Here is a 47,700-nt window from a genome sequence, read left to right as displayed (position 1 = left end):
TTGGCGAAATACAGCGAGAAGGCGGCGTAGACGTACCAGTCGTACCATTCGACCAGGTTGCCGACGGAACCGCTGAAGATGGACTTGATGCGCTGCGAGGTGGTCTTGGGCGCGGTCTGGCCGGCCGCGAGGGTAGCGGTGCTATCCACAGGGTGTTCCTCTTGTCGTTGTTATTAGGGCGCTCGGGGCGTCGACAAGGGCTATAGCAGGGCGCGTGCCAGGTCGCGAAGCCGCGTCCTGACTGGGTTTTGCCGGGGCGGATCGGCGAAAGATCGCCGAAAGCCGGTGGGCAATGAGCGGATTTCCGCCGATGGCGCCTCAATCCTCGTCGCGGAAGTCGGCGCGCACCAGGCCATGGCGTTGCATCTTCTCGTTGAGGGTGCGCCGTGGCAGCTGCAACTCGTCCATCACCGCCTTGATTTCGCCGCCGTGGCGGGCCAGGGCGGCGCGCAGGCACTGGGCCTCGAAGGCTTCCAGCTGATCGGCCAGGGAGTGGCCCTGGGCCGCGGCTGGCGCGCCCAGGCCGAGCACCTCCCGTTCGGCGGCGTTGGCCAGTTCCCGGACGTTGCCCGGCCAGCCGTGACCCAGCAGCTGGGCCAGTCGCGCCGCGCCGGGCGGGGTGACCGGGCGACCCAGGCGGGCACCGGCCTCGGCGAGAAAGTGATCGAACAGCAGCGGGATGTCCTCGCGCCGTGCCCGCAACGGCGGCAGGTGCAGTTCGGCGACATTGAGGCGGTATGCCAGATCTTCGCGAAAGCGTCCGGCGCGCGCCTCTTCCAGCAGATCCGGCTTGGTGGCGGCGACGATGCGCAGGTCCAGGACGATGCTCTGGTTGGAGCCGAGGCGCTCCAGGCGCTGCTCCTGCAACACCCGCAAGAGCTTGACCTGCTGCGCCAGGGGCATGCTCTCGATCTCGTCGAGAAACAGGGTGCCGCCGTTGGCGTATTCCAGCTTGCCGATGCGCTTGCCCTGGGCACCGGTGAAGGCGCCGCTCTCGTGGCCGAACAACTCGCTCTCGAACAGTTGCTCGGGGATGGCCGCGCAATTGAGCGCGACGAAGGCCTTGCCGGCCCGGGGCCCGAAGTCGTGCAGGCAACGGGCGACCAGTTCCTTGCCGCTGCCGGTCTCGCCGCGCAAGAGCACGTTGACCGGGGTCGGTGCCAGGTCGAGGATCTGCTGGCGCAGGCGGACGATGCCGGGCGAGACGCCGAGCAGCCGACGGGCGAGGGCGCTCTGGTCGTCGACCCGGCGGTGCAACTGGCGGTTCTCCAGCACCAGCCGGCGCTTTTCCAGGGCACGGCCGAGATCGCCGAGCAGCGCCTCGGGGCTGAAGGGCTTTTCCAGGAAATCGTAGGCGCCCTGACGCATGGCGCTGACCGCCAGGGCGACGTCGCCGTGGGCGGTGAGCAGGATCACCGGCAGGTCGGGATCCAGCGCCTGCAGCCGGTCCAGCAGGGCCAGGCCGTCCATGCCGGGCATGCGCACGTCGCTGACCACCACGCCGGCGAAATCCGGCGTCACGGCCGCCAGGCAGTCTTCGGCGCGGGCGAACAGCCGCACCTGATGCCCCGACAGCTCCAGCCACTGGCGCACCGCTTCGCGGATGCTGGCTTCGTCGTCGACCAGATAGACCTGGGCTTGCATGGGGGCGTCCTCTCGCGGCCGGTGCGCCGCTACCTTGCCCTAAGGCTGGCGAGTGGTCGAGTCCCTAGCCGGGGCCCGGCAGCACCGGCAGCCCCAGACGGGCGCTGGCCCCGCCTTCGGGACGATTGCCCAGTTCGATGCGTCCGCCCAGGTGCTGGGCGACGGTCTGGACGATGGACAGCCCCAGGCCGGCGCCGTTGGCCGCGCCGCTGCTGTAGAAGCGTTCGAACAGCCGCGGCAGGATCTCCACTGGAATGCCGGGGCCCCGGTCGAGGATCTGGATCTCGGCCCAGCCGGCGCTGATCTCCAGCCGCACGCGGATCTCGCCGTCGGGGGGCGAGACATTGACCGCGTTGGTCAGCAGATTCTGCAGGGCGATGCCCAGCATGGCGCTGTCGCCGTGGACCTGCACGTGGGTGGCTTCGGCGTCGAGGCTGAGGTCCAGGCCCTTGTCGAGAATCCAGGGGCCCAGCTCCTCCAGGGTGGCGCTGAGGGCGGTGCGCAGGTCGAAGCGCTGCTCGGCGCTCCAGCTCGGCCGGGGCTCCAGCCGGGCCAGGATCAGCAGCTGATTGACCACCCGGGTCAGCCGATCGGTGCCGCTGACGACGAATTTCAGCGCCTCGTCGCGGGCCGCCGCGGTCTGCGCGGACAGGGCGTTCTGCGCATGCAGGCGCAGCACCGCCAGGGGCGTGCGCAATTCGTGGGCGGCGTCGGCGATGAAGCGGCGTTCGCGCTGCAGCAGTTGTTCGATCTGCAGCAGCAGGCGATTGAGCGCCGCCTGCATGGGTTCCAGTTCGCGCGGCAGCGGATCGAGCTGCAGCGGTTGCAGGGATTCCGGATCGCGGTGGCGGATCAGCCCGGCCATGCGCCGCAGCGGTTGCAGGCCCCAGCCGATGGCCAGCCAGGCCAGCAGCGACAGCAGCACCAGGCCGATCAGGTGCGGGGTGAGGGTATGGCGCAGGATGCGGCGGACCAGATCGGCGCGGACTTCCTCGCGCTCGCCGACCCAGAGCATCAGGTCGTGCTCGGGGTCGGGCAGCAGAAAGCCATACCAGGCCTCGCCCTCCAGGGTCTGTTCGGTGAAACCCGGGGTCGTCGGCATGCTGAAGAGGGGTGCGCTGGGCGAGCGCATCAGCGGGGCGCCGTGCGCGTTCCAGGCCTGGAAGGCCATCTTGGCCTCGTATCTGTGGCCATAGGGACTCTCCGTGGCTTCGGCCAGGGCCTGGGTGACACTGGCGTGCAGCGCCAGACGGCCTTCGCCGCGCGGGGCGGCGCGCAGCATGCCCTGCAGGATGCGCGCGCTCTGGGCCAGCTGGGCATCGTAGATCTCGCCGATCTCGCGCTGGCTGTCGTGGACGTTGGTCAGGGCGATCAGCAGGGTGCCGATCAGCAGCAGCGAGAGCACCAGGCCGACGGTGCGGCGGCGGATGGAGGTCATGGGCACTCGAGGCGGTAACCGATGCCCCTGACCGTGCGGATCAGGTCGGCGCGCAGCTTCTTGCGCAGGTTGTAGATGTGGACTTCCAGGGTGTTGCTTTCCACCCCCTCGTCCCAGCCGTAGAGCAGCCCCATGAGGCGATCACGACTGAAGATCTTGCCCGGATTGGCCAGCAGTTCGTGCAGCAGCTGGTATTCGCGCGGAGTGAGATTGACCGGCTGGGCGTCGAAGGTGACCCGGCGGGTGGCCGGGTCGAGGGCGATGCCGCCACCTTCGAGCTGGATCTGCGAGGGGCCGTTGCGGCGTCGCAGGAGGGCGCGCAGGCGGGCCTTGAGTTCCTTGATGTCGAAGGGCTTGACCAGGTAGTCGTCGGCGCCGGCGTCGAGGCCGGCGACCCGGTCCTCGGTGTCGTCGCGGGCGGTAAGGATCAGCACCGGGGTGGTCAGGCCGTTGGCGCGGCTCTGGCGCAGCACCTGGATACCGTCCAGGCGCGGCAGGCCGAGATCCAGCACCACCAGATCGAAGCCCTCTTCGCGCAGGGCATGGACGGCGCTTTCGCCGTCCTTGAGCCAGTCCAGGGTATAGCCCTCTTCCCGCAGACTGGTGCGGATGCCCTCGCCGAGGTCGGGATCGTCTTCGATCAGCAGCACGCGCATGGGGGCCTCGTCACTTCAGCTTCTGGTCGACGTCCTTGAGCAGCGCGGCGATTTCGCCCCGCCGTCCCTGGTCGGCCAGTTCGCGTCCGGGCCGGGGTGCGGCCTGCTGCGCCTTGAGCAGGGCGGCGCGGGCTTCGGCATAACGCTTCTGGCGATACAGGTGGTCGCCCCAGAAGTATAGGGTATCGATACCGTTGGGGTTGAGGGCGAGGGCCTGCTGCAGCAGACGATCGGCTTCGCTGGCGTCACCGAAGGCGATCGGCCAGCCGGGGACCCGGTCGTAGAGGGCGGCGAGACTGGTGTAGGCGGACCCCTGCAGCGCCTTGGGATCGAGCTTGAGCGCCTGCTCCAGGTCGGTGCGGGCTTCCTTGACCTTGCTCAGTGCACCCAGCCCGCCCTGGGCGCCGGCCCAGCTGCTGAGCACGATGCCCTGCCAGATCAGCGCCGGGGCCGACTGGGGGGCGGCCTGGGTGAAGGCGCGCGCCTCGCCGGCCAGCTGTTCGAAGGCGGCGGGCTTTTCGGTGCTGGGCAGGCGGTACTGGATCTCGGCCCAGCGCTGCTGGATCTGCGCCAGGCGCTGACCATCATCGGCCAGGGCGAAGGGGCTGGCGAGCAGCGCGGCGAGCAGCAGGCCGAGGGCCTTGCACGGGGACGTCATGGGTGTTTCTCCGGAGCGAGGGCGGGATCGATGAAGCGGCGGATCACCGGCAACTGGCGGCGCAGGGCGCGATCCACCAGGCCGGGCAGCAGGCCGTTGAGACGGACGAAGAGCTTTTCCGGCCAGCCGAGATAGAGCTCCTGGCGATCCTCGACCAGCGCGCGGATCACCGCGCCGGCGACCATGGCGGGTTCGTCCACCTGGCTCTTGAGCGCCTGGTTCACGGCCATGGCCGCCGGACTGTTCATCGCCGTGCGGGTGGCGCGGGGCGCCACGTAGAGCACCCGGATGCGGGTATCGGCCAGCTCCCGGCGCAGGGCCTGGGTGAAGCCGCGCAGGGCGAACTTGCTGGCGCAATAGGGCGCATAGCCGGGATAGCCGATGGAACCCAGGGTGGAGCCGACATGGGCGATCACCGCTCGTGGCTGGCGGCGCAGCAGCGGCAGCAGCAGACGGGTCAGCTGGATGGCAGCGCCGATGTTGATCGCCAGCAGGTTGTCGATGGCGTCTTCGTCGAGGGCTTCGAGCAAGGCGAAGCTGTTGCTGCCGGCGGCGTTGAGCAGCACGTTGACGTCCTGGCCGCGACTGGCCTCGGCCAGCACCGCCTGGCGATCGGCCCGGCGGGTGAGGTCGGCGTCGAGCAGGCGCAGCCGGCCGCCCAGGCGCTCGGCCAGGGGTTGCAGGGCACGGGTGTCACGGGCCACCGCCAGCACCTGGGCGCCGCCGGCGCAGAGCTGTTCCACCAGCGGCAGGCCGATGCCGCCGCTGGCCCCGGTCAGCAGGATGCGGCACTCAGGCAGCTGCATGGCGCTGCTCCGGTTGCTGGCCGGCGCCGGGCAGGGCGCGGAACATGTCGGCATAGAGGCGATAGACCACCTTGGACACGCGGATCACCGCGGCCTGGTCGGCCGGATCGTCCAGGCGATCCATCAGCTGGCGATAGGTCGCCATGTGCTCCTGGTCGAGGCTGCCGTGGGAATCCAGATAGCTGAAGGCGGTAGCCGGCAGGCCCAGCTGGCCGCGGATGGCGCCGGCCGCCTGGGTGGCCAGGGCGATGCTGGTGCCTTCGAGCACATTGACCATGCCGAACAGGCCGACCGGGTTGTCGCGGGCGATGAAGTCGTAGAGATAGGCCACCATCAGCTCGATGGACAACTCGGGGCGGCTGGCGCGCACGGCCTCGGCGTCGCCTCCGCAGGCGGCGATGTCATTGAGGATCCACTGGTCGTGGCCGTATTCCTCCTCGATGTATTCGCAGACCGCGCCGCGCAGCCATTCCAGCCGCGCCGGCAGGCGGGCGCCGCAGGCCATCATCAGCGGCGCGGTGTGGCGGACGTGGTGATAGGCCTGGCCGAGAAAGGCGATATAGCTCTCCAGGGCGACGTCACCGCTCAGGGCGGCACGGATGATGGGCACCTCGAACAGCGCCTGGCGTTCCGCGGCGGTTTCGGCTTGCAGGGTGGCGAAGAAACTCATGGGTGTATCTCCAGAAGGTCCGAGAGCAGGGCCGCGTGGTGCGCCTGGATGGCGTCGCGGCGAAGGCGTCCGGTCGCGGTGAGCAGGCCGTTGGCGGGGGTGAAGGGTTCGGCGAGGCGGCGCCAGGCACCGATGCGGGCGTAGTCGGGCAGGCGCTGGTTGAGGCAGGCGACCTGATCGGCGAGAAAACTGTCGGGCAGGTCCGGCTGGCGCGGCCAGAGCAACGCCACCAGGTGCCGGGCGCCTTCGCCCTGGACATAGGCCTGGGCGATGGGGCCGCCCTGGGTGAGTTCGGCCTCGATCCAGCCCGGGTCGACGTTGCGTCCCGAGGCCAGGCTGAACTGGTGTTTCTTGCGCCCGCGCAAATAGAGGTAGCCGTCGGCGTCGAATTCGCCGAGATCGCCGGTGGCCACCTCGTCGGTGGCGCTGCCGGGCTCGCCCAGGTAGCCGGCGAAATCGACGCCGCCGACCAGCACCTCGCCGTCGGCGGCCAGGCGCAGGCGGACGTGGGGCAGGGGCTGGCCGACGCTGCCCGGGCGGTTGGCGTCAGGGCGATTGAGGGCCACCACCGAGGCGCATTCCGACAGGCCATAGCCCTGGAACACCGGCAGGCCCAGGGCGCTGGCGCGGGTCAGCAGGGCCGCGCTCAGCGGTGCCCCACCCACGGCGGCGAAGCGCAGCGGGTCCAGGCGCAGCAGGCCACGCTCGCCCAGTTCCACGAGTCCCTGCAACAGCTGCGGCATGAGGATCAGACTGTGCGGCTGGCGCTGCTGCAGGCAGGCGGCCAACTGTGCCCAGTCGATTCCGGCGGAACCGCTGACGCCCTGGTCGGTGCCCTTGAGCACCACCACCTCGGCACCGGCCAGCAGCGCGGCATAGACCCCGAGATTTTCCAGCAGGATGCCCAGCGACAGGAGCACCTGATGGCGCTCGGGCGCCAGCGGTCGGCTAACGGCTTCCAGGCTGGCGGCCACCCGCAGCAGTTGCCCAGCCTTCAGGCAGACGCCCTTGGGCGTGCCGGTGGTGCCGGAGGTATAGGTGAGCTTGGCGGTGTCCGCCGGCAGCGGGGCGCGGGCCGAGGCCGGCCGCTGCCAGCCGCCGGCGCCCGCGGTGAAGCCTGCCGCGGCCCATTCCGCGGTGCGCTCGGGGCGTCCCAGTAGGAGATCGGCGCCGCAGTCGCGCAGGACGTGAGCACGCTGCGCGGGACTGAAGAAGTCCGGCAGGGTCACGCAGGGCAGCCCGGCGCGCAGGGCGGCCAGGTCCCAGGCCAGCAATTCGGGGCCGTTGGGCAGGTCCAGCGCCAGCCGCTGGATCTCGTGCTCGCGCAGCCAGGCGGCGCGGGCGGTGACCTCCTGCAGCAACCGGGCATAGCTCCAGGTCTCGTGACTGCCGATCAGCGCCGGCCGGTCGCCGTGCCAAACGTGGCGCTCCAGGGTGGTGAAGAAATCTACGACGGAGCGGGCTTCAGGCGACATGGCAGTCTTCCTCGCCAAGGGTGGGAAGGCCCAGGCGGGCGAAGATGCCGGCCTGCAGCAGCTGGTGATAGCCCTGGTGGATGTCGCCGGCGCAGACCTGGGGATCGTTGGCGTAGTAGGAGCCCCAGCTCTCGCGTTCGGCGCCCAGGCAGGCCGGATCGGCCGCGCCCAGTACCTGGGGCGCCAGACCGAGGCGATGAAAGCTGTTGATCAGGCGGGTGGGGCCGGTGAAGGTGACCCAGCGCCGGCCGCTGCGGGCCAGCAGCCAGGTGGTGACGACGATCAGCAGGCGCGCCTGGCCAGGGCCCAGCGCCGCCAGATTGCCGACCTCCACCACCTCCGCGCGATCGATCGGCCGGCCGAGCGCCGCCGCCACGTGGGTCTCCACCGGCTGCGGCAGATAGCGTTCGAGAAACAGCGGCTGGTCGAGGGCGGGGCGGATGCCCACCGCCGCCTGCAGCTCGCCTTCGGCATCGCGCAGGGCGAGCAGCAGCGGCAGGAAGTGGCTGATGCGGGCGCCATGCTCCAGGGCGAAACGGGCGCCGATGAAGGCCTCGGTCGTCTGGCGACCGGGCGCCTCGAGCGGCTCCAGGCGGGCCAGCAGCGAACCGCTGCGATCGGCCAGGGTAAAACCTTGCGGGGACTGCCAAGTCACGTCGAGCATCGCGACCTCTCCAGGGGAATGCGAGATGCAGTCTTGGCGGTCAAGCTGAAGGCAATCTGAAGCGCCGCTTCATCGCAGCTTCAGGTTGCCCGGCTAGGGTCGCGCTCTGTATTCCCTGGCGGAGCCCTGCCATGTCCGAAGAAGAGACCCTTGCTGCCGCTCCCGAGGAGTCGGCCGACAGCCACTGGCCACTGGTCCGGATCCTCGCCGGCGTCCTTGCCAGCGCCCTGCTCGGTGGCGTCGGCCTGCCGCTTCTGGATGCCACCCGCGGTCCCTGGGATGCGGCGACCCTGTTGGTGACCGGGCTGCTCGGCTGGGGCTTCGCCCTGCTGGTGACGCTTTGCGTGCGCTAGGCCGCTGACGCCGGCGCGGCCGGCAGCCGCAAGGCGAAGACCGCGCCCTCCACAGCGTTGCTGGCCGTCAGGCTGCCGCCCTGGGCCTGGACGATGGCCGAGGACACCGCCAGGCCCAGCCCGAGGCCTTCGCCGACCGGCTTGGTGGTGAAGAAGGGATCGAACACCTGGTCGAGGTGCTCGGCGGCGATACCGCCGCCGTTGTCGGCCACCTCCAGCAACCAGTGTTCGCCTTCCTGCGCGAGGCTGACCCGGACCTGCGGTCGGGGTCGCTCCGCCACGGCGTCCAGGGCGTTGCGCAGCAGGTTGACCAGCACCTGCTCCAGGCGGATGGGATCGCCCAGCAGCCAGGCCGGACGCGGCAGCTCCAGGATCAGCTCCACGGCCAGCTCGGCGCGGCGCGCCTCCAGCAATTCCAGCGCCTGGTCCACCACCCGGGCCAGATCGACCCGTTCACGCAGGCCGGCGGGGGTCTTGCGCGCATAGGTCTTGAGGTGGGCGGTGAGGCCGCTCATGCGGGTCAGCAGGCCATCGAGGCGCTCCAGGGCGGCGCGGGCTTCGTCCAGCCGAGCGTGATCCAGCAGCAGGCGCAGACTCGCCAAGTGCATGCGCTGGGCGGTGAGCGGCTGGTTGAGTTCGTGCACCAAGGCCGCCGACATCTGCCCCAGGGCGGCCAGCTTGGCGGCCTGCACCAGGCCGTCCTGGGCGGTGCGGAGTTCCGCGGTGCGGGCCTCCACCAGTTGCTCCAGCTCCAGGCGACTGCGCTGGCGCAGGCGCTGCAGGCGGCGCCGTTGCGCCCACAGGAGACCGGCGCAGACCAGCAGCAGCCAGGCGCAGGCGGCGGCCAGCGCCGCGCCCGGGCCGCCACCCTGCAGGTCGCGGGTGGGCCGCAGCAGGTGCAGGGTCCAGCCTTCGCTGGGCAGCGGCAGGCTGTCCCAGAGGTAGTCGGCGCTGCCTTCGGGCGCCTCGATGTGGGCCACCTGGCGCTGCTCGCCGAGCACCCGCTGCTGGCGATAGGGCAGGAGTTGCAGGGTGCGCCTGTCGTACTGGCGGGTGGTGGCCAGTTCGGCGCGCTCGGCCGGGGTCAGCTCGCGCAGCAGGCGATAGCGCCAGGCCGGGCGATTGGCGGCAAAGACCACGCCGCGCGCATCGCTCACCAGCAGGACCTCGGGATGCTCGCCCCAGCGGGCCTCGATGGCGGGGAATTCCAGCTTGACCACCACCGCGCCGAGAAAGCGCCCCTGGGCGTCCAGCACCGCATGGGAGAGGAAATAACCGGGAATGCCGGTGGTGACCCCCACGGCATAGAAGCGGCCGCTGCCGCCGGCGAGGGTCTCGCGAAAATAGGGCCGGAAACCGTAGTTGTGGCCGACATAGCTGGTGGGCAGCCGCCAGTTGCTGGCGCCGATGGCCAGGCCGCTGCGATCCAGCAGCTCCAGGGTCGAGGACTGGGCGGCGGTATTGAGTCTTTCCAGCTTGAGATTGAGGCGCTCGGTGGCGGCGGCATCGGGCGGGGTGGTGAGCGCGGCGATCAGCTCCGGATCCTGGGCCAGCACCGTCGGCAGGGCGCGAAAGCGGTCGATCAGGGTCTGCAGGCCGCTGGCATGCAGGCGCAGCTGCTCCTGGCCAAGCAGACTGGCCTCGGCCAGGCTCGCCTGTTCGGCGCGGTGCCAGGCCTGGCTGCCCAGCAGCAGGCAGCCGAGCAGGGCGAGCAGCAGGACCGGCAGCAGGCGCAGGGCTGGAGGCATGACAGGGGACCGTGACCGGGATGGCCGGACGATAGCACGGCGGGGAGGGGACGGCTCAGGCCGAGGCGGCGGTGCGCTGGGCGATCTGTTCGGGCTGGAAATCGCAGGTGAAGCAGCTGCCCTCGCCGGGCACGCTGTGGATGTCCAGGCCGCCGCGATGGCGGATCAGCACGTGCTTGACGATGGCCAGGCCCAGGCCCGTCCCGCCGGTGCTGGAGGCGCGGCTGGCGTCGAGGCGATAGAAGCGCTCGGTCAGGCGCGGCAGGTGGCGGGCGTCGATGCCGGGCCCGTTGTCCTGCACCGCGACGTGGGCACCCTCGGCGTCCTGCCAGGCGCGCACCCGCACCTCGCCGCCTTCGGGGCTGTACTTGACGGCATTGAACACCAGGTTGGAAAAGCAGCTGCGCAATTCGGTCTCGCTGCCCAGCAGCGCCAGGCCCGGTTCGCACTCCAGGCTCAGGCGGTGGCCCACGGCGCCGGACAGGGCACGGCCATCCTGCAGGATGGAGGCGAGCAGCGGCTCCAGGCCCACCGGGCGGTTGTCGGCGGGATAATCGGTGGCTTCCAGGCGTGCCAGCAGCAGCAGGTCGTCGATGGTGTGCTGCATGCGTCCGGCCTGCTGCTGCATCTGCCCCAGCGCCCGCCGCCAGCGCGGAGTGGCGTGGTCGGCATTGTCCAGCAGGGTCTCCAGGTAGCCGGTGATGACCGTCAGCGGGGTGCGCAATTCATGGGAGACGTTGGCGACGAAATCCTTGCGCATCTGTTCCAGCTGGTGGAGGCGGGTCACGTCGCGCACCAGCAACAGCCGATCGCCTTCGCCGAAGCGGGTGACCAGGATGTGCAGGTATTCATCGTCGTTGAGCGGCGAGGCCAGTTCCAGCGGCTCGCCGTAGTCGCCGCCGAGAAAGTAGTCGGAAAAGCGCGGATGGCGCACCAGGTTGGTGATGGGCTGGCCGAGGTCCTGAGGCTGGCGCAGGCCGAGCAGGGTTTCCGCGGCGCGATTCCACCACTCCAGGTTGCCGTGGCGATCCACCAGGATGATGGCGTCGCGCAGGGCCTCGGTGGAGGCCTGGGCGCGGCCGATGACGGCGAGCAATTCCTCGCGCTGACGCTTTTCGTGGCGCTGGCGGCGATAGAGCCGGTCGAGCACCTCGCCCCATAGCCCCTCGGCTTCCGGCGGCGCGCCCGGGGCTTCGCTCAGCAGCCAGGCGTGCAGGCGCAGCAGGTGCCTGAGGGTGACCGCCAGATAGACCGCCAGTCCCAGGGCCACCGCCAGGCCGACATGGCCGAAGGGCCAGCCGGCCAGGGCGCAGCCGGCGACCACGGTCGCCAGCTGGGTGGCCAGACGGGAGCGCCAGTTGATGTTCACGGCGGCGGTGATCCCGCGTCAGAGTTTGGTGGAAAAGCGATACCCGGTGCCACGCACCGTCTGTACCAGGTTCTCGTAGGTCTCACCGAGCGCCTTGCGCAGGCGGCGGATGTGCACGTCCACGGTGCGCTCCTCGACATAGACGTTGCCGCCCCAGACCTGATCGAGCAGTTGGCCACGGGTGTAGGCGCGTTCCTGGTGGGTCATGAAGAACTGCAGCAGCCGGTATTCGGTGGGGCCCATCTCGGCGGGGGCGCCGTCGATGGTCACCCGGTGACTGATCGGATCGAGGATCAGGCCGTTGACCTCCAGCGGACCGTCGCTCTCCATGTGGCCGGTGCGGCGCAGCACGGCTTTCAGGCGCGCCACCAGCTCGCGGGGCGAGAAGGGCTTGGTGATGTAGTCGTCGGCGCCGGTTTCCAGTCCCTGGACCTTGTTGTCCTCGTCGCCCTTGGCCGTGAGCATGATGATGGGGATGGCGTCGGTCAGCTCGTCGCGCTTGAGGCGGCGGGCCAGTTCCAGGCCGGAGGTGCCGGGCAGCATCCAGTCGAGCAGGATGAGATCGGGCTTGCGATCGACGATCAGGGCGTGGGCGTCCTTGCTGTTGTCCGCCTCCAGGCATTCATAGCCCGCCATTTCCAGGGCCACGGCGATCATCTCGCGAATGGGCGCCTCATCGTCGACGATCAGGATGGATTTACCCGTCATGGAGCGCTCTGCCTCTCGAGTCCTTGCAATGTGCCGTGCATTAGATAGCGCCAATATTGCAGCTATGTGACAAGGCTGTCATATCTAACTTTTATCCCACAATATGGGATGACGTATCACATGTTGAGATTTGCCCGCGAGGCTTCTAGAGTGAAGGCCATGAACGACAACAATTCCAACAAGGGCGAAGCGCCCAGCGGGGCCCAGGCACTGTTTCGCGGCCTGGCCGTGCTCGAAGCCGTGGCCGCCGGGGCCGACAGCCTGGCCCAGGTCGGCGCCGCCATCGGCTGCACCCGCAGCACCACCCATCGGCTGGTCGCCGCCTTGACCCAGGCCGGCTATCTGCGCCATGACGGCGGGCGGCTGATCCTGGGCAGCCATCTCATCGCCCTCGGCTACCAGGCCCGTGAGCAACTGCCGCTGACCGGTGTGGCCCGGCCCCATCTGCAGCGCCTGGCCCAGCACTGTGGCGACACCGTGCACCTCGGCGTGCGCGAGGGTGGCGACGTGCTCTATCTCGACAAGCTGCCGGGCAGCCGGGGGCTGGAGATGAGATCCCGGGTCGGCCTGCGCATGCCGCTGGCGCTGACCGGGGTCGGCAAGGCGCTGATGCTCGATCTCGCCGAAAACGAGTGGGAAGCCCTCTACGGCGAAGGCGTGGCCCGGCGGACCGGCCAGCCCGGCCTGCGCGAGGACTTCCTGCCCTGGGCGGACTATTGCGCGCGGCTGCGGCGCCACGCCGCCGAGGGCTATGCCCTGGATCTGGAAGAGAACGAACTGGGCATCCGCTGCGTGGCCGCACCCATCCGCGGCGCCGACGGCGTCATCGTCGCGGCCCTGAGCGTGGCCAGTGCCATCCCCTACATGCCCGAGGCGCGGCTGCATGAACTGCAGCCCGAGGTCACTGCCTGCGCCCGGGCCATTTCCCGCGAACTCGGCTGGAGTCCCGCATGACCGCCACCCCGCACCTCATCGGCCTCGACTGGGGCACCTCGTCCCTGCGGGCCCAGCTGTTCGACGCCCAGGGCGCCGTGCTGGAAACCCGCAGCCGCCCCTGGGGCATCATGCATGTGCCGGATGGCGACTTCGCCGCGGCCTATCGCACCCTGGTGGGCGACTGGCGCGAGGCCCGGCCAAACCTGCCCGCCATCGCCTGCGGCATGGTCGGCAGCCGCGGTGGCTGGCGCGAGGTGCCCTATGCCGACTGCCCGGCCGACGTCCACAGCCTGGCCGCCGGCCTGCTGCGCCTGGACACCGGTTGCGGCGAGCTTCATCTGGTCCCCGGGGTGATGCAGCGCGGCGCCTTGCCCAACGTCCTGCGCGGCGAGGAAACCCAGGTGTTCGGCGCCCTCGAACTGGAGCCGGACCTGGCCGCCGAAGCCCTGCTGGTATTGCCCGGCACCCACAGCAAGTGGGTGCGGGTGCGTGACGGTCGCCTGACCGACTTCGCCACCTACATGACCGGCGAGCTGTTCGCCGTCCTGCGCGAGCATTCCATCCTCGGGCGTCCGGCTGCCGAAGCCGGTCCCGAGGCCAGCGCCGAAGCCTTCCGCCTGGGCCTGGTCACCGCCCGTGATGCCGGCGCCGAGGGCCTATTCGGCCGGCTCTTCACCGCTCGCAGCCGGGTGCTGGCCGGCGAACTGGGCGCGGCGCACAGCCTCGACTACCTGTCCGGCCTGCTGATCGGCGAAGAGCTGCGCAGCCAGGTCGCCGCCCTTGCCGGCGCCCCCTGCCCACCCCTGGTGCTGATCGGCGACGCGACGCTCTGCCAGCGCTATCGCGACGCCCTGGCGCTGTTCGATATCCACCAGGTCCGCCTGCTGGAGCAGGCCACCCGTGCCGGGCTCTGGCGCCTGGCCCAGGCCGCCGGCCTGCTCCCCACCTCTGGAGGCTCCCATGCTTGAACCCTATCTCAAGGACCTGCCGCTGATCGCCATCCTGCGCGGCGTCACCCCGGACGAAATCGTCGCGGTCGGCCGTGCCCTGTACGACGCCGGCTTTCGCGTCATCGAGATCCCGCTCAACTCGCCGCAGCCCTACGAGAGCATCCGCCGACTGACCGCCGAGCTGGGCGAAAGCTGCCTGATCGGCGCCGGCACCGTGCTCACCGAGGCCCAGGTGGCCGAGGTGGCCGCCGCCGGTGGTCGGCTGATCGTCTCGCCCAACGCCAACCTGGCGGTGATCCGTGCCAGCAAGGCTGCCGGCCTGGTCAGTGCCCCCGGCGTGGCCACCCCCTCGGAAGGCTTCGCCGCCCTCGACGCCGGTGCCGACAGCCTCAAGCTGTTTCCCGCCGAGCAACTCGGCCCGGCGGTGGTCAAGGCCTGGCGCGCGGTGTTTCCCAAGGCGCTGGCGCTCTTGCCGGTGGGCGGCATCACCCCGGACAACATGGGCCCCTACGTGGCCGCCGGCGCCAACGGCTTCGGCCTCGGCTCGGCGCTGTACAAGCCGGGCCTGAGCGCCGCCCAGGTCAGCGCCAATGCCCAGGCCTTCGCGGCGGGATGGCGGGCGGTAAAGAACGCTTAAAGCTCGCGGTCCATGACCGCGAGCTGCCCAATCCCTCGATTCCAATAATTACTGTCGAGATTCCCACACCATGAAGATCACCAAACTCACCACCTATGTCGTCCCGCCGCGCTGGTGCTTTCTCAAGATCGAGACCGACGAGGGCATCCACGGCTGGGGCGAACCCGTGCTGGAAGGCCGCGCCCACAGCGTGGCGGCGGCGGTCGAGGAACTGGCCGACTACCTGATCGGCAAGGACCCGCGCAACATCGAAGACCACTGGACGGTGCTCTATCGCGGCGGCTTCTATCGCGGTGGTGGCATCCACATGAGCGCCCTGGCTGGCATCGACCAGGCGCTGTGGGACATCAAGGGCAAGGCCCTGGGCGTCCCGGTGCACGAATTGCTCGGTGGCCAGGTGCGCGACAGCATCCGCGTCTATTCCTGGATCGGCGGCGACCGCCCGGCGGAGACCGCGGCCCAGGCCCTGGAGCGCCAGGCCAAGGGGTTCACCGCCATCAAGATGAACGCCAGCGAAGAGATGCAGTTCGTCGACACCTACGACAAGGTCGACCAGGTGATCGCCAACGTCGCCGCCATCCGCGACGCCTGCGGTCCGCACTTCGGCATCGGCGTGGATTTCCATGGCCGGGTGCACAAGCCCATGGCCAAGGTGCTGGTGAAGGAGCTGGAGCAGTTCCGCCTGATGTTCATCGAGGAACCGGTGCTCAGCGAGCACCACGAGGCGCTCAAGGAGATCGCCCTGATGAGCAACACGCCCATCGCCCTGGGCGAGCGGCTGTACTCGCGCTGGGACTTCAAGCGCATCCTCCAGGAAGGCTACGTCGACATCCTGCAGCCCGATCCGTCCCATGCCGGCGGCATCACCGAGACACGCAAGATCGCCAACATGGCCGAGGCCTATGACGTGGCCATCGCCCTGCATTGCCCCCTTGGCCCCATCGCCCTGGCGGTCAACCTGCAGCTGGACGCCAACTGCTACAACGCCTTCATCCAGGAGCAGAGCCTGGGCATCCACTACAACCAGGGCAACGACCTGCTGGACTACATCAAGAATCCCGAGGTCTTCGACTACGCCGATGGCCACGTGAAGATCCCCCAGGGACCGGGGCTGGGCGTCGAGGTCAACGAGGAGTTCGTCAAGGAACAGGCCGCCATCGGCCATCGCTGGCGCAATCCGATCTGGCGTCACAAGGATGGCAGTTTCGCCGAGTGGTAAATCTTCGATTCAACGCTGCTGCGCTTGCCGGAGCGGCGTTGAAAGCCGGTTCGAAATGCTCATGCACTCGATGTGCACTCCGCTTTCTCACCGGTTTTCGCCTTGCTCCGCCTGCCCTCGCGACGCGTTGCTTTCGAAGATTGGCGCCGCTGCTCCCTCACCCCAACCCTCTCCCCAAGGGAGAGGAGGCAAGAGCAGGAGCGCGGGACTCGATCTCCGCACCGACCATTCCCTCTCCCCTTGGGAGAGGGCCAGGGTGAGGGCCGCTGCGGCGCCCTGAACCCCAGACCGCAACAACGCTCGCCACAACGTCAATTACAGGACCCGAGCCATGCCAACCCCTACCCAGGCCTCCCCGGCGGCCGCCGCGGCCGCGCCGACCCTGGCCAAGCCCAGCCGGGCGCGCTTCTTCATCATGACGCTGCTGTTCGTCACCGTGGTGATCAACTACCTCGACCGCAGCAACCTCTCCATCGCCGCCCCGCACCTGGCCCAGGACCTGGGCATCGAGCCGGTGCACATGGGGCTGATCCTCTCGGCCTTCGGCTGGACCTACGCCGCCATGCAGATCCCCGGCGGCTGGCTGGTGGACAAGGTCGCCCCGCGCATCCTCTATCCGGTGGCCATCGCGCTCTGGTCGCTGGCCACCATCGGCCTGGGTTTCGTCGGCAGCTTCATCGGCGTGATCATCCTGCGGCTCGCCGTGGGCGCCCTGGAGGCACCGGCCTATCCGATCAACAACCGGGTGGTCACCACCTGGTTTCCCGAGCGCGAGCGGGCCACCGCCATCGGCTTCTACACCTCCGGCCAGTTCGTCGGCCTGGCCTTCCTCACCCCGGTGCTGATCTACCTGCAGCAGACCTTTGGCTGGCACATGGTCTTTGTCGTCACCGGCGGCGTCGGCCTCCTCTGGGCGGTCATCTGGTACGGGATCTATCGCGAACCCAAGGATTTCCGCGGCGCCAACGCCGCCGAGGTCACGCTGATCCAGGAAGGTGGCGGTCTGGTCGATCTGGAGCAGAAGAATCGCAGCCGCGCCGCCTTCCAATGGCGTGACCTCTGGAGCGTGCTCAACAAGCGCAAGCTCTGGGGCATCTACATCGGCCAGTTCTGCCTCAACTCCACCCTCTGGTTCTTCCTCACCTGGTTCCCTACCTACCTGGTGAAATACCGCGGCATGGACTTCATCAAGGCCGGCTTTCTCGCCTCGCTGCCGTTCCTGGCCGCCTTCCTCGGCGTGATCTGCTCGGGCCTGCTGTCGGACTGGCTGGTCCGCCGCGGCGCCTCCGTGGGCCTGGCGCGCAAACTGCCGATCATTGGCGGCCTGCTGATCTCCACCAGCATCGTCGGCGCCAACTTCGTCGACTCGCCCGCCTTGATCATCGCCTGCCTGGCGCTGGCCTTCTTCGGCAACGGCCTGGCCTCCATCACCTGGTCGATGGTCTCGGCCATGGCGCCGGAGCGACTGATCGGCCTCACCGGCGGGATGTTCAACTTCATCGGCAACCTCTCGGCCATCTGCGTGCCCATCGTCATCGGCTTCCTGGTCAAGGACGGCAGCTTCGCCCCGGCCATCGCCTTCATCGGCGTGACCGCGCTGATCGGCGCCCTCTGCTACGGTCTGGTGGTGGGCAAGGTGGAACGTCTGCCCGAATAAGGGCGACTAAAGAAGCGCTCGCAGGAGGCGCCTCCCGTCCTGGATGCGGAGGCGCTCTGCCACCGGCCTTGCCGGACCCATAACGACAACAAAGGAGTCTCCTCATGCCTCTCGCCCGCCGCACCTTTCTTGGCGTGTCCCTGGCCGCCTCGGCCGGTCTGGTCGCCAGTCGCGCCCTGGCCGACGACAAATTCGGTCTCACCCGCAACTGGGAAGGCAAGCCGCCCATTGTCATGCCCGATCCCGCCTGGGAGATCCACGACCAGGCCTTCAAGGGCCGCCTGGGCAATGCCTTCGTCGAGCGGCTGTGGTCCGGCGGTCTCTGGACCGAAGGGCCGGTATGGATGGCCGACTGGCGCTGCCTGCTGTTCAGCGACATCCCCAATGCCCGGGTGATGCGCTGGAGCGCCGACGACGGCCATGTGAGCGTCTATGACGACCAGTCCCACAACGCCAATGGCCATACCCGTGATCGCGAGGGCCGGTTGATCAGCTGCGAGCACGACAGCCGCCGCGTCACTCGCCGCGAGTTGAACGGCAGCGTCACGGTGCTGCTCGACCGCTTCGACGGCAAGCCGCTGAACGCCCCAAACGACGTGGTGGTCGGCGCCGATGGCGCCATCTGGTTCACCGATCCGGGCTACGGCATCCTCGGCGCCTACGAGGGCCACAAGGCCGAATTCGAGCTGCCCACCAACGTCTATCGCATCGACCCCCAGGGCAAGGCCACGGTGGCGGCGGGGGATTTCGGCCGCCCCAATGGCCTGGCCTTCGCCCCCGACGGCAAGCGGCTCTACATCAGCGACACCGCTGGCGGCGGCAATCCCGGCAAGCCCAACCACCTGCGTGCCTTCACGCTGAAGGATGACGGCACCCTGAGCGGCGGCGAGGTGCTGATCGATGCCAAGGAGCAGGGCGTGATCGACGGTTTCCGCGTCGACAGCGACGGCAATCTCTGGTGCAGCTGGGCCGGCTCGGCCGAGCAGAACAGCGTGCGGGTCTTCAATCCGAGCGGTCAGCCGCTGGCCACCCTGCACCTGCCGGAAACCGTCTCCAACGTCGAATTCGGCGGCCTCAAGGGCAATCGCCTGTTCATCACCGGCGGCGGTTCGCTCTATGCCACCTATGTGAACGCCCAGCCCGCGCGGCTCTGGTAAGGGCCTCTCACCGGCCGAACCAAGGGTCGTTGGACAGGTCTGTAACAAGCGGATACGGAACGACCCGCGACAACAAGATCGCCCACAAGGCGAGCGAGGAGCCTCAGTCATGAGCAACACCACTACCAATGCCGACGGTCACGTCACCGAAAAGGCCCAGCCCAAGGCGATCTTCGCCTGCTTGATGGCCGCCCTGGCCGGTCTGATGTTCGGCCTCGACATCGGCGTCATTTCCGGCGCCACCAAATTCATCCAGCAGGAATTCCAGATCTCCGATCAGGTGATCGAATGGATCGTCTCCAGCATGATGGCCGGTGCCGCCCTGGGCGCCCTCGGCGCCGGCTCGCTGTCGGCCAAGCTGGGTCGCAAGAAGTCGCTGATGCTGGGCGCCGTGCTGTTCGTGATCGGCTCGATCCTCTGTGGTCTGGCCACCTCGCCGACCATGCTGATCTTCGCCCGCTTCCTGCTCGGCCTGGCCATCGGCATCGCCTCCTTCACCGCGCCGCTGTACCTGGCCGAGGTGGCTCCGGAAAACATCCGCGGCTCGATGATCTCGCTGTACCAGCTGATGATCACCGCCGGCATCCTGCTCGCCTTCCTCTCCAACACCGCCTTCAGCTACTACGAAGCCTGGCGCTGGATGCTCGGCATCATCGCCATCCCCGGGGTGCTGTTCCTGATCGGCGTCTTCGCCCTGCCCGACAGCCCGCGCTGGCTGATCATGGCGGGTCGCCGCGAGGAAGCGATCAAGGTCCTGCACCGGCTGCGCGGTGACGAAAAGGTCATCCAGCAGGAGGTTGCCGAGATCGAAGAGCAGCTCAAGGTCCCGCAAAAGGGCTGGTCGCTGTTCAAGGAGAATCCCAACTTCCGCCGCTCGGTAGGCCTGGGCGTACTCCTGCAGGTGGTGCAGCAGTTCACCGGCATGAACGTGGTGATGTACTACGCGCCGCGCATCTTCGAAGGCATGGGCTACGACACCGCCGCCCAGATGTGGTTTACCGCCGCGGTCGGTCTGACCAACGTGCTGGCCACCTTCATCGCCATCTTCCTGGTCGACAAGTGGGGCCGCAAACCCATCCTCTATACCGGTTTCGTGGTCATGGCCGTGGGCCTGGGCGTGGTCGGCACCATGCTCGGCATGGGCAACCTGAGCCATGGTCAGCAGACCTTCACCGTGGTCATGCTGCTGATCTTCATCGTCGGCTTCGCCATGTCGGCCGGTCCGCTGATCTGGACCCTGTGCTCGGAAGTCCAGCCGCTCAAGGGGCGCGACTTCGGCATCGGCTGCTCCACCTTCACCAACTGGATCGCCAACATGATCGTCGGCGCCACCTTCCTGACCATGCTGGGCACCCTGGGGCAGGGCACCACTTTCTGGATCTATGCCGGACTGAACGTGGTGTTCATCTTCCTGGTGTTCCTGCTGGTACCGGAAACCAAGGGTGTCACCCTGGAACGCATCGAACGCAATCTGATGCAGGGCAAGCGCCTGCGCGATCTCGGTCAGTAGCTTCGCGCGCAACAAAAAAACGCCCGGCAATGCCGGGCGTTTCTATTAGCGATCCCAGTGCTTGTGTCTGTGCTTGGCGTGCTTCCAGCCCTTGCCGGGATGGTCGCGATAGCGGCGATCGTCGCGGCCGCTGTCGCCCAGGTTGTTGCCCAGGGCACTGCCGGCACCGCCACCCAGGGCCGCGCCGACCAGGCCACCGGTGCTGCCACCGACTCTATTGCCGATCACGTTGCCGCCCGCCGCGCCCAGACCGCCGCCGATGGCGGCCTCGGTCCGATTGCGCCGGTCAGCGCCCAGTACACCACCTGCTGCACCGCCCACGCCGGCACCGATGGCCGCACCGGTACTGCCGCCGACCTGCTGGCCGACCAGAGTACCGAGCACACCACCCACGGCGCCGCCGAGTCCGGCTTCGGTATTGCCCGCATAAGCCGGGGCAACGCCCGCCAGGGCAAGCAACAAGAACAGGGCTGAAGGTTTCATGGAGTCCACTCCGTGGTAGAGACGAGCCGATCCTCGGCAAAAATCGCTGCCCTGGCAAGTACCGAACGGTCGTTTGAATGGTAAAGGTTGTCTTTACCCAATCCTTTGATTTCCCTGAACAAACCTATACGCGAAGAGCGGGTCTCGCACCTTTGATGGCGTCTGGAACAGGGTCTGCAGCCTGGCGCGAGCTGGTCTAGACTCAAGACGATCGCGCTGCCAGGGGGGACTCCATGATCCGCGCTCGTCTGTTGTCTGGCTGTCTCCTATTTCTTGCCAGTGCCAGCGTCTCGGCCTGGGAATACACCCTCATCGCCCCCGACAAGCCGGTGCAGAACTGGAGCATCAGCAGCGATCGCCTGGGTCTGCGCGATGGCCTGGTCTTTACCGTCGGCATGCACCGCCTGAGTGGCGGGCGCCAGGAGGGCTCGGTGCTGATCGAGATCGATACCGGCGCTATGCAACTCACCGTGGTGGCGACCCGCGGCATGAACGTCTTGCGCGCCCAGGCCGGCACCCTGCGACTGGGCTGGGATTCCCCGGTACGCGAGGTGGTCAATCCGGCCTTCGTCAATCTGGAAAGCCGCAATGGCCTGGGCTGGCTGGAAGGCTTCAACGAACTGGTGGCGCGTGCCGGTTTCGAGTGGGTCGGCCATCCGGGCCTGGACCGGGGGCAACTGCTGACCCTGCATGGTCGGGCCAGCTACCTGCCGGCCAGCCAGGTGGTGCTGACCATCGACGAACAGCCGCCGCACCGCATCAGCCTCAGGGGCGTGCTGCACGAAGAGGCCTTCAAGCAGGCCAACTTCCGCATCGACACCGAACTGGTTACCCACGCGGGGGCCACCGGTTTCACCCTGCACGACCGCCTGACCAACCAGGGGGCGCATACCGCCGAGTACCAGGTGCTCTATCACAGCAACTTCGGTCCGCCGCTGCTCGGCGAGGGCTCCCGGTTCGCCGCTCCGGTGCGGGAGGTGTCACCCTTCGATGCGCGGGCACGCCAGGAGCTGGGGGAATGGCAGGCCTATCGCGCGCCCACGCCGGGCTATGGCGAGACGGTCTACAACCTCTATCCCTGGGGCGACGATCAGGGGCGCAGCCTGGCGGTGCTGCACGATCGCAGTGCCCACCAAGGCGTGGCGCTGGCCTTCAATGTGCGGGAGCTGCCGGTCTTCACCCTGTGGAAGAACACCGATGCCACGGCCCAGGGCTATGTCACCGGCTTGGAACCGGGCACCAGCTTTTCCTACAACCGCGGCCAGCAGCGGGCGCTGGGGCTGGTGCCGCGGATCGAAGCCGGCGGCACGCGCGACTTCACCCTCGATTATCGGTTGCTGGCCACCGCCGCCGAGGTCCGGCAGGCGTTGGCGCAGGTCGAAGGCATTCGCCACGGACGGCCGACCAGGGTGCGGGAGGCGCCGCTGGCCCAGGAGCCCTAGCGGTAGGGCTAGCGCCGCGCGGGCAACGGCCGGGTGCGACCGCTGCCATCGATGGCGACAAAGACGAACACCGCCTCGGTCACCTTGCTCCATTCGCTGGACAGCGGATCGTCGCTCCAGACCTCGATGAGGATCTGGATGGAGCTGCGGCCCACCTCCAGGGTGTTGGTATAGAAGGAGAGCTGTGCGCCCACGGGCACCGGCGTCATGAAGGCCATGCGGTCGATGGCCACCGTGGCCACGCGGCCAGCCGCCAGGCGACTGGCCATGGCGCTGCCGGCCAGGTCCATCTGGGCCACCAGCCAGCCGCCGTAGATGTCGCCGAAGCCGTTGGTCTCGCGGGGCAGAGCGGTGATCTGCATGGCCAGGTCGCCCTGGGGGATGGGATCTTCTTGTTCGAGCTCTTCGATCATGACAGGGCCCTCGGGAGCCCGGATAGGTAGGTAACGTTCAGCATCTGCACGCAAGAATGCTGCCAATCTCTCTGGGGAGATCGTTAGGGGGCTACAGTATAACGCCTGGGGCAGGGCGGCTCGACCGCTTTTGCACCAGCATGGAACAGTCATAGCTCGGCAGATGAGCCCTGAATGGGCACTGAATGAATAGCGGAAATTCCTTGCAGATTTGTTATCGTGGAGACCGTGCACGGCCAGGCAATCCAGAGGGTCGTGCACGTCCGATGATCAGGTAATGATCGGTAGACCTGCTGCTGCCGTGCTCCACAAGAGCGCAGGCGGCGCGGTGCAGGTCCGGCGCCCATCCGGCGACCCGCCCGATCCCTGCCAGCCGCCCCAGGCGGACGGTCACTCGGGGCCGCGTCTTGTCCGCTACACCCGGAGGGATGCCAGAGGCCGAATTTCCTTTGCGCTCCTCTCTTGTCCGGGATCCTCGATGAAACTGCAATCCGCCTCCGCGCCGCTCACGTCGCGCCCTCTGGGCCGCAACGACTACAAGACCCTCTCGCTGTCCGCCCTGGGCGGTGCGCTGGAGTTCTACGACTTCGTCATCTTCGTCTTCTTCGCCGCCGTGGTGGGGAAGCTGTTCTTTCCCGCCGACATGCCCGACTGGCTGCGGCAGATGCAGACCTTCGGCATCTTCGCCGCGGGTTACCTGGCACGCCCGCTGGGCGGCATCATCATGGCCCACTTCGGTGACCTGCTCGGGCGCAAGAAGATGTTTACCCTGAGCATCTTCATGATGGCGCTGCCGACCCTGGGCATGGGCCTGATGCCCACCTACGCCCAGATCGGCGTGGCCGCGCCGATCCTGCTGCTGGTGCTGCGCATCATCCAGGGCGCGGCCATCGGCGGCGAGGTGCCCGGTGCCTGGGTGTTCGTCTCGGAACACGTCCCCGGCAAGCACGTCGGCTATGCCTGCGGCACCCTGACCGCCGGCCTCACCTTCGGCATTCTGCTCGGCTCGCTGATGGCGACCCTGATCAATACCGTCTTCACTCCGCTGGAGGTGGCCGACTACGCCTGGCGCTTCCCCTTCATCATCGGCGGTGTCTTCGGCCTGTTCTCGGTCTACCTGCGCCGCTGGCTGCACGAGACGCCGGTGTTCGCCGAATTGGCGATCCACAAGTCGCTGGCCGAGGAAGTGCCGCTCAAGGCGGTGCTGCGCGACCATCGCAGCAGCGTGATCCTGTCCATGCTGCTGACCTGGATGCTCACCGCCGGCATCGTGGTGGTCATCCTCATGACCCCGACCCTGCTGCAGACCCAGTACGGCTTCTCCGCCGCCATGGCGCTCAAGGCCAACAGTCTGGCCATCGTTTTCCTGACCCTGGGCTGCATCGTTTCCGGCGCCCTGTCCGATCGCTTCGGCAGCGGTCCGGTGTTCATCGTCGGCGGCCTGATCCTGGCGCTGGCCAGCTGGTCGCTCTATGCCGGTCTGAAGGTCCATCCGGAATGGCTGTTCCCGCTCTATGCCTTTGCCGGTGCGGCGGTCGGCGTCATCGGCGGCGTGCCGCGGGTGATGGTGCTGGCCTTTCCGCCCAAGGTGCGCTTCTCGGGGCTGTCGTTCTCCTACAACGTTGCCTACGCCATCTTCGGCGGCCTGACGCCCATGGTCGTCACCCTGATGCTCAAGGAGCATCCGCTGGGCCCGGCCTGGTACGTCATGGGGCTGGCCCTGCTGGGCGTGGGTATCGGCTGCTACCTGCTCAGCCGCGAGCGCCGCGCCGCCGCCCTGGCGCCCGCCTGACCCCGACCGCTCACGCCGCCCGCACCGGCGGCGTGAACGGGTTCGCCAGGCCGACCCGCCAGGGCGACCTCGGCATGGCCAAAAACGCCATCCCCACAGACGCCGTGCTTCGCGAGGACTAGGCTCGAACCGCTAGAGCCAGTCCAACAACAACAGCGAGGTGCAACATGTCCGGTAATCGTGGCGTCGTCTATCTGGGCGCGGGCAAGGTCGAGGTGCAGACCATCCCCTACCCGAAGATGGAAACCCCGCAGGGCAAGCGTATCGACCACGGCGTCATCCTGCGCGTGGTCTCCACCAATATCTGTGGTTCCGACCAGCACATGGTGCGTGGCCGGACCACCGCGCCCGAAGGCCTGGTGCTCGGCCACGAGATCACCGGTGAGGTCATCGAAGCGGGCCGTGACGTCGAGACCCTCAAGGTCGGCGATCTGGTTTCGGTACCCTTCAACGTCGCCTGCGGTCGCTGCCGTACCTGCAAGGAGCAGGACACCGGCGTCTGCCTGACCGTCAATCCCTCGCGCGCCGGCGGTGCCTATGGCTACGTCGACATGGGCGGCTGGGTCGGCGGCCAGGCCGAATACGTGCTGGTCCCCTATGCCGACTTCAACCTGCTCAAGCTGCCGAATCGCGATGCGGCCATGGAAAAGATCCGTGACCTGACCTGCCTGTCCGACATCCTGCCCACCGGCTACCACGGCGCCGTCACCGCCGGCGTCGGCCCGGGCACCAGCGTCTATGTGGCCGGTGCCGGCCCCGTGGGCCTGGCCGCTGCCGCCTCGGCCCGCCTGCTGGGCGCCGCCGTGGTCATCGTCGGCGACGTCAATCCGGTGCGCCTGGCTCACGCCAAGGCCCAGGGCTTCGAGATCGCCGACCTGTCCCTGGATACTCCGCTGCACGAGCAGATCGCCGCGCTGCTGGGCACGCCGGAAGTGGATTGCGCCGTCGACGCCGTCGGCTTCGAAGCCCGCGGCCATGGTCACGAAGGCGCCAAGAGCGAGGCCCCGGCCACGGTGCTGAACTCGCTGATGGGCGTTGTGCGGGTAGCCGGCAAGATCGGCATCCCTGGTCTGTACGTCACCGACGATCCGGGTGCGGTCGATGCCGCGGCCAAGCAGGGTGCCCTGAGCATCCGCTTCGGGCTGGGCTGGGCCAAGTCCCACAGCTTCCACACCGGCCAGACCCCGGTGATGAAGTACAACCGCCAGCTGATGCAGGCGATCATGTGGGATCGCATCAAGATCGCCGATATCGTCGGCGTGCAGGTCATCACCCTGGACGAAGCCCCGCGCGGCTACAGCGAATTCGATGCGGGCGTACCGAAGAAATTCGTCATCGACCCGCACAAGCTGTTCAGCGCGGCCTAGCTATTGCACTAAGGATTTTGCCCGAGACTGCTGGCCATTTGGCATTTCTCGGGCAAGCCGTGCAGTCGTTTGTCGTACCCAAGGGTCTACCCCCGCAGCGTCCGTCCCGGGCGCTGTTTTTTTTGGTGCCACAGACGAGGCCAGTATGACCCCGAATGTCCTTTCGACCCTTCGCCGTATCCTTCCCTCACTGCTGATGGCGGCCCTGTTGCTGCTGGGTAGCAACCCGGCCCGCGCCGAAGGCGGGGTGTCCTTTCGCTTCGCCGAAGAAGGGCAGGGCTGGATGCTGCGTGGCCCGGTCGATGTGCTCAAGTGGCCCTTCGTCTACGACCGCAGCCGCGAGCGCGCGCGCAATACCCTGGTGCGACTGGACGGCGATACCCAGGTGCGGGTGATCGAGACCCGCTCCTTCCAGCGCTGGAAGCGCATCGAGCTGCAGCAGGACGGCCGTACCCTGCTGGGCTGGGTGGAAAGCTACAGCGTGCCCGAAGCCATGCGCCTCGATTGATCGGGAGCAAAAGGCCACCGCCGCCAGTCACACCTCTGGTATCCCACGCATTTCAGAGGAGCGACGCATGTCCGCGATCACCCGTCTTCAGCTCAACGACGGTCACCACATTCCGCAATTCGGTCTGGGAGTCTGGCAGACCCCGGCCGAAGAGACCGCCCAGGTGGTCAAGACCGCGCTGGACCTCGGCTACAGACACATCGACACCGCCGCCATCTACGGCAACGAAGAGGGCGTCGGCAAGGCCATCGCCCAGGCCGGTCTGCCGCGTGACGAGCTGTTCGTCACCACCAAGCTGTGGAATGCCGACCAGGGCTACGACAGCGCCCTGCGCGCCTTCGACACCAGCCTGGCCAAGCTGGGCCTGGAGCATGTCGACCTCTACCTGATCCACTGGCCGCTGCCGGAAAAGGGCCTGTTCCTCGACAGCTGGAAGGCGCTGATCGAATTGCGCAACCAGGGTCGGGTGAAGTCCATCGGCGTATCCAACTTCCGCCAGGCCGATATCGAGACCCTGCTGACCGAGACCGGCGTGGTGCCGGTGGTCAACCAGATCGAGTGCCATCCGCTGCTGCAGCAGCAGGAGTTGCGCGACTTCAACACCTACAAGGGCATCGCCACCGAGGCCTGGAGTCCGCTGGCCCAGGGTGGCGAGCTGCTCGGCAGCCCGGTGCTGCAGCAACTGGCCGCCAAGCACGGCAAGACGCCGGCCCAGGTGGTGCTGCGCTGGCATATCCAGCTCGGCAACATCATCTTCCCCAAATCCAAGACGCCCAAGCGCATCGAAGAGAACATGCAGATCTTCGACTTCGCCCTGGACGACGAGGACCTGCGGCAGATCGCCGGGCTGAACCAGGACAAGCGCCTCGGTCCCGATCCCGCCACCTTCAACGGCTGACGTACCTGGGGCGCCGCGATGAGCGGCGCCTCTGTATGCCTGGCGTGCAAGGCGCCAGTGCCTGTATGCTGCGCGGCCCTTTCGGGACCCCTCATGCCGGATCGGCATAGGGCAGGCGACAGCGGCATTAGACATACCCCGTTACCCTCTGGCAAAAGTGTGACGCCTTGGTGCTCCTCGTCCTTTTCGAGCACCGTTTCCGCAGCCTGAACGCACCCTCCACGTTGGCGTTGCATGCGCTTTGCGCATCACGATCCGGCACGGTGACGTTCGTCCCGAACTCCATCCAAATAGAACAAAGGTGTCGGTACATGACCAAGCCCAAGCTCAGCCTCGCGTGGCAGATCCTTATCGGCCTCGTGCTGGGGATCGCCGTCGGCGCACTGCTCAATCACTTCAGCGCCGAGAAGGCCTGGTGGATCTCGAACGTCCTCAAGCCGGCCGGCGACATCTTCATCCGGCTGATCAAGATGATCGTGGTGCCCATCGTCATCGCCACCCTGGTGGTCGGCATCGCCGGCGTCGGCGACTCCAAGAAGCTCGGTCGCATCGGCCTCAAGACCATCCTCTACTTCGAGATCGTCACCACCCTGGCCATCGTCGTCGGCCTGTTCTTCGCCGACAGCGTGCAACCCGGTGCCGGCATCGACATGAGCACCCTGGGCACCACCGACATCTCCCAGTACCAGAAGACCACCGCGGAAGTGCAGCATGACCACGCCTTCATCGCGACCATCCTCAACCTGATCCCGTCCAACGTCTTCGCCGCCGTCGCCCGTGGCGAGATGCTGCCGATCATCTTCTTCGCGGTGATGTTCGGCCTGGGCCTGGGCGCCCTGCCGGAAGCCACCCGCGAGCCGGTGGTGCGTGTCTTCCAGGGCATTTCCGAGGCCATGTTCAAGGTCACCCACATGATCATGAACTACGCCCCCATCGGCGTCTTCGCGCTGATCGCGGTGACCGTGGCCAACTTTGGCTTCGCCTCCCTGCTGCCGCTGGCCAAGCTGGTGGTGCTGGTCTACGTCGCCATCGGCTTCTTCGCCCTCGGCGTGCTGGGTCTGGTGGCCAAGCTGTTCGGCTTCTCGATCTTCCGCATCATCCGCATCCTCAAGGACGAGCTGATCCTGGCCTATTCCACCGCCAGTTCGGAAACCGTGCTGCCGCGCATCATCGAGAAGATGGAGGCCTATGGCGCGCCCAAGGCCATCACCAGCTTCGTGGTGCCCACCGGCTACTCCTTCAACCTCGACGGCTCCACCCTCTACCAGAGCATCGCGGCGCTGTTCATCGCCCAGCTTTATGGCATCGACCTGTCGCTGAGTCAGCAACTGCTGCTGGTGCTGACCCTGATGGTCACCTCCAAGGGCATCGCCGGCGTACCGGGCGTCTCCTTCGTGGTGCTCCTGGCCACCCTGGGCAGCGTTGGCATTCCGCTGGAAGGCCTGGCCTTCATCGCCGGGGTGGATCGCATCATGGACATGGCGCGCACCGCCCTGAACGTGATCGGCAACGCCCTGGCCGCCCTGGTCATCGCCAAGTGGGAAGGCCTCTACGACGCCGAGAAGGGCGCCGCCTACTGGGCGGCCCTGCCGCACCTGAAGAGCACCGCCAAGGTCGAGGAACGTCCTCAGGCCACCCGCGGTGAAGCCCTGCGCGACTGAGGGCATCGCCGGGCTCTGTCGTTTCAGCGGTCGAGAATGGCCGCGTAGCCTTCGCGATAGCTGGGGTAGCGGGGCGTCCAGCCCAGCGCCCGGGCGCGGGCGTTGCTGCACCTCTTGCTGCCGGCGCGGCGCAGCTGGGCTTCGTCGGACCAGAAGGTGATGCCCAGGCGCGCCCGCAGCCAGTCCACCACCTCGTCCAGCGGCGCCGGATCGTCGTCCACACCCAGATAGAGCGCGTCCAGGGCGACGCCTTCGCGATCCCGCTGCAGCAGCAGCGCCAGCAGGCCGGCGGCGTCCTCGACGTGGATGCGATTGCCATACAGCGGCGGCTCGCGGGTCACCCGGGAGCCCTCGCGCACCTGGCGCAGCAGCGCCTCGCGGCCCGGGCCGTAGATACCGGTCAGGCGGACCACGCTGGCGGGCAGGCCGCTGCCGAGCGCCAAATCCTCCGCCTCGCGCAGGATGCGCCCGGAAAAGCGCTCGGGTTCGGCGGGGGCGGTCTCGTCGACCCAGGCGCCATCGCCCTGGGCATAGACGCCGCTGCTGGAGACGAACAGCAGGCGTTGCGGATGCTGGTCGCAGGCGGCCAGCCAACCCAGCAGGTGGCGCAGGCCATCGACATAGGCGGCGCGATAGCCGGCTTCGTCATGGTGGGTCGCGGCGGTGGCATAGACCACCTGGTCGAGGGGCTCCCGCGGCCAGGCGTCCGGTGACGTGGGGGAGGCCAGATCGCCCGCGACCGGCAGCAACTCGGCGGGGAGGGCGGCAACGTTGCGTCTGAGGCCGAAGACGCGATGGCCCTGGGCGACCAGTTGCAGACCGAGACGGCTGCCGACATCGCCGCAACCGGCGATCAGGATGGTGCTCATCAATGTTTCCTTCTGCAAAGCCCTGGACAGACGGCCAGGGTAGCCTGCACCTGGTCGTGGTCCAACCCGGGACAACAGGCAGCTGCCCGTCGCGCTTGGCCGTTGATAGAGACAGCCGCTAAGATTGGCCGGCACCCCATGGAATTTGACTATGACCCTGACTGAACTGCGCTATATCGTCACGCTCGCCCAGGAACAGCACTTTGGCCGAGCTGCCGAGCGTTGCCACGTCAGCCAGCCGACGCTGTCGGTGGGCGTCAAGAAGCTCGAGGACGAGTTGGGCATTCTGATCTTCGAGCGCAGCAAGAGTGCCGTGCGCCTCACCCCCACCGGCGAGGGCATCGTCGCCCAGGCGCAGAAGGTGCTGGAGCAGGCCCAGGGCATCCGCGAACTGGCCCAGGCCGGCAAGAACCAGCTCACCGCGCCGCTGAAGATCGGCGCCATCTATACCATCGGGCCCTATCTCTTTCCGCACCTCATCCCGCAACTCAACCGCGTGGCGCCGGAGATGCCGCTGTACATCGAGGAAAACTTCACCCACCTGCTGCGCGACAAGCTGCGCACCGGTGAGCTGGATGCCGTCATTCTCGCCCTGCCGTTCAACGAGCCGGACGTCCTGACCCTGCCGCTGTACGACGAGCCCTTCTACGTGATGATGCCGGCGCGGCACCCCTGGACCAAGCTCAAGACCATTCCGCAGAACCAGCTGAGCGACAAGAGCCTGCTGCTGCTGGGCGAAGGCCACTGCTTCCGCGACCAGGTCCTGGAAGCCTGTCCGACCGTGCGCAAGCACGAGGAAAACAAGAATTCCACGGTGGAGTCCTCTTCGCTGGAAACCATCCGCCACATGGTGGCCTCGGGCCTGGGCGTCTCGGTGCTGCCGTTCTCGGCGGTGGAGAGTCACCACTATGCCCCCGGGATCATCGAGGTGCGCCCCTTCGAGCGGCCGGTGCCCTATCGCACCGTGGCCATCGCCTGGCGCGCCAGCTTTCCGCGGCCCAAGGCCATCGAGGTGCTGGCCGACTCGGTCCGCCTGTGCTCGGTGGCGCGGCCTGAAGCCAAGGGCGTCGTGCAGCCGGCATGAGTGAACTGGCCGCGACGCCGGTCACCGCCCTCAAGGGGGTCGGCGCCGCCCTGCAGGAAAAACTCGCGCGGGTCGGCCTGGAAACCCTGCAGGACGTGCTCTTCCACCTGCCGCTGCGCTACCAGGACCGCACCCGCATCGTGCCCATCGGCGCCCTGCGGCCCGGTCAGGACGCGGTGGTGGAGGGCATGGTCGCTTCCGCCGAGGTGCTCATGGGGCGCCGCCGCAGCCTGCTGGTGCGCTTGCAGGACGGCAGCGGCACCCTGTCGCTGAGATTCTTCCACTTCAGCCAGGCGCAAAAGGACGGCCTCAAGCGCGGCACCCTGCTGCGCTGCTATGGCGAGGTACGCCCCGGCGCCTCGGGCCTGGAGATCTACCATCCCGAATACCGCGCCCAGGACGAGAACGCCCCGGCGCCGGTCGAGCAGACGCTGACGCCCATCTACCCGACCACCGAAGGCCTCACCCAGCTGCGCCTGCGCCAGCTCAGCGCCCAGACGCTGGAGCGGCTCGGGCCCGAATCCCTGCCCGACTGGCTGCCGCCGGAAATGGCCGGGCACTATCGCCTGGGGCCGTTGGCCGATGCCCTGCGCTATCTGCACCGGCCGCCGCCGGATGCGGACCTGGAAGAGCTCGCCGAGGGTCGCCACTGGGCCCAGGAACGGCTGGTCTTCGAAGAATTGCTGACTCACCAGCTGTCCCTGCAGCGCCTGCGCGAAACCCTGCGCGCCCAGCGCGCGGTGCCGCTGCCGGCCGCTCGCCGACTGCCGCAGCTGTATCTGGACAACCTCGGCTTCACCCCCACCGGTGCCCAGCAGCGCGTCGGCCGCGAGATCGCCCATGACCTGGCCCAGGCCGAGCCCATGCTGCGGCTGGTGCAGGGCGACGTGGGCGCGGGCAAGACGGTGGTCGCCGCCCTGGCCGCCCTGCAGGCCATCGAGGCCGGCTACCAGGTGGCGCTGATGGCGCCCACCGAGATCCTCGCCGAGCAGCACTTCCTCAACTTCCAGCGCTGGTTCGCCGCTCTGGACATCGAGGTGGCCTGGCTGGCCGGCAAGCTTAAGGGCAAGGCCCGCGCCAGCTCCCTGGAGCGCATCGCCGCCGGGGCACCCATGGTGGTGGGCACCCATGCGCTGTTCCAGGACGAGGTACGCTTCGCCCGCCTGGCCCTGGTGGTGATCGACGAACAGCACCGCTTCGGCGTGCAGCAGCGCCTGGCCCTGCGCCAGAAGGGCGTCGACGGCCGCCTGGCGCCGCACCAGCTGATCATGACCGCCACCCCCATCCCGCGCACCCTGGCTATGAGCGCCTATGCCGACCTGGACACCTCGGTGCTCGACGAACTACCGCCGGGACGGACGCCGGTCAATACCGTGAGCGTCACCGACAGCCGTCGCGAGGAGGTGGTGGAGCGGGTCCGCGCCGCCTGTCACGAAGGGCGCCAGGCCTACTGGGTCTGCACCCTGATCGAGGAATCCGAAGAACTCACCTGTCAGGCGGCCGAGACCACCTACGAGGAATTGCAGCTGGCCCTGGCCGAATTGCACGTCGGGCTGATCCACGGGCGCATGAAGCCGGCGGAAAAGGCCGCGGTGATGGCCGAGTTCAAGGCCGGCAACCTGCAACTGCTGGTGGCCACCACGGTGATCGAAGTCGGGGTGGATGTGCCCAATGCCAGTCTGATGATCATCGAGAATCCCGAACGCCTGGGGCTGGCCCAGCTGCACCAGTTGCGCGGGCGCGTCGGACGGGGCAGCGCCGTCAGCTATTGCGTGCTGCTGTTCCATCCGCCGCTGTCGCAGATCGGTCGCGAGCGGCTGGCTATCATGCGCGAGACCAACGACGGCTTCATCATCGCCGAGAAGGACCTGGAATTGCGCGGCCCGGGCGAGATGCTGGGGACCCGCCAGACCGGTCTGCTGCAGTTCAAGGTGGCCGACCTGATGCGCGACGCCCACTGGCTGCCGGCGGTCCGGGACGCCGCCCAGGAGTTGCTGGCGCGCTGGCCGAGTCATGCCGGTCCGCTGCTGGAGCGCTGGTTGCGCCACGGGCAGCAATACGGCCAGGTTTGACAAAGCTTATACAGACGACGCTACCTGCGGAGCCGAATGGTTATACTCCAGGGTGTACGTGAGGAAGAAAATGCCATGACCGATGTAGCGCTCGCTTCGCCCCTCCCTGAAGTCCCCCCTTCGATCCAGCAGCTGCTTGCCCAGTTGAACCTGGCCTACCGGCCGACACCGGCGACGACGCGCCAGCCGCAGGCGAATCGGGTGCATACGGTGCTCCTGAGCGATAGCGTCGGCATGCTGCTGGTGCTGCTGCCCGAGGATCAGCTGCTGGATCTGCGCCGGCTGGTGGAGTTCACCGGGCGGCAGCTGACGGTGGTGGCGCCGGAGCGGCTGATGCGCACCCTCGAGCGCTACGAACTGGATGTCCTGCCAGGGCTGCCGTCGCTGACCAATTCCCCCTGCCTGTATGACGAGCGCCTGCTGGAGGCACCCCGGCTGCTGCTGGAGTCCGGTGAGCGCTCGCTGTTGTTGGAAGTTGAAACATCTGACTATAGGCGCTTACTGAATCAGGCCACCGCCGGCAGCTTCGGCATCCCGGCGGCCGGTATCCAGCCCAATCTGCGGCAACCGGAACGCGACGAAGCGGAAATCCTCCATGCCGCCACCGCCTTCACCGCGCGACGCATCCGTCAGCGCCTGGAGGAGACCCTGGAAATCCCGCCGCTGTCCAAGACTGCGGAAAAGGTCATCAAGCTGCGGGTCGATCCCGATGCCACGGTGGACGATCTGGCCAACGTGGTGGAGACCGATCCGGCCCTGGCGGCCCAGGTGATCAGCTGGGCGGCCTCGCCCTACTATGCCGCGCCCGGCAAGATCCGCTCGGTGGAAGACGCCATCGTGCGGGTGCTGGGCTTCGACCTGGTGATCAATCTGGCCCTGGGCCTGGCCCTGGGCAAGACCCTGAGCCTGCCCAGCGACCAGGCCCAGCACGAGACGCCCTACTGGAAGCAGGCCATCTACACCGCCGCCCTGATCGAAGGCCTGGCGCGCGCCATGCCGCGTGCGGAGCGACCGGAGATGGGCCTGGCCTATCTCGGCGGCCTGCTGCACAACTTCGGCTATCTGGTGCTGGCCCACGTCTTTCCGCCGCACTTCTCGCTGATCTGCCGCCATCTGGAGGCCAACCGCCAGCTCGATCACCAGGTGATCGAGCACCACCTGCTGGGCATCACCCGCGAGCAGATCGGCGCGGCCCTGATGCGCTGCTGGGAGATGCCCGAAGAGGTGGTGACGGCGCTGCGTTTCCAGGGCGATCCGGGCTACCAGGGCTACCAGGCGGTCTATCCCAACCTGATCTTCCTCGCCGTGCAGCTGCTGCGCGCCGAGGGCATCGGCAACGGCCCGGCCCAGCCGATTCCCGACGAGCTCTATGCGCGCCTGAGCATCGATCCGACCAAGGCGCGGGAATGCATGCAGAAGATCCTTGGCGCCGAAGCCGCCCTGCGCGAGCTGACCGGCCAGTTCAAGTAGGCCGCTGACCGGGCCCGGCGGCGCCCGCCGCCGGGCCAGACGCCAGACAACAAAAAACCCGCCGAGGCGGGTTTCCTGTTCAAGGGGCGATCAATTACTTGATCTTGCCTTCCTTGTACATGACATGCTTGCGCACGACCGGATCGAATTTCTTGATTTCGATCTTTTCGGGCTTGGTGCGCTTGTTCTTGTCAGTGGTGTAGAAGTGACCGGTACCGGCACTGGAAATCAAACGGATCAATTCACGCATGACGAATCCCCTTAGAATTTTTCGCCGCGGCTACGCAGCTCGGACAGGACGGTTTCGATACCGCGCTTGTCGATGATACGCATGCCCTTGGCAGAAACGCGCAGACGCACGAAGCGCTTCTCGGATTCTACCCAGAAACGGTGATGCTGCAGATTCGGCAGGAAACGACGACGGGTTTTGTTGTTAGCGTGGGAAACGTTGTTCCCAGTAATCGGACCCTTACCGGTTACTTGGCAAACTCTCGACATGGCTCAGCCCTCATAAACCTCATGCCAAACCCGGCATGGGTTGGCCGCTTGTAACTGTATTGATTCCTGTTTTGACGGGGAGAGCCGGCAAATGCCGGGGACCTGAAGCGGCCATACCCCGAAAAAAGAGCGCTGTTTTATACCAGAAGTACTCTGGCATAACAAGGTAGGGCGACGGATGAAATGCCCGCGCACCGGGCGCTGTGCGAGCCCGGCCGGAATGCCAACCGTTCGTCGGTCAGAAGCATTGTGACAGACGGACGGGTGGTCTAGTTTAGAGCGACTGCCATTTTCAATCCACGTCCGTCAGACGACCGCCCGCGGCGCCCGTCAGCCGTTGCCAGCCACCCGGGCGCCGTCTGCCCACTTCGGATCCACAAGGAATCGTTCTATGCGTCTCGCCGCCTTGCCTCTGCTCTTCGCGCCCCTGCTGGCGCAGGCCGCCACGCTCAGCGTCTGTACCGAAGCCAGTCCGGATGGATTCGACGTGGTGCAGTACAACTCCCTGACCACCACCAATGCCTCGGCCGACGTGCTGATGAATCGCCTGGTGGAATACGACGCCAGCGAAGCCAAGCTGGTGCCGAGCCTGGCGCAGAGCTGGACGGTATCGAGCGACGGCCTGACCTATGATTTCGCCCTGCGCCCCGACGTGAAGTTTCACCACACCGACTACTTCACCCCCAGTCGTACCCTGACCGCCGACGATGTGGTGTTCAGCTTCCAGCGCATGCTGGACAAGGATCACCCCTGGCACGCGGTGGCCAAGAGCGGCTATCCCCATGCCCAGTCGATGCAGTGGCCCAAGCTGATCAAGAGCGTGGAAAAGACCAGTGACCTCGGCGTGCGCATCGTGCTCAACAGCCCGGACGCCACCTTCCTGCCGACCCTGAGCATGGGCTTCGCCTCCATCTACTCCGCCGAATACGCCGAGCAGCTGCTCAAGGCCGGCAAGACCGCCCAGCTCAATGACGAACCCATAGGCACCGGCCCCTTCGTCTTCAAGCGCTACCAGAAGGATGCCGCGGTGCGCTACGCCGCCAATCCGGACTACTTCGCCGGCAAGCCCAAGCTGGACGGCCTGATCTATGCCATCACCCCGGATTCGGCGGTGCGCCTGCAGCGACTCAAGCGCGGCGAGTGCCAGATCGCCCTGTCGCCCAAGCCCCAGGATCTGCAGAGCGCCCAGGACGACAAGAGCCTGCAGGTGCTGCAGACGCCGGCCTTCATGACCGCCTTCGTCGGCATCAACACCAGCCATCCGCCGCTGGACAACATCAAGGTGCGCCAGGCCATCAACCTGGCGTTCGACAAGCAGAGCTATCTGAAGGCGGTGTTCCAGGACACCGCGGTGGCCGCCGACAACGTCTATCCACCCACCACCTGGGGCTATGCCAAGGACGTGCCGGCCTATCCCTATGACCCGGCCAAGGCCAAGACTCTGCTGGCCCAGGCGGGCCTCAAGGACGGCTTCAAGACCACCATCTGGACGCGCCCCAGCGGCAGCCTGCTCAATCCCAATCCGCAACTGGGCGCCCAGATGCTGCAGGCCGACCTGAAGAAGATCGGCGTCGATGCGCAGATCCAGGTGATCGAGTGGGGCGAGCTGATCCGCCGCGCCAAGACCGGCGAGCACGACCTGCTGTTCATGGGCTGGGCTGGCGACAACGGTGATCCGGACAACTACCTGACGCCGCAATTCTCCTGCGCCTCGGTGCAGTCGGGGCTGAACTTCGCCCGCTATTGCGACAAGACCCTGGATGGCGCCATCAGCAAGGGCAAGACCCTGTCCGACCAGATGGCGCGCGCCACGGTGTACCACCAGGCGCAGCGCATCATCCACGACCAGGCGCTGTGGCTGCCGCTGGCGCACCCGACGGTGACGGTACTGGCCAGGAGCGACGTCGAGGGCTACCAGCCCAATCCCTTCGGCCGCCAGGACTTCAGCAAGGTCAGCGGCGGTCGCTAGGGTCGCTGGCGGCTCGCACGCTCCGGTGCGGCGAGCGGTGCGCGGCCAGTCCTAGCGCCAGGGCTGGCCGTCGGTGCGCTCCACCTGCTTGACCTTCTGCTGGATGGCGGCGCGGGCCAGCATGTGGGCGCTGACCGGCGCGGTGATGAAGATGAACAGGGCGATCAGCAGTTCGTGCAGGCTGAGGCCCTCGCCCTGGACGCTGAAGAACAGCATCGAGGCGACGATGGTGCTGCCCACGCCCAGGGTGGTGGCCTTGGTCGGACCGTGCAGGCGCATGAAGAAGTCCGGCAGCCGGTACAGGCCGATGGCGCCGATGAGGGCGAAGCCGCTGCCGATGAGCAGCAGGGCGCAGATCAGGAGTTCGAGCCAGAAGGGCATGGGATGGCACTCCGTTAGTCGATGATTTCGCCATGCAGCATGTGCTTGCCCAGCGCCACGGTGCCGACGAAGCCGGTCACGGCGATGAGCAGCGCCGCTTCGAAGAAGACGTCGGTGGCCAGCCAGATGCCGAACAGGATGATGATCGCCAGGACGTTGATGTAGAGCGTATCCAGGGCCAGCACCCGATCCGGGATGTCCGGTCCCTTCACCAGGCGATAGACGTTGAGCACGGCGGCCACGCCCATCATCCCCAGGCACAGCAGGGTCACGTAGGTGAGCATTCGAAGATCTCCTTGAGCGGGGCTTCATAGCGGGTCTTGACCTGGTGGATCATCTTCTCCTTGTCCGCCACGTCCAGCCCGTGCAGCAGCAGGGTCTTGCGATCGCCACTGAGACCTGAGGACACGGTGCCGGGGGTCAGGGACACCACGCAGGCCAGCAGGGTGAGCAGGAATTCGTCCTCGATGTCGATGGGCACCTCGATGAAGGCGGGTCGGAGGGCTTCGGGACGGCCCAGCACCAGACGGGCGACATGCAGGTTGGCGACGACGATGTCGTACAGCACCACTAGCATGTAGCGCAGCAGCAGCCCGGGCCGCCGCAATCGTGGTGTCCGCAGCAGGAAGTCCTGGCACAGCAGCGGAATGCCCCAGCCGAGAAACAGCCCGAGGAGCAGTTGGCCCAGACTCAGGCTGTTGTTGAGCAGCAGCCAGGCGATGGTCAGCAGCAGGGTAAGCAGCGGATGTGGCAATAGGCGCGAGCGCTTCATGGGCCGCCCCCCCGGACGATGTCGAAGTAGGGAGCGACGTCCAACAACTGCCGGGCGGTCTCCAGGGCATAGGTATGCAGCGGGGCGGCCAGAGCGACCAGGAGCGGACTGCCCAGCAGCAGACCCAGGGTGGCGACGAGCTGGACGCGATCAAGATGCCCGTCCAGGGCGGCACCCTTGCCGCGCCAGAACAGCGTGGTTCCGGCACGGGACAGGGCGATGAGCATGCCCAGCCCACCCAGCAGCACCACCGGCCAGATGATCAGCGCCGGCCAGGCGGTGCCGGTGGCCTGCAGGAGCATCACCTTGCCGAGGAAGCCGGGGAAGGGTGGCAGGCCGGCAACGGAGATCGCCCCGAGAAAGAACAGGCCGCCGAGCAACCGTGGATGACGCAGCGGCGGACCGCTCTTGAGCAGGTCGCCTTGCCCGCCACGCTGCTGGGCGATGAGATCGGCCAGCAGAAACAGCGCACCGGCGATCCAGGTGCTGTGGACCAGATAGAACAGCGCGGCGGCCAGGCCGGAGACGCTGCCCAGCGCGACGCCGGTCAGCAGCATGCCGACCGAGATGACCACCAGATAGCCGAGCAGCGCCTTGAGATGATGGGCGGCCAGGGCACCGAATACGCCGGCGGCCAGGGTGATCGCCGCCAGCGGCCAGAGCCAGGGCAGCACAAAGTGGGCGAGCGGGCCGGCGGCGCTGCCGAACACCAGCAGGAAGACGCGGACGATGGCGTAGAGCCCGACCTTGGTCATGATGGCGAACAGGGCGGCGACCGGCGCACTGGCCGCCGAATAGGCCCTGGGCAGCCAGAAGTACAGCGGCAGGATGGCGCCCTTGAGGCCGAACACCACCAGCAGCAGGAAGCCCGCAGCGGCCAACAGGGGCGCGCGCTCGGGGTCGGCGCTGGCGACCCTCAGGCCCAGGTCGGCCAGGTTCAGGGTGCCGAGCAGGCCATAGAGCAGGCCGATGCCGATCAGGAACAGCGCCGAGCCCACCAGGTTGAGCACCACGTAGTGCAGGCCGGCGCGTATCCGGTCCGGTCCGGCGCCGTGCACCAGCAGGGCATAGGAAGCGATCAGCAGGATCTCGAAGAAGACGAAGAGATTGAACAGGTCGCCGGTGAGGAAGGCCCCGTTGATGCCCAGCAACTGGAACTGGAACAGCGCATGGAAATCCGGGCCGCGCTTGTCGTCGCCGCGGCAGGCATAGAGCGCCGCACCAGCGGCCAGTACCGCCACGGTGGTCAGCATCAGCGCGGCCAGGCGATCCAGCAACAGGACGATGCCAAAGGGCGCTGGCCAGTCGCCCAGCGCATAGACCTCCAGCTGGCCGCCATCGGCCCGCTGCAGGAGCAGCAGCGCCAGCGGCAGCAGGCTCCCGGTGGCCAGCAGCGACACCCAGCGCGAGGCGGTTACGGAGAGCCGCGGACGCATCAGCAGGAAGCCGCCGGTAAACAGCGGGATGAGGATGGGCAGGATGAGCAGATGGTTCATCGGCGCGGCTCCTCGCCATCCACGTGGTCGGTGCGCAATTCACCCAGGGCCCGCAGTGACAGGGCAACCACGAAGGCGGTCATGGCGAAGCCGATGACGATGGCGGTGAGCACCAGCGCCTGGGGCACCGGATCGGCATGCTCGGCGGCCTTGCCGATGACCGCCGGCACGCCGGTACGCAGACGACCCATGGCGAACAGGAAGAGATTGACCGCATAGGACAGCAGGGTGAGACCAAGCACCACCGGATAGAGGCGCGCCCTGAGCAACAGGTAGACGCCGGTGGCGACCAGAACCCCGAGGGTCGTGCAGAACAGGATTTCCATGTTAGAGCACCTCCTGGCTGGAGCCGTCGGTGTCCTTCTCGTCCCGGCTGACGTGGCCCAGGTTGGAGAGAATCAGCAACGTGGCGCCCACCACGGCGAGATAGACGCCAAGGTCGAAGATCAGCGCGGTGGCCAGTTCGGTCTTGCCGACCAGGGGGATGGCGAAGTAATCGAAGGCGGTGGTCAGGAAGGGGCGGCCAAACGCCAGCGAACCCAGCCCGGTCAGGGCGGCGATCAGCACCCCCGCGCCGCAGATGGCGTGGTAGCTGATCGGCAGGCGGCGTTGCGTCCAGGCCACGCCATGGGCCACGTACTGCAGGATCAGGGCAATGGCGGTGACCAGGCCGGCGATAAAGCCGCCTCCCGGCAGGTTGTGTCCGCGGATAAAGATAAAGGCCGATACCAGCAGGGCCAGGGGCAGCAGCAGCCGTGCCACGTTGTCGAGGATCATCGGGTGGCTGTCGCGGGACCAGGGCGTGCCCTTGGGATCGACCAGCGGATGCGGCAGGTGCAGATGCTTGAGCAGGCCGTAGATACCCGCTGCGGCGATGGCCAGTACCGTCACCTCACCGAGGGTATCGAAGCCACGGAAGTCCACCAGGATGACGTTGACCACGTTGTAGCCGCCACCGCCGGACACCGAGTTGGCCAGGAAGAAGTCGCCGATGTGCGTATAGGGACGGGTCAGCACGGCATAGGCCAGCAGGGCCACCAGCAACCCCAGGCCGCCGGCCAGCAGGACGTCGCGCAGGGCGCGCAGGCTGCTGGATTCGATGGGCGTGCGATCGGGCATGAAGAACAGCGCCAAGACCAGCAGGATGACCGTCACCACCTCCACCGACAGCTGGGTCAGCGCCAGGTCTGGCGCCGAGTAGCGGGCGAACAGCAGGGCGACGATCAGGCCCACGGTGCTCAGGGCCATCAGTGCCTTGAGGCGGTTGCGGTGGAAATAGACGGTCAGCACCGCGGTCAGCATCAGGATGCCCAACCCCAGGGCGGTGAGCGGATCGAAGGGCGACAGAGCGACCGGACCGGTCAGGGTATCCAGACCCGACAGCGCCGCCACCAGCAGCACCACCGTGGCCAGCAGCATGAGCGTGATATAGCGCTGCAGCGAGCCGCTTTCCAGGCCGAGGGTCAGGCGCTGGGCGAAGCCCGTCAGCCGACTCATGCTCTTCTCGAAGACCTGGAGGGAATCAATGTCGGGCAGGCCCTGCTGCCAGCGGAACAGCGGCTGGCGGAAGGCATAGACCAGCACGCCGCCGACCATGGCCAGGATGCTCATCATCAGGGCGGTGTTGAAGCCGTGCCAGATGGCCAGGCTGTAGTCGGGCAGGCTGCCGCCAAGGGCGGCGCTGGCCGCGGCGGCCAGCAGCGGCGCCACGGTGTAGCCCGGCACCACGCCCACCAGCAGGCAGAGCAGCACCAAGATCTCCACCGGGATCTTCATGTAGCGCGGCGGTTCGTGGGGCGGGTAGTGGGGCAGGTCGCGCGGTTCGCCGTTGAAGAAGACGTCATGGATGAAGCGCAGCGAATAGGCCACCGAGAAGACCCCGTAGAGCACCGCCACCGCCGGCACGATCCAGCTGAAGCTGCCGAACAGGCCGTGGTTGAGGGTCTCGTTGAAGAACATCTCCTTGCTCAGGAAGCCGTTGAGCAGCGGCACCCCGCCCATGGCCGCGGCGGCGACCATAGCCAGCACCGCGGTGTGCGGCATGTAGCGCCAGAGTCCGGCCAGGCGGCGCATGTCGCGGCTGCCAGTCTCGTGGTCGATGATGCCGGCAGCCATGAACAGCGAGGCCTTGAAGGTGGCGTGGTTGAGGATGTGGAACACCGCCGCCACTGTGGACAGCTGGGTGTCGAGGCCGAACAGCAGGGTGATCAGCCCCAGGTGGCTGATGGTGGAGTAGGCCAGCAGGCCCTTGAGGTCGTGCTGGAACAGCGCCAGGATGGCGCCCACCACCAGGGTGGTGAGGCCGGTGAGGGTGACGATGTAGAACCACCACTCGGAGTCGGCCAGAGCCGGATAGAGCCGTGCCAGCAGGAAGACCCCGGCCTTGACCATGGTCGCCGAGTGCAGATAGGCCGAGACCGGCGTCGGCGCGGCCATGGCCTGAGGCAGCCAGAAGTGGAAGGGGAATTGCGCGGACTTGGTGAAGACGCCGAGCAGCACCAGGATCAGCGCCAGCGGATAGAGGGCATGGCCGGTGATCAGCGGGCCGGCGGCGAGGACGTCGGTCAGCTCGAAGCTGCCGACGATATGACCGAGCAGGAGGATGCCGGCGAGCAGGGCCAGGCCACCGCCGCCGGTGATGGTCAGGGCCATGCGCGCGCCCTGGCGGGCTTCCTTGCTGTGGCTCCAGAAACCGATCAGCAGGAAGGACGACAGGCTGGTCAGCTCCCAGAACACCAGCAGCAGCAGCAGATTCTCCGCCAGCACCACGCCCAGCATGGCGCCCATGAATAGCAGCAGGTAGGCGAAGAAGCGCCCGACCTTTTCATCCTTGCTCAGGTAATAGGTGGCGTAGAGGATCACCAGCAGGCCCATGACCAGGATCATCAGCGCGAACATCAGCCCCAGGCCGTCCAGGCGCAGGCTGAGGTTCAGCCCTAGCGCCGGCAACCAGTCGACCCGCTGCAGCAGCACGGCGCCATCCAGGGCCGCGGGCAGTTGCGTGGCCAGCAGGGCCAGGGCGAGGGCCGGGGCCACGGCGGTGCCCAGGGCGCAGGCGCGCCGGCCGAAGCGATCGGTCGCCAGCGACAGCAGTGTTCCCAGGAAGGGCAACGCGATGATCAGCGCCAATACCATGCCTGCATCCTTTAGCTGAGCGCCTCACGGCGGTGGATAGAGGGGCTCCCTCGGACCTCGAGCGGCATTCGATCCGCCACGCAGAGATCGCCCAGGCGGCGAGAGGTGGAGAAATCGATGTTCGAGTTTCGTACAAGAACCGAAGGTTTAATAACCTAAGGTGATAATAAGAGAGAGACCACAAAATCCTAGCCCCGTCTCCCTTACAAAATATTAGGAAACAGCCAGGCAGCCTCCAGCACCGGACGCAAACGCCCGGCAGGCGCTGCTCGGGTCTCACTGAGACCTCAGGGACGGGCTTTTGCTCAGCGCTGCGTGGAGGAGGGCTATCCGGTGCGGTGCCCAGGGCGCCGCACCGGATAGCAGGAAGAAAAAACCCGACACGCCAAAGGAGCAAGAGAACGCGCGTGTCGGGGGTAAGCGCCGGCGGTTAGCGCACCGGCGCGGGGGAAGCGTTGCCCTGGGCGAGACGGGCGGGTTGCACGTCCCAGCCGCCGCCCAGGGCCTTGTAGAGGGCGACGATGCCGCGATAGAGGTCGATCTCGCCCTGGGCCTGCTGGTCCTCGGCGGCCAGGCGTTCGCGCTGGGCGTCGAGCAGCACCAGGAAGTCGGTGCCGCCTTCGCGGTAGCGGATCTCGGCCTGGTCGGCGGCGGCGCGACTGGCCACCGACTGGCGGATCAGCGCCTGCAGGCGCTCCTGGCGACGGCCATAGTCGCTGAAGGCGTTGGCACTCTCTTCCAGGGCGGTCAGCACCTGCTGCTCGTAATTGGCCAGGGCCTCGTCGGAGCCGGCGCGGGCGCCGCGCAGGCGGGCGCGAACGCTGCCCAGGTCGAAGGCCGCCCAGCTGATGCTCGGGCCAAGGCCCCAGGCGCGGGCGGCACTGCTGCCGATCTGCGAGCCGCGCCCGGCGGTGAAACCGAGAAAGCCCGAGAGACTGACCCGCGGAAACAGATCGGCGGTGGCCACGCCAACGTCGGCGGTGGCGGCGGCCAGCCGGCGTTCGGCGGCCGCCACGTCCGGCCGGCGGCGCAGCAGTTCGCCGGGATCGCCGATGGGCAGGCGCTTGGCGATGGCCGGCAGGGCCTTGGGCGCGAGATCCACGCTCAGCGCATCCGGGCGCTGGCCGAGCAGGGTGGCGATGCGATTGCGCGCGCGGGTGGCCTGGGCCTGGAATTCCGGCAGGCTGGCTTCGGTGGCCGCCAGGCGTGCCTCGCTGCGCTGCACGTCCAGATCGCTGCCCATGCCTTCGTCCCTCAGGGTCACGGTCAGGCGGCGCGCCTCGCGCTGATTGCCCAGGTTGTCACGGGCGATGCGTTCGCGCAGCTGGGCGCCGCGCAGGTCGCCATAGGCGTCCACCAGTTCGGCGATCAGGCTGACCTGCAGGCCGGCGAGATCCGATGCCGCCGCTTCGGCGCGGGCATCGCTGGCTTCCAGGGTATGGCGCACGCGACCGAACAGGTCCAGCTCCCAGGCCATGTCCAGGCCCAGGTCATAGCGGTCGCTGTTGACCCGCTGTTCGGTGAAGCCGGGCTGCTGGGCCTTGCCGAGCTGGCTGCTGGCGCGGCTGGTGACCGTGGGATAGAGGTCGTTGGCGTCGTCGTCGCGCAGGGCGCGGGCGGCACGCAGCCGGGCGAAGGCGGCGCGCAATTCGCGGTTGCCGTCCAGGCTGCTGGCGACCAGGGCGTTGAGGGTCGGGTCCTCGAACTGGCGCCACCAGAGCGCCTCGAAGCGGCCCTGGTCGTAGACCGCGGGCTGCTGGCTGGCCTGGAGTTGCGCGGGCGCGGGTTCGGGCGCCTGATAGTGCGGACCGACGGCGCAGGCGGAGACCGCCAGCGCCAGCAGCAGGGGAGCGAAAGCCTTCATGCCTGGGCCTCCTGGGCAACGGCGGAGCGGGCCTGGCGACGCTCCACGAAGGCGCGTACCAGCACATAGAACAGCGGCGTGAGCAGCAGGCCAAAGAAGGTCACCCCGAGCATCCCGGAGAACACCGCGACACCCATGGCATGGCGCATCTCGGCACCGGCACCGGTCGAGGTCACCAGGGGCACCACGCCCATGATGAAGGCGAAGCTGGTCATCAGGATGGGCCGCAGGCGCAGGCGGCAGGCCTCCAGCACCGCGGCGACGCGGTCCTTGCCGGTGGCCTGCTGGTCCTTGGCGAACTCGACGATGAGGATGGCGTTCTTGCACGCCAGGCCCACCAGCACGATCAGGCCGATCTGGGTGAAGATGTTGTTGTCGCTGCCGGCCAGGATCACCCCGGTGATGGCCGAGAGCAGGGTCATGGGCACGATCAGGATCACCGCCAGCGGCAGACTCCAGCTCTCGTACTGGGCGGCCAGCACCAGGAAGGCCAGCAGCACGCAGAGCGGGAACACCAGCAGGGCGGTATTGCCGGAGAGGATCTGCTGGTAGGTCAGCTCGGTCCACTCGAAGGTCATGCCGTTGGGCAGTTCCTGCTTGAGCAGCCCCTCGATGGCCGCCTGGGCCTGGCCGGAGCTGTAGCCCGGGGCCGGCGCGCCGTTGATCTCGGCGGTGAGGAAGCCGTTGTAGTGCATCACCCGATCGGGGCCGGCGGTGTCGCCGATCTTGACGAAGGTGGACAGGGGCACCATCTCGCCGCGGTCGTTGCGCACCTTGAGCTGGCCGATCTGCTCGGGCTCCAGGCGGAAGCGCTGGTCGGCCTGGACGTTGACCTGGAAGGTACGGCCGAAGCGGTTGAAGTCGTTGGCGTAGACCGAGCCCAGGTAGGCCTGCAGGGTGTCGAAGATGGCGTCGATGGGCACCCCGTGGGTCTTGGCCTTCTCGCGATCGATGTGGGCATCGATCTGCGGCACGTTGACCTGGTAGCTGGTGAACAGCGACTCCGGGGCCAGCTCCGGCAGCTGCCGCGCCTTGGCCAGCACGCTCTGGGTCTGGGCATAGAGTTCTTCGTAGCCCAGGTTGCCGCGGTCCTCCACCTGCAGGCGGAAGCCGCCGATGCTGCCCAGCCCCTGCACCGGTGGCGGCGGGAAGATGGCGATGATGGATTCCTGGATGGCAGCGAATTCGCCGTTCAGCTGGGCGGCGATGGCGCCGGCCGACAGCGAGGGATCACGACGCTCCTCGAAGGGCTTGAGGGTCACGAAGACGATGCCGCTGTTGGGGCTGTTGGTGAAGCCGTTGATGGACAGGCCGGGGAAGGCCACGGTGCTTTCCACGCCCGGATGCTTGAGGGCGATGGCCGACATGCGGCGGATGACGTCTTCGCTGCGATCCAGGGTGGCGGCGTCGGGCAGCTGGGCGAAGGCCACCAGGTACTGCTTGTCCTGGGGCGGCACGAAGCCGGTCGGCGTCTTCACCAGCCCCAGGCCGGTCAGGCCCAGGAGGATCACATAGAGCACCAGCACGATGGAGCCACCGCGCAGCACCCGGCGCACGGCGCCGACGTAGCCGTGGCTGGCCTTGTCGAAGAAGCGGTTGAAGGGGGCGAACAGCCAGCCACCGAACAACCGGTCGAGCAGGCGCGAGAAACGGTCCTTGGGCGCGTCGTGGCCCTTGAGCAGCACCGCGGCCAGGGCCGGCGACAGGGTCAGGGAGTTGAACGCCGAGATCACCGTGGAGATGGCGATGGTCAGGGCGAACTGGCGATAGAACTGCCCGGTGAGGCCGGAGATGAAGGCGGTCGGCACGAACACCGCGCAGAGCACCAGGGCGGTGGCGATGATGGGGCCGGTCACCTCGCCCATGGCGCGCCGGGTGGCGGCCACCGGATCGAGACCGAGGCCGATGTTCCGCTCGACGTTTTCCACCACCACGATGGCGTCGTCCACCACGATGCCGATGGCCAGCACCAGGCCGAACAGCGACAGCGCATTGAGCGAGAAGCCGAAGGCGTGCATCACCGCGAAGGTGCCGATCAGCGACACCGGCACCGCCGCCAGCGGAATGATCGAGGCGCGCCAGGTCTGCAGGAACAGGATCACCACCAGCACCACAAGGATGATGGCTTCGAACAGGGTGTGCACCACGGCCTCGATGGAGCCGCGCACGAAGATGGTCGGGTCGTAGACGATCTCGTAGTCCATGCCCTGGGGGAAGCCCTGCTTGAGCTCGGCCATCTTGGCGCGCACCTGGTTGGACAGGTCGATGGCATTGCTGCCGGGGCGCTGGAAGATCGGGATGGCCACCGCCGGCTGGTTGTTCAGCAGGGATCTCAGGGCGTACTGGTTGGAGCCCAGTTCGATGCGGGCGATGTCGCGCAGCCGGGTGATCTGGCCGTCGCTGCCGGCGCGCACGATGATGTTGGCGAATTCCTCCTCATCCACCAGGCGGCCCTGGGTGTTGATGGCCAGCTGGAAGCTGGTGCTGCCGGGGGCCGGCGGCGCGCCGAGGGCACCGGCGGCGACCTGGCGATTCTGCTCGCGGATGGCGGTGACCACGTCGCTGGCGGTCAGGCCGCGCGAAGCGACCTTGTCCGGATCGAGCCAGACGCGCAGGGAATAGTCGCCCATGCCGAACAGCTGGACATCGCCCACGCCGTCCAGTCGCGCCAGTTCGTCCTTGACGTTGATCAGGGCGTAGTTGGACAGATAGAGCATGTCGTAGCGCTGATCCGGCGAGGTCAGGTGCACCACCATCGCCAGGTCCGGCGAGGCCTTGTCGGCGGTCACGCCGAGGCGCTGCACCTCTTCCGGCAGCTTGGGCAGGGTGCGGGTGACGCGATTCTGCACCTGCACCTGGGCGGTATCCAGGTTGGTGCCCAGGGCGAAGGTGATGGTCAGGGTCAGCTTGCCGTCGGCGGTCGACTGGGACGACAGGTAGAGCATGTGCTCCACGCCGTTCATGGCCTGCTCCAGGGGCGCGGCGACGGTCTCGCCGATCACCTTGGGGTTGGCGCCGGGGAAGGTGGCGCGCACCACCACGGTGGGCGGGACCACCTCGGGGTATTCGCTGATCGGCAGCTGGAACAGCGAGATGGCCCCGCCGATCAGGATGATCAGCGAGAGCACGGCGGCGAAGATCGGCCGGCGGATGAAGAACTGGGAGAAGTTCATCGGAGCAGTCCTTGAGCGAAAGGCGTGCAGAGGCGCAGCCATCGCGGTCATGGACCGCTCCTACGGTGGCGTCCTTGCCTGTAGGAGCGGTCCATGAC

42 protein-coding genes and 1 pseudogene are annotated in these 47,700 nt (G+C 67.5%); 18 read left to right on the top strand and 25 right to left on the bottom strand.

What is annotated here, in order from left to right; translation table 11 throughout:
* The 9 genes and pseudogenes from QMX82_RS15025 to QMX82_RS14985 all read right to left on the bottom strand — a co-directional run.
* Nucleotides 1–149, bottom strand: a pseudogene (locus QMX82_RS15025) (MFS transporter); the annotation flags it as partial.
* A gap of 169 nt (nucleotides 150–318) precedes the next feature.
* The gene (locus QMX82_RS15020) at nucleotides 319–1,644 is read right to left on the bottom strand and encodes a sigma-54-dependent transcriptional regulator (protein ID WP_208693482.1); all 1,326 of its coding nucleotides are present in this window, start codon (nucleotides 1,642–1,644) and stop codon (nucleotides 319–321) included.
* Between the two features lie 64 nt (nucleotides 1,645–1,708).
* Nucleotides 1,709–3,082 carry a sensor histidine kinase gene (locus QMX82_RS15015; RefSeq protein WP_282284938.1) on the bottom strand — a complete coding sequence of 458 codons (1,374 nt, stop codon included), beginning with the start codon at nucleotides 3,080–3,082 and terminating at the stop codon, nucleotides 1,709–1,711.
* Nucleotides 3,079–3,738 (bottom strand): response regulator transcription factor, encoded by a 660-nt coding sequence (locus tag QMX82_RS15010; protein ID WP_282284936.1) that lies wholly within the window; start codon nucleotides 3,736–3,738, stop codon nucleotides 3,079–3,081. Before QMX82_RS15010 ends, QMX82_RS15015 begins: the two co-directional genes overlap by 4 nt.
* A 10-nt stretch (nucleotides 3,739–3,748) precedes the next feature.
* Nucleotides 3,749–4,396, bottom strand: coding sequence for a tetratricopeptide repeat protein (locus QMX82_RS15005; RefSeq protein WP_282284934.1), 648 nt, complete (start codon nucleotides 4,394–4,396; stop codon nucleotides 3,749–3,751).
* On the bottom strand, nucleotides 4,393–5,202 hold the full coding sequence (locus QMX82_RS15000) for an SDR family oxidoreductase (protein ID WP_282284933.1): 810 nt from the start codon (nucleotides 5,200–5,202) through the stop codon (nucleotides 4,393–4,395). The genes QMX82_RS15005 and QMX82_RS15000 overlap by 4 nt, the downstream gene beginning before the upstream one ends.
* The gene (locus QMX82_RS14995; RefSeq protein WP_208693487.1) at nucleotides 5,189–5,872 is read right to left on the bottom strand and encodes a TenA family transcriptional regulator; all 684 of its coding nucleotides are present in this window, start codon (nucleotides 5,870–5,872) and stop codon (nucleotides 5,189–5,191) included. Before QMX82_RS14995 ends, QMX82_RS15000 begins: the two co-directional genes overlap by 14 nt.
* Nucleotides 5,869–7,347 (bottom strand): AMP-binding protein, encoded by a 1,479-nt coding sequence (locus tag QMX82_RS14990; protein WP_282284930.1) that lies wholly within the window; start codon nucleotides 7,345–7,347, stop codon nucleotides 5,869–5,871. Before QMX82_RS14990 ends, QMX82_RS14995 begins: the two co-directional genes overlap by 4 nt.
* Nucleotides 7,337–8,011, bottom strand: a complete 675-nt coding sequence (locus tag QMX82_RS14985; RefSeq protein ID WP_187980609.1) for a thermostable hemolysin — start codon at nucleotides 8,009–8,011, stop codon at nucleotides 7,337–7,339. Before QMX82_RS14985 ends, QMX82_RS14990 begins: the two co-directional genes overlap by 11 nt.
* A 131-nt stretch (nucleotides 8,012–8,142) precedes the next feature.
* Here QMX82_RS14985 and QMX82_RS14980 point away from each other — a divergent pair, with 131 nt between their 5' ends.
* Entirely contained in the window at nucleotides 8,143–8,364 is a 222-nt protein-coding gene (locus tag QMX82_RS14980) for a hypothetical protein (protein WP_208693490.1), read from the top strand.
* Here QMX82_RS14980 and QMX82_RS14975 read toward each other — a convergent pair.
* From QMX82_RS14975 to phoB, 3 genes are read right to left on the bottom strand one after another with little or no spacing between them, the layout of a single operon-like run.
* Nucleotides 8,361–10,112: a sensor histidine kinase gene (locus QMX82_RS14975; RefSeq protein ID WP_282284925.1), complete on the bottom strand. Its 1,752-nt coding sequence runs from the start codon at nucleotides 10,110–10,112 to the stop codon at nucleotides 8,361–8,363. The genes QMX82_RS14980 and QMX82_RS14975 overlap by 4 nt on opposite strands.
* 55 nt (nucleotides 10,113–10,167) lie before the next feature.
* A complete protein-coding gene (phoR, locus tag QMX82_RS14970; RefSeq protein WP_282284923.1) occupies nucleotides 10,168–11,481 on the bottom strand; it encodes a phosphate regulon sensor histidine kinase PhoR in 1,314 nt (437 codons plus the stop codon).
* 18 nt (nucleotides 11,482–11,499) lie between these two features.
* Nucleotides 11,500–12,189 carry a phosphate regulon transcriptional regulator PhoB gene (gene phoB, locus QMX82_RS14965; protein WP_133860036.1) on the bottom strand — a complete coding sequence of 230 codons (690 nt, stop codon included), beginning with the start codon at nucleotides 12,187–12,189 and terminating at the stop codon, nucleotides 11,500–11,502.
* A gap of 159 nt (nucleotides 12,190–12,348) precedes the next feature.
* Here phoB and QMX82_RS14960 point away from each other — a divergent pair, with 159 nt between their 5' ends.
* The 7 genes from QMX82_RS14960 (at nucleotide 12,349) to QMX82_RS14930 (ending at nucleotide 20,255) form a co-directional block, all read left to right on the top strand.
* Nucleotides 12,349–13,143 carry an IclR family transcriptional regulator gene (locus tag QMX82_RS14960; RefSeq protein ID WP_187980605.1) on the top strand — a complete coding sequence of 265 codons (795 nt, stop codon included), beginning with the start codon at nucleotides 12,349–12,351 and terminating at the stop codon, nucleotides 13,141–13,143.
* Nucleotides 13,140–14,093, top strand: a complete 954-nt coding sequence (locus QMX82_RS14955; protein ID WP_282284915.1) for a 2-dehydro-3-deoxygalactonokinase — start codon at nucleotides 13,140–13,142, stop codon at nucleotides 14,091–14,093. The genes QMX82_RS14960 and QMX82_RS14955 overlap by 4 nt, the downstream gene beginning before the upstream one ends.
* Nucleotides 14,086–14,712, top strand: a complete 627-nt coding sequence (locus tag QMX82_RS14950) for a 2-dehydro-3-deoxy-6-phosphogalactonate aldolase (RefSeq protein ID WP_282284912.1) — start codon at nucleotides 14,086–14,088, stop codon at nucleotides 14,710–14,712. Before QMX82_RS14955 ends, QMX82_RS14950 begins: the two co-directional genes overlap by 8 nt.
* A gap of 70 nt (nucleotides 14,713–14,782) precedes the next feature.
* Nucleotides 14,783–15,931, top strand: a complete 1,149-nt coding sequence (gene dgoD / locus QMX82_RS14945; protein ID WP_017642356.1) for a galactonate dehydratase — start codon at nucleotides 14,783–14,785, stop codon at nucleotides 15,929–15,931.
* A 331-nt stretch (nucleotides 15,932–16,262) separates the two neighbouring features.
* Nucleotides 16,263–17,588, top strand: a complete 1,326-nt coding sequence (locus QMX82_RS14940; RefSeq protein ID WP_282284909.1) for an MFS transporter — start codon at nucleotides 16,263–16,265, stop codon at nucleotides 17,586–17,588.
* Between the two features lie 104 nt (nucleotides 17,589–17,692).
* Nucleotides 17,693–18,745: an SMP-30/gluconolactonase/LRE family protein gene (locus QMX82_RS14935; RefSeq protein WP_133860030.1), complete on the top strand. Its 1,053-nt coding sequence runs from the start codon at nucleotides 17,693–17,695 to the stop codon at nucleotides 18,743–18,745.
* Between the two features lie 109 nt (nucleotides 18,746–18,854).
* Nucleotides 18,855–20,255, top strand: a complete 1,401-nt coding sequence (locus QMX82_RS14930; RefSeq protein WP_064309180.1) for a sugar porter family MFS transporter — start codon at nucleotides 18,855–18,857, stop codon at nucleotides 20,253–20,255.
* 45 nt (nucleotides 20,256–20,300) lie between these two features.
* On the opposite strand, the gene QMX82_RS14925 is transcribed toward QMX82_RS14930, so the two are convergent.
* Nucleotides 20,301–20,738 (bottom strand): hypothetical protein, encoded by a 438-nt coding sequence (locus QMX82_RS14925; protein WP_017642352.1) that lies wholly within the window; start codon nucleotides 20,736–20,738, stop codon nucleotides 20,301–20,303.
* Between the two features lie 233 nt (nucleotides 20,739–20,971).
* Here QMX82_RS14925 and QMX82_RS14920 point away from each other — a divergent pair, with 233 nt between their 5' ends.
* Nucleotides 20,972–22,180 (top strand): aldose 1-epimerase family protein, encoded by a 1,209-nt coding sequence (locus tag QMX82_RS14920; protein ID WP_252977217.1) that lies wholly within the window; start codon nucleotides 20,972–20,974, stop codon nucleotides 22,178–22,180.
* Nucleotides 22,181–22,188: 8 nt separating this feature from the next.
* Here the strand turns inward: QMX82_RS14920 and QMX82_RS14915 are convergent, their stop codons facing one another.
* Entirely contained in the window at nucleotides 22,189–22,590 is a 402-nt protein-coding gene (locus QMX82_RS14915) for an acyl-CoA thioesterase (protein ID WP_026083995.1), read from the bottom strand.
* A 481-nt stretch (nucleotides 22,591–23,071) separates the two neighbouring features.
* On the opposite strand from QMX82_RS14915, the gene QMX82_RS14910 reads away from it, so the two are divergent.
* From QMX82_RS14910 to gltP, 5 genes are all read left to right on the top strand, one after another.
* On the top strand, nucleotides 23,072–24,385 hold the full coding sequence (locus tag QMX82_RS14910; RefSeq protein ID WP_187980600.1) for an MFS transporter: 1,314 nt from the start codon (nucleotides 23,072–23,074) through the stop codon (nucleotides 24,383–24,385).
* Nucleotides 24,386–24,552: 167 nt separating this feature from the next.
* The gene (gene fdhA / locus QMX82_RS14905; protein ID WP_208693501.1) at nucleotides 24,553–25,752 is read left to right on the top strand and encodes a formaldehyde dehydrogenase, glutathione-independent; all 1,200 of its coding nucleotides are present in this window, start codon (nucleotides 24,553–24,555) and stop codon (nucleotides 25,750–25,752) included.
* Between the two features lie 145 nt (nucleotides 25,753–25,897).
* Nucleotides 25,898–26,260 carry a hypothetical protein gene (locus QMX82_RS14900; RefSeq protein ID WP_282284894.1) on the top strand — a complete coding sequence of 121 codons (363 nt, stop codon included), beginning with the start codon at nucleotides 25,898–25,900 and terminating at the stop codon, nucleotides 26,258–26,260.
* Nucleotides 26,261–26,327: 67 nt separating this feature from the next.
* A complete protein-coding gene (locus QMX82_RS14895) occupies nucleotides 26,328–27,158 on the top strand; it encodes an aldo/keto reductase (protein WP_208693502.1) in 831 nt (276 codons plus the stop codon).
* Between the two features lie 311 nt (nucleotides 27,159–27,469).
* Entirely contained in the window at nucleotides 27,470–28,819 is a 1,350-nt protein-coding gene (gltP, locus tag QMX82_RS14890; RefSeq protein ID WP_133860023.1) for a glutamate/aspartate:proton symporter GltP, read from the top strand.
* Between the two features lie 23 nt (nucleotides 28,820–28,842).
* Here gltP and QMX82_RS14885 read toward each other — a convergent pair whose 3' ends face one another.
* Entirely contained in the window at nucleotides 28,843–29,688 is an 846-nt protein-coding gene (locus QMX82_RS14885) for an NAD-dependent epimerase/dehydratase family protein (protein ID WP_282284888.1), read from the bottom strand.
* A gap of 151 nt (nucleotides 29,689–29,839) precedes the next feature.
* On the opposite strand from QMX82_RS14885, the gene QMX82_RS14880 reads away from it, so the two are divergent.
* The 3 genes from QMX82_RS14880 to QMX82_RS14870 all read left to right on the top strand — a co-directional run bounded on the left by QMX82_RS14880 (nucleotide 29,840) and on the right by QMX82_RS14870 (nucleotide 34,314).
* Entirely contained in the window at nucleotides 29,840–30,772 is a 933-nt protein-coding gene (locus QMX82_RS14880) for a hydrogen peroxide-inducible genes activator (RefSeq protein ID WP_133860021.1), read from the top strand.
* Nucleotides 30,769–32,844, top strand: a complete 2,076-nt coding sequence (gene recG, locus QMX82_RS14875) for an ATP-dependent DNA helicase RecG (protein ID WP_208693504.1) — start codon at nucleotides 30,769–30,771, stop codon at nucleotides 32,842–32,844. The genes QMX82_RS14880 and recG overlap by 4 nt, the downstream gene beginning before the upstream one ends.
* Before the next feature lie 75 nt (nucleotides 32,845–32,919).
* The gene (locus QMX82_RS14870; protein WP_282284884.1) at nucleotides 32,920–34,314 is read left to right on the top strand and encodes an aminoacyl-tRNA deacylase and HDOD domain-containing protein; all 1,395 of its coding nucleotides are present in this window, start codon (nucleotides 32,920–32,922) and stop codon (nucleotides 34,312–34,314) included.
* Between the two features lie 94 nt (nucleotides 34,315–34,408).
* Here QMX82_RS14870 and rpmG read toward each other — a convergent pair whose 3' ends face one another.
* Nucleotides 34,409–34,564, bottom strand: a complete 156-nt coding sequence (rpmG, locus tag QMX82_RS14865) for a 50S ribosomal protein L33 (RefSeq protein WP_007159904.1) — start codon at nucleotides 34,562–34,564, stop codon at nucleotides 34,409–34,411.
* Nucleotides 34,565–34,575: 11 nt separating this feature from the next.
* A complete protein-coding gene (rpmB, locus tag QMX82_RS14860; protein ID WP_007159903.1) occupies nucleotides 34,576–34,812 on the bottom strand; it encodes a 50S ribosomal protein L28 in 237 nt (78 codons plus the stop codon).
* 391 nt (nucleotides 34,813–35,203) lie between these two features.
* On the opposite strand from rpmB, the gene QMX82_RS14855 reads away from it, so the two are divergent.
* Nucleotides 35,204–36,781: an ABC transporter substrate-binding protein gene (locus tag QMX82_RS14855; protein WP_282284869.1), complete on the top strand. Its 1,578-nt coding sequence runs from the start codon at nucleotides 35,204–35,206 to the stop codon at nucleotides 36,779–36,781.
* A gap of 51 nt (nucleotides 36,782–36,832) precedes the next feature.
* Here QMX82_RS14855 and QMX82_RS14850 read toward each other — a convergent pair whose 3' ends face one another.
* From QMX82_RS14850 to QMX82_RS14815, 8 genes are all read right to left on the bottom strand, one after another.
* The gene (locus QMX82_RS14850) at nucleotides 36,833–37,162 is read right to left on the bottom strand and encodes a Na+/H+ antiporter subunit G (protein WP_158889869.1); all 330 of its coding nucleotides are present in this window, start codon (nucleotides 37,160–37,162) and stop codon (nucleotides 36,833–36,835) included.
* A 14-nt stretch (nucleotides 37,163–37,176) separates the two neighbouring features.
* Nucleotides 37,177–37,446, bottom strand: a complete 270-nt coding sequence (locus QMX82_RS14845; protein WP_059228879.1) for a K+/H+ antiporter subunit F — start codon at nucleotides 37,444–37,446, stop codon at nucleotides 37,177–37,179.
* On the bottom strand, nucleotides 37,431–37,934 hold the full coding sequence (locus tag QMX82_RS14840) for a Na+/H+ antiporter subunit E (protein WP_208693508.1): 504 nt from the start codon (nucleotides 37,932–37,934) through the stop codon (nucleotides 37,431–37,433). Before QMX82_RS14840 ends, QMX82_RS14845 begins: the two co-directional genes overlap by 16 nt.
* Nucleotides 37,931–39,430: a monovalent cation/H+ antiporter subunit D gene (locus QMX82_RS14835; protein WP_208693509.1), complete on the bottom strand. Its 1,500-nt coding sequence runs from the start codon at nucleotides 39,428–39,430 to the stop codon at nucleotides 37,931–37,933. The genes QMX82_RS14840 and QMX82_RS14835 overlap by 4 nt, the downstream gene beginning before the upstream one ends.
* Nucleotides 39,427–39,756, bottom strand: coding sequence for a Na+/H+ antiporter subunit C (locus QMX82_RS14830; protein WP_058791729.1), 330 nt, complete (start codon nucleotides 39,754–39,756; stop codon nucleotides 39,427–39,429). The genes QMX82_RS14835 and QMX82_RS14830 overlap by 4 nt, the downstream gene beginning before the upstream one ends.
* Before the next feature lies 1 nt (nucleotide 39,757).
* Nucleotides 39,758–42,565: a monovalent cation/H+ antiporter subunit A gene (locus QMX82_RS14825; RefSeq protein WP_282284864.1), complete on the bottom strand. Its 2,808-nt coding sequence runs from the start codon at nucleotides 42,563–42,565 to the stop codon at nucleotides 39,758–39,760.
* A 430-nt stretch (nucleotides 42,566–42,995) separates the two neighbouring features.
* A complete protein-coding gene (locus tag QMX82_RS14820; RefSeq protein WP_282284863.1) occupies nucleotides 42,996–44,429 on the bottom strand; it encodes an efflux transporter outer membrane subunit in 1,434 nt (477 codons plus the stop codon).
* Nucleotides 44,426–47,602, bottom strand: a complete 3,177-nt coding sequence (locus tag QMX82_RS14815; RefSeq protein WP_282284862.1) for an efflux RND transporter permease subunit — start codon at nucleotides 47,600–47,602, stop codon at nucleotides 44,426–44,428. Before QMX82_RS14815 ends, QMX82_RS14820 begins: the two co-directional genes overlap by 4 nt.
* Nucleotides 47,603–47,700 lie beyond the last annotated feature (98 nt).

The sequence above is a fragment of the Pseudomonas sp. PS02302 genome, from assembly GCF_029959585.1.
Classification (GTDB): domain Bacteria; phylum Pseudomonadota; class Gammaproteobacteria; order Pseudomonadales; family Pseudomonadaceae; genus Chryseomonas; species Chryseomonas aestiva.
This window is presented reverse-complemented; position numbering and strand designations above follow the sequence as displayed.

Coding starts and splice junctions, on each gene's coding strand:
- QMX82_RS15020 (WP_208693482.1), bottom strand. CDS start 1,644: ATGCAAGCCCAGGTCTATCTGGTCGACGACGAAGCCAGCATCCGCGAA.
- QMX82_RS15015 (WP_282284938.1), bottom strand. CDS start 3,082: ATGACCTCCATCCGCCGCCGCACCGTCGGCCTGGTGCTCTCGCTGCTG.
- QMX82_RS15010 (WP_282284936.1), bottom strand. CDS start 3,738: ATGCGCGTGCTGCTGATCGAAGACGATCCCGACCTCGGCGAGGGCATC.
- QMX82_RS15005 (WP_282284934.1), bottom strand. CDS start 4,396: ATGACGTCCCCGTGCAAGGCCCTCGGCCTGCTGCTCGCCGCGCTGCTC.
- QMX82_RS15000 (WP_282284933.1), bottom strand. CDS start 5,202: ATGCAGCTGCCTGAGTGCCGCATCCTGCTGACCGGGGCCAGCGGCGGC.
- QMX82_RS14995 (WP_208693487.1), bottom strand. CDS start 5,872: ATGAGTTTCTTCGCCACCCTGCAAGCCGAAACCGCCGCGGAACGCCAG.
- QMX82_RS14990 (WP_282284930.1), bottom strand. CDS start 7,347: ATGTCGCCTGAAGCCCGCTCCGTCGTAGATTTCTTCACCACCCTGGAG.
- QMX82_RS14985 (WP_187980609.1), bottom strand. CDS start 8,011: ATGCTCGACGTGACTTGGCAGTCCCCGCAAGGTTTTACCCTGGCCGAT.
- QMX82_RS14980 (WP_208693490.1), top strand. CDS start 8,143: ATGTCCGAAGAAGAGACCCTTGCTGCCGCTCCCGAGGAGTCGGCCGAC.
- QMX82_RS14975 (WP_282284925.1), bottom strand. CDS start 10,112: ATGCCTCCAGCCCTGCGCCTGCTGCCGGTCCTGCTGCTCGCCCTGCTC.
- phoB (WP_133860036.1), bottom strand. CDS start 12,189: ATGACGGGTAAATCCATCCTGATCGTCGACGATGAGGCGCCCATTCGC.
- QMX82_RS14960 (WP_187980605.1), top strand. CDS start 12,349: ATGAACGACAACAATTCCAACAAGGGCGAAGCGCCCAGCGGGGCCCAG.
- QMX82_RS14955 (WP_282284915.1), top strand. CDS start 13,140: ATGACCGCCACCCCGCACCTCATCGGCCTCGACTGGGGCACCTCGTCC.
- QMX82_RS14950 (WP_282284912.1), top strand. CDS start 14,086: ATGCTTGAACCCTATCTCAAGGACCTGCCGCTGATCGCCATCCTGCGC.
- dgoD (WP_017642356.1), top strand. CDS start 14,783: ATGAAGATCACCAAACTCACCACCTATGTCGTCCCGCCGCGCTGGTGC.
- QMX82_RS14940 (WP_282284909.1), top strand. CDS start 16,263: ATGCCAACCCCTACCCAGGCCTCCCCGGCGGCCGCCGCGGCCGCGCCG.
- QMX82_RS14935 (WP_133860030.1), top strand. CDS start 17,693: ATGCCTCTCGCCCGCCGCACCTTTCTTGGCGTGTCCCTGGCCGCCTCG.
- QMX82_RS14930 (WP_064309180.1), top strand. CDS start 18,855: ATGAGCAACACCACTACCAATGCCGACGGTCACGTCACCGAAAAGGCC.
- QMX82_RS14925 (WP_017642352.1), bottom strand. CDS start 20,738: ATGAAACCTTCAGCCCTGTTCTTGTTGCTTGCCCTGGCGGGCGTTGCC.
- QMX82_RS14920 (WP_252977217.1), top strand. CDS start 20,972: ATGATCCGCGCTCGTCTGTTGTCTGGCTGTCTCCTATTTCTTGCCAGT.
- QMX82_RS14910 (WP_187980600.1), top strand. CDS start 23,072: ATGAAACTGCAATCCGCCTCCGCGCCGCTCACGTCGCGCCCTCTGGGC.
- fdhA (WP_208693501.1), top strand. CDS start 24,553: ATGTCCGGTAATCGTGGCGTCGTCTATCTGGGCGCGGGCAAGGTCGAG.
- QMX82_RS14900 (WP_282284894.1), top strand. CDS start 25,898: ATGACCCCGAATGTCCTTTCGACCCTTCGCCGTATCCTTCCCTCACTG.
- QMX82_RS14895 (WP_208693502.1), top strand. CDS start 26,328: ATGTCCGCGATCACCCGTCTTCAGCTCAACGACGGTCACCACATTCCG.
- gltP (WP_133860023.1), top strand. CDS start 27,470: ATGACCAAGCCCAAGCTCAGCCTCGCGTGGCAGATCCTTATCGGCCTC.
- QMX82_RS14885 (WP_282284888.1), bottom strand. CDS start 29,688: ATGAGCACCATCCTGATCGCCGGTTGCGGCGATGTCGGCAGCCGTCTC.
- QMX82_RS14880 (WP_133860021.1), top strand. CDS start 29,840: ATGACCCTGACTGAACTGCGCTATATCGTCACGCTCGCCCAGGAACAG.
- recG (WP_208693504.1), top strand. CDS start 30,769: ATGAGTGAACTGGCCGCGACGCCGGTCACCGCCCTCAAGGGGGTCGGC.
- QMX82_RS14870 (WP_282284884.1), top strand. CDS start 32,920: ATGACCGATGTAGCGCTCGCTTCGCCCCTCCCTGAAGTCCCCCCTTCG.
- rpmG (WP_007159904.1), bottom strand. CDS start 34,564: ATGCGTGAATTGATCCGTTTGATTTCCAGTGCCGGTACCGGTCACTTC.
- rpmB (WP_007159903.1), bottom strand. CDS start 34,812: ATGTCGAGAGTTTGCCAAGTAACCGGTAAGGGTCCGATTACTGGGAAC.
- QMX82_RS14855 (WP_282284869.1), top strand. CDS start 35,204: ATGCGTCTCGCCGCCTTGCCTCTGCTCTTCGCGCCCCTGCTGGCGCAG.
- QMX82_RS14850 (WP_158889869.1), bottom strand. CDS start 37,162: ATGCCCTTCTGGCTCGAACTCCTGATCTGCGCCCTGCTGCTCATCGGC.
- QMX82_RS14845 (WP_059228879.1), bottom strand. CDS start 37,446: ATGCTCACCTACGTGACCCTGCTGTGCCTGGGGATGATGGGCGTGGCC.
- QMX82_RS14840 (WP_208693508.1), bottom strand. CDS start 37,934: ATGAAGCGCTCGCGCCTATTGCCACATCCGCTGCTTACCCTGCTGCTG.
- QMX82_RS14835 (WP_208693509.1), bottom strand. CDS start 39,430: ATGAACCATCTGCTCATCCTGCCCATCCTCATCCCGCTGTTTACCGGC.
- QMX82_RS14830 (WP_058791729.1), bottom strand. CDS start 39,756: ATGGAAATCCTGTTCTGCACGACCCTCGGGGTTCTGGTCGCCACCGGC.
- QMX82_RS14825 (WP_282284864.1), bottom strand. CDS start 42,565: ATGGTATTGGCGCTGATCATCGCGTTGCCCTTCCTGGGAACACTGCTG.
- QMX82_RS14820 (WP_282284863.1), bottom strand. CDS start 44,429: ATGAAGGCTTTCGCTCCCCTGCTGCTGGCGCTGGCGGTCTCCGCCTGC.
- QMX82_RS14815 (WP_282284862.1), bottom strand. CDS start 47,602: ATGAACTTCTCCCAGTTCTTCATCCGCCGGCCGATCTTCGCCGCCGTG.